47 protein-coding genes (1 of these 47 running past the window's edge) are annotated in these 57,671 nt (G+C 62.4%); 31 read left to right on the top strand and 16 right to left on the bottom strand.

Going from position 1 to position 57,671, the window contains the following annotated elements; all coding sequences use genetic code 11:
- Positions 1 to 44: the final stretch of a carboxymuconolactone decarboxylase family protein gene (locus QRN54_RS14650; RefSeq protein ID WP_020905896.1), read on the top strand. The gene continues 328 nt to the left of window position 1, outside the view; the window shows 44 of its 372 coding nt (coding positions 329–372); its start codon lies beyond the left edge, outside the window; it ends in the stop codon at positions 42 to 44.
- A gap of 6 nt (positions 45 to 50) precedes the next feature.
- Here the strand turns inward: QRN54_RS14650 and QRN54_RS14645 are convergent, their stop codons facing one another.
- Complete coding sequence (locus QRN54_RS14645; RefSeq protein WP_003943791.1) at positions 51 to 1,364, bottom strand: ammonium transporter; 1,314 nt, start codon at positions 1,362 to 1,364, stop codon at positions 51 to 53.
- A gap of 162 nt (positions 1,365 to 1,526) precedes the next feature.
- Here QRN54_RS14645 and QRN54_RS14640 point away from each other — a divergent pair, with 162 nt between their 5' ends.
- From QRN54_RS14640 to QRN54_RS14610, 7 genes are all read left to right on the top strand, one after another.
- Positions 1,527 to 3,746 (top strand): DNA polymerase III subunit gamma and tau, encoded by a 2,220-nt coding sequence (locus tag QRN54_RS14640; RefSeq protein WP_285182333.1) that lies wholly within the window; start codon positions 1,527 to 1,529, stop codon positions 3,744 to 3,746.
- A 677-nt stretch (positions 3,747 to 4,423) separates the two neighbouring features.
- On the top strand, positions 4,424 to 10,534 hold the full coding sequence (locus tag QRN54_RS14635) for a type I polyketide synthase (protein ID WP_285182332.1): 6,111 nt from the start codon (positions 4,424 to 4,426) through the stop codon (positions 10,532 to 10,534).
- On the top strand, positions 10,531 to 12,087 hold the full coding sequence (locus QRN54_RS14630) for a hypothetical protein (RefSeq protein ID WP_218679754.1): 1,557 nt from the start codon (positions 10,531 to 10,533) through the stop codon (positions 12,085 to 12,087). Before QRN54_RS14635 ends, QRN54_RS14630 begins: the two co-directional genes overlap by 4 nt.
- Before the next feature lie 88 nt (positions 12,088 to 12,175).
- On the top strand, positions 12,176 to 14,002 hold the full coding sequence (locus QRN54_RS14625) for a multicopper oxidase family protein (RefSeq protein ID WP_192712890.1): 1,827 nt from the start codon (positions 12,176 to 12,178) through the stop codon (positions 14,000 to 14,002).
- Between the two features lie 222 nt (positions 14,003 to 14,224).
- The gene (locus tag QRN54_RS14620) at positions 14,225 to 15,439 is read left to right on the top strand and encodes an acetyl-CoA C-acetyltransferase (RefSeq protein ID WP_007731553.1); all 1,215 of its coding nucleotides are present in this window, start codon (positions 14,225 to 14,227) and stop codon (positions 15,437 to 15,439) included.
- A gap of 45 nt (positions 15,440 to 15,484) precedes the next feature.
- Positions 15,485 to 17,626, top strand: coding sequence for a 3-hydroxyacyl-CoA dehydrogenase NAD-binding domain-containing protein (locus tag QRN54_RS14615; RefSeq protein ID WP_030535720.1), 2,142 nt, complete (start codon positions 15,485 to 15,487; stop codon positions 17,624 to 17,626).
- A 140-nt stretch (positions 17,627 to 17,766) separates the two neighbouring features.
- Entirely contained in the window at positions 17,767 to 18,804 is a 1,038-nt protein-coding gene (locus tag QRN54_RS14610) for a type IV toxin-antitoxin system AbiEi family antitoxin domain-containing protein (protein ID WP_007731550.1), read from the top strand.
- Positions 18,805 to 18,840: 36 nt separating this feature from the next.
- On the opposite strand, the gene QRN54_RS14605 is transcribed toward QRN54_RS14610, so the two are convergent.
- Both QRN54_RS14605 and QRN54_RS14600 read right to left on the bottom strand, forming a co-directional pair.
- The gene (locus QRN54_RS14605) at positions 18,841 to 20,142 is read right to left on the bottom strand and encodes a class I SAM-dependent methyltransferase (RefSeq protein ID WP_285182331.1); all 1,302 of its coding nucleotides are present in this window, start codon (positions 20,140 to 20,142) and stop codon (positions 18,841 to 18,843) included.
- Positions 20,139 to 21,542, bottom strand: coding sequence for an FAD-binding oxidoreductase (locus QRN54_RS14600; protein ID WP_042447764.1), 1,404 nt, complete (start codon positions 21,540 to 21,542; stop codon positions 20,139 to 20,141). The genes QRN54_RS14605 and QRN54_RS14600 overlap by 4 nt, the downstream gene beginning before the upstream one ends.
- 338 nt (positions 21,543 to 21,880) lie before the next feature.
- Here QRN54_RS14600 and QRN54_RS14595 point away from each other — a divergent pair, with 338 nt between their 5' ends.
- Complete coding sequence (locus tag QRN54_RS14595) at positions 21,881 to 22,315, top strand: SRPBCC family protein (protein WP_003943959.1); 435 nt, start codon at positions 21,881 to 21,883, stop codon at positions 22,313 to 22,315.
- 54 nt (positions 22,316 to 22,369) lie between these two features.
- Here QRN54_RS14595 and QRN54_RS14590 read toward each other — a convergent pair whose 3' ends face one another.
- The 3 genes from QRN54_RS14590 to QRN54_RS14580 form a co-directional block, all read right to left on the bottom strand.
- Positions 22,370 to 23,881, bottom strand: a complete 1,512-nt coding sequence (locus QRN54_RS14590; RefSeq protein WP_276117005.1) for an alpha/beta hydrolase — start codon at positions 23,879 to 23,881, stop codon at positions 22,370 to 22,372.
- Positions 23,881 to 24,177, bottom strand: a complete 297-nt coding sequence (locus tag QRN54_RS14585; protein ID WP_021332904.1) for a hypothetical protein — start codon at positions 24,175 to 24,177, stop codon at positions 23,881 to 23,883. The genes QRN54_RS14590 and QRN54_RS14585 overlap by 1 nt, the downstream gene beginning before the upstream one ends.
- A gap of 84 nt (positions 24,178 to 24,261) precedes the next feature.
- Positions 24,262 to 25,062: an Rv3717 family N-acetylmuramoyl-L-alanine amidase gene (locus QRN54_RS14580; RefSeq protein ID WP_007731541.1), complete on the bottom strand. Its 801-nt coding sequence runs from the start codon at positions 25,060 to 25,062 to the stop codon at positions 24,262 to 24,264.
- Between the two features lie 109 nt (positions 25,063 to 25,171).
- On the opposite strand from QRN54_RS14580, the gene QRN54_RS14575 reads away from it, so the two are divergent.
- From QRN54_RS14575 to QRN54_RS14560, 4 genes are all read left to right on the top strand, one after another.
- Positions 25,172 to 25,510: a YbaB/EbfC family nucleoid-associated protein gene (locus QRN54_RS14575; protein ID WP_003943929.1), complete on the top strand. Its 339-nt coding sequence runs from the start codon at positions 25,172 to 25,174 to the stop codon at positions 25,508 to 25,510.
- A 12-nt stretch (positions 25,511 to 25,522) separates the two neighbouring features.
- Positions 25,523 to 26,143, top strand: coding sequence for a recombination mediator RecR (gene recR, locus QRN54_RS14570; RefSeq protein ID WP_003943917.1), 621 nt, complete (start codon positions 25,523 to 25,525; stop codon positions 26,141 to 26,143).
- The gene (locus tag QRN54_RS14565) at positions 26,143 to 26,712 is read left to right on the top strand and encodes a TetR/AcrR family transcriptional regulator (RefSeq protein WP_007731538.1); all 570 of its coding nucleotides are present in this window, start codon (positions 26,143 to 26,145) and stop codon (positions 26,710 to 26,712) included. Before recR ends, QRN54_RS14565 begins: the two co-directional genes overlap by 1 nt.
- Before the next feature lie 86 nt (positions 26,713 to 26,798).
- Positions 26,799 to 28,271: an MFS transporter gene (locus QRN54_RS14560; protein WP_285182330.1), complete on the top strand. Its 1,473-nt coding sequence runs from the start codon at positions 26,799 to 26,801 to the stop codon at positions 28,269 to 28,271.
- Here QRN54_RS14560 and QRN54_RS14555 read toward each other — a convergent pair.
- Complete coding sequence (locus QRN54_RS14555) at positions 28,258 to 28,971, bottom strand: TetR/AcrR family transcriptional regulator (RefSeq protein ID WP_178377329.1); 714 nt, start codon at positions 28,969 to 28,971, stop codon at positions 28,258 to 28,260. The two genes, QRN54_RS14560 and QRN54_RS14555, sit on opposite strands and share 14 nt — an antisense overlap.
- Positions 28,972 to 29,036: 65 nt before the next feature.
- Between QRN54_RS14555 and QRN54_RS14550 the strand changes: the two genes are divergently transcribed.
- The 11 genes from QRN54_RS14550 (at position 29,037) to QRN54_RS14500 (ending at position 40,672) form a co-directional block, all read left to right on the top strand.
- Positions 29,037 to 29,615: an FAS1-like dehydratase domain-containing protein gene (locus tag QRN54_RS14550; RefSeq protein ID WP_073512834.1), complete on the top strand. Its 579-nt coding sequence runs from the start codon at positions 29,037 to 29,039 to the stop codon at positions 29,613 to 29,615.
- Complete coding sequence (locus QRN54_RS14545) at positions 29,612 to 30,040, top strand: Zn-ribbon domain-containing OB-fold protein (RefSeq protein ID WP_030535713.1); 429 nt, start codon at positions 29,612 to 29,614, stop codon at positions 30,038 to 30,040. The genes QRN54_RS14550 and QRN54_RS14545 overlap by 4 nt, the downstream gene beginning before the upstream one ends.
- Positions 30,037 to 30,450: a hotdog family protein gene (locus QRN54_RS14540; protein ID WP_047271582.1), complete on the top strand. Its 414-nt coding sequence runs from the start codon at positions 30,037 to 30,039 to the stop codon at positions 30,448 to 30,450. The genes QRN54_RS14545 and QRN54_RS14540 overlap by 4 nt, the downstream gene beginning before the upstream one ends.
- Positions 30,447 to 31,628, top strand: coding sequence for a lipid-transfer protein (locus tag QRN54_RS14535; protein ID WP_073512833.1), 1,182 nt, complete (start codon positions 30,447 to 30,449; stop codon positions 31,626 to 31,628). Before QRN54_RS14540 ends, QRN54_RS14535 begins: the two co-directional genes overlap by 4 nt.
- Before the next feature lie 32 nt (positions 31,629 to 31,660).
- Positions 31,661 to 32,869, top strand: coding sequence for a DegT/DnrJ/EryC1/StrS family aminotransferase (locus QRN54_RS14530; RefSeq protein WP_073512832.1), 1,209 nt, complete (start codon positions 31,661 to 31,663; stop codon positions 32,867 to 32,869).
- Position 32,870: 1 nt separating this feature from the next.
- Complete coding sequence (locus tag QRN54_RS14525) at positions 32,871 to 33,725, top strand: SDR family NAD(P)-dependent oxidoreductase (RefSeq protein ID WP_073512831.1); 855 nt, start codon at positions 32,871 to 32,873, stop codon at positions 33,723 to 33,725.
- Positions 33,722 to 34,852 (top strand): steroid 3-ketoacyl-CoA thiolase, encoded by a 1,131-nt coding sequence (locus QRN54_RS14520; RefSeq protein WP_007731522.1) that lies wholly within the window; start codon positions 33,722 to 33,724, stop codon positions 34,850 to 34,852. Before QRN54_RS14525 ends, QRN54_RS14520 begins: the two co-directional genes overlap by 4 nt.
- Before the next feature lie 27 nt (positions 34,853 to 34,879).
- On the top strand, positions 34,880 to 37,090 hold the full coding sequence (locus QRN54_RS14515) for an acyl-CoA dehydrogenase family protein (protein WP_285182328.1): 2,211 nt from the start codon (positions 34,880 to 34,882) through the stop codon (positions 37,088 to 37,090).
- A gap of 17 nt (positions 37,091 to 37,107) precedes the next feature.
- A complete protein-coding gene (locus QRN54_RS14510; protein WP_285182327.1) occupies positions 37,108 to 38,313 on the top strand; it encodes an acyl-CoA dehydrogenase family protein in 1,206 nt (401 codons plus the stop codon).
- A gap of 1 nt (position 38,314) precedes the next feature.
- Positions 38,315 to 39,442: an acyl-CoA dehydrogenase family protein gene (locus QRN54_RS14505; protein ID WP_073512829.1), complete on the top strand. Its 1,128-nt coding sequence runs from the start codon at positions 38,315 to 38,317 to the stop codon at positions 39,440 to 39,442.
- Between the two features lie 66 nt (positions 39,443 to 39,508).
- Positions 39,509 to 40,672, top strand: coding sequence for a low temperature requirement protein A (locus QRN54_RS14500; RefSeq protein WP_073512828.1), 1,164 nt, complete (start codon positions 39,509 to 39,511; stop codon positions 40,670 to 40,672).
- A 4-nt stretch (positions 40,673 to 40,676) separates the two neighbouring features.
- On the opposite strand, the gene QRN54_RS14495 is transcribed toward QRN54_RS14500, so the two are convergent.
- Genes QRN54_RS14495 through QRN54_RS14480 form a run of 4 tightly spaced genes read right to left on the bottom strand, consistent with a single transcriptional unit; the run spans position 40,677 to position 45,363 of the window.
- On the bottom strand, positions 40,677 to 42,377 hold the full coding sequence (locus QRN54_RS14495; protein WP_285182326.1) for a vWA domain-containing protein: 1,701 nt from the start codon (positions 42,375 to 42,377) through the stop codon (positions 40,677 to 40,679).
- Positions 42,378 to 42,436: 59 nt separating this feature from the next.
- Positions 42,437 to 43,150, bottom strand: coding sequence for a type 1 glutamine amidotransferase (locus tag QRN54_RS14490; RefSeq protein ID WP_007731510.1), 714 nt, complete (start codon positions 43,148 to 43,150; stop codon positions 42,437 to 42,439).
- Entirely contained in the window at positions 43,143 to 44,396 is a 1,254-nt protein-coding gene (locus QRN54_RS14485) for a Mur ligase family protein (RefSeq protein ID WP_003943457.1), read from the bottom strand. The genes QRN54_RS14490 and QRN54_RS14485 overlap by 8 nt, the downstream gene beginning before the upstream one ends.
- Positions 44,397 to 44,421: 25 nt before the next feature.
- On the bottom strand, positions 44,422 to 45,363 hold the full coding sequence (locus tag QRN54_RS14480) for an EamA family transporter (protein ID WP_003943484.1): 942 nt from the start codon (positions 45,361 to 45,363) through the stop codon (positions 44,422 to 44,424).
- An 89-nt stretch (positions 45,364 to 45,452) separates the two neighbouring features.
- Between QRN54_RS14480 and QRN54_RS14475 the strand changes: the two genes are divergently transcribed.
- Positions 45,453 to 46,346 (top strand): LysR family transcriptional regulator, encoded by an 894-nt coding sequence (locus QRN54_RS14475; protein ID WP_003943476.1) that lies wholly within the window; start codon positions 45,453 to 45,455, stop codon positions 46,344 to 46,346.
- A gap of 162 nt (positions 46,347 to 46,508) precedes the next feature.
- Here the strand turns inward: QRN54_RS14475 and QRN54_RS14470 are convergent, their stop codons facing one another.
- Positions 46,509 to 46,886: a PLDc N-terminal domain-containing protein gene (locus QRN54_RS14470; protein ID WP_003943489.1), complete on the bottom strand. Its 378-nt coding sequence runs from the start codon at positions 46,884 to 46,886 to the stop codon at positions 46,509 to 46,511.
- A gap of 240 nt (positions 46,887 to 47,126) precedes the next feature.
- On the bottom strand, positions 47,127 to 48,935 hold the full coding sequence (leuA, locus tag QRN54_RS14465) for a 2-isopropylmalate synthase (RefSeq protein WP_003943488.1): 1,809 nt from the start codon (positions 48,933 to 48,935) through the stop codon (positions 47,127 to 47,129).
- Positions 48,936 to 49,205: 270 nt separating this feature from the next.
- Between leuA and QRN54_RS14460 the strand changes: the two genes are divergently transcribed.
- The 4 genes from QRN54_RS14460 to QRN54_RS14445 are packed head-to-tail and all read left to right on the top strand — an operon-like array spanning position 49,206 to position 52,880.
- A complete protein-coding gene (locus tag QRN54_RS14460; RefSeq protein ID WP_003943492.1) occupies positions 49,206 to 49,571 on the top strand; it encodes a DUF8021 domain-containing protein in 366 nt (121 codons plus the stop codon).
- Entirely contained in the window at positions 49,571 to 50,524 is a 954-nt protein-coding gene (locus QRN54_RS14455; RefSeq protein WP_285182325.1) for a hypothetical protein, read from the top strand. The genes QRN54_RS14460 and QRN54_RS14455 overlap by 1 nt, the downstream gene beginning before the upstream one ends.
- A 49-nt stretch (positions 50,525 to 50,573) precedes the next feature.
- On the top strand, positions 50,574 to 51,839 hold the full coding sequence (locus QRN54_RS14450; RefSeq protein WP_003943494.1) for an aspartate kinase: 1,266 nt from the start codon (positions 50,574 to 50,576) through the stop codon (positions 51,837 to 51,839).
- A 6-nt stretch (positions 51,840 to 51,845) separates the two neighbouring features.
- On the top strand, positions 51,846 to 52,880 hold the full coding sequence (locus tag QRN54_RS14445; protein ID WP_042447794.1) for an aspartate-semialdehyde dehydrogenase: 1,035 nt from the start codon (positions 51,846 to 51,848) through the stop codon (positions 52,878 to 52,880).
- Positions 52,881 to 52,942: 62 nt separating this feature from the next.
- Here the strand turns inward: QRN54_RS14445 and QRN54_RS14440 are convergent, their stop codons facing one another.
- Together QRN54_RS14440 and QRN54_RS14435 are read right to left on the bottom strand one after the other, a co-directional pair.
- Positions 52,943 to 53,284, bottom strand: a complete 342-nt coding sequence (locus tag QRN54_RS14440; protein WP_003943507.1) for an Imm51 family immunity protein — start codon at positions 53,282 to 53,284, stop codon at positions 52,943 to 52,945.
- Positions 53,285 to 53,327: 43 nt separating this feature from the next.
- Positions 53,328 to 53,978, bottom strand: coding sequence for a TetR/AcrR family transcriptional regulator (locus tag QRN54_RS14435; protein WP_007731498.1), 651 nt, complete (start codon positions 53,976 to 53,978; stop codon positions 53,328 to 53,330).
- A 149-nt stretch (positions 53,979 to 54,127) separates the two neighbouring features.
- Between QRN54_RS14435 and QRN54_RS14430 the strand changes: the two genes are divergently transcribed.
- Both QRN54_RS14430 and QRN54_RS14425 read left to right on the top strand, forming a co-directional pair.
- Complete coding sequence (locus tag QRN54_RS14430) at positions 54,128 to 55,909, top strand: acyl-CoA dehydrogenase family protein (protein WP_285182324.1); 1,782 nt, start codon at positions 54,128 to 54,130, stop codon at positions 55,907 to 55,909.
- 1 nt (position 55,910) lies between these two features.
- Positions 55,911 to 56,843 carry an oxygenase MpaB family protein gene (locus QRN54_RS14425; RefSeq protein ID WP_192712899.1) on the top strand — a complete coding sequence of 311 codons (933 nt, stop codon included), beginning with the start codon at positions 55,911 to 55,913 and terminating at the stop codon, positions 56,841 to 56,843.
- 88 nt (positions 56,844 to 56,931) lie between these two features.
- On the opposite strand, the gene QRN54_RS14420 is transcribed toward QRN54_RS14425, so the two are convergent.
- Positions 56,932 to 57,671: HNH endonuclease signature motif containing protein (locus tag QRN54_RS14420; protein WP_285182323.1), on the bottom strand; the 740-nt coding region annotated here is incomplete at its 5' end.

Genomic DNA, 57,671 nt, shown 5'->3' with positions numbered 1-57,671 from the left:
ATGTCGGCGTTCCGATCCTGATGGAGGAAATCGCGAACCGGTGAGGGCGGTCAGTCCCGCTCGCGGTTCTCCCGTTCCTCCCGCTGACGCTGGAGGAACGGGCTCGGGTTCTGTCCGCCGATCGGACCGTGGCCGAGGACTCCGTGCTCGTAGGCCGACTCCGCGTGCAGGGCAACGTCGATTCCGCGGGCCTCGTCTTCACGCGAAATGCGGAAGCCGAAGGTCTTGTCGATGAGCTTTCCGAGACCGTAGGTCACACCGAAGGCATAGAGCGCGACCACGACGACGCCGACGAACTGCTTGCCCAACTGCGCGAATCCACCGCCGAAGAACAAACCTTCCGGACCGCCTGTCATCACGGCCGTCGCGAGGAGTCCGATCAGCAACGAGCCGACGATTCCGCCGACGAGGTGCACGCCGACGACGTCGAGGGAGTCGTCGTAGCCGAGCTTGTGCTTCCATCCCACGGCGTACGAGCAGACGATGCCGGCGATCAGACCGATGACGAGCGCACCGAACATGTTCACCGTTCCGCACGACGGGGTGATCGCGACCAGACCGGCGACGACGCCCGAAGCTGCGCCGAACGTGGTGGGGTGTCCGTCACGATTCTGCTCGACGAACAGCCAGCCGAGTAGTCCGGTGCAACCGGCGACGAGTGTGTTGAGGAAGATCTGCGAGGCCATACCGTCGGCCGCAAGGGCCGAGCCGGCGTTGAATCCGAACCAACCGAACCAGAGCAGGCCGACGCCGAGCAGGACGAACGGCAGATTGTGCGGACGCATCGACTCGGCCTTGAAACCCATCCGCTGGCCGAGGACCAGTGCCAATGCCAGACCCGACGCTCCGGACACGATTTCGACCACGAGGCCACCGGCGTAGTCGAGTGCGCCCATCTGGGCGAGCCATCCCTGCGGATTCCACACCCAGTGAGCGACGGGGACATAGACGAGCAAGGACCAGATGGGGACGAAGATCATCCAGGCGGAGAACTTCGCGCGGTCGGCGATCGCACCACTGATGAGTGCTGCAGTAAGGATTGCGAACGTCAATTGGAAGGTTGCGAACAACACTTCCGGGACATTCCCGTGCACGGTCGACGGGTCGATGCCCGCCATGCCGATGTGTTCGAGTCCGCCGATGATGCCACCGTGATCGTCGCCGAACACGAGGCTGTAGCCCACGAACAACCACGCGACCGTGACGAGTGCGATGGAGACGAAACTCATCATGATCATGTTGAGTACGCCCGTCGAGCGGACCATGCCGCCGTAGAACAGTGCGAGTCCTGGCGTCATCAGAAGTACGAGTGCAGTACTGACGAGCAACCAGGCAGTCGCTCCGGCATCGATGGTGGCGGGCACAGTTTTCTCCTCACGCACGCGGACCAGCCCGCGTGCACGGAACCCACGATGAGTGCGTGCGGTTTCCTCCGCACTGCGATTGTGTTGCGAACATGTTTCGGGAGAAGTCGGCGTTGCACCCGCACCGGACCACCTGTCGTGGGTCGCCGGTAGTCTTTGCGCGTGGCCCTGTACCGGAAGTATCGACCCGCGTCCTTCGCCGAGGTGGTGGGGCAGGAGCATGTCACCGCACCGCTCAGCACGGCCCTCGACACCGGACGCATCAACCATGCCTACCTGTTTTCCGGCCCGCGCGGCTGCGGAAAGACGTCGTCGGCGCGAATCCTGGCGCGTTCGCTGAACTGTGAGCAGGGACCGACGTCGACGCCGTGCGACGTGTGCGACTCGTGCGTTTCGCTGGGCCCGGGCGGCACAGGCAACCTGGATGTGACGGAACTCGACGCCGCAAGTCACGGTGGCGTCGACGACACCCGAGAACTCCGAGACAAGGCGTTCCACGCACCCGCTGCTTCTCGCTACCGCGTCTTCATCATCGACGAGGCACACATGGTGACGGCGGCGGGTTTCAATGCGTTGCTCAAGATCGTCGAAGAGCCGCCGGAACACCTCATCTTCATCTTTGCGACGACGGAACCGGAAAAGGTTCTCCCGACCATCCGTTCGCGTACACACCATTACCCGTTCCGCCTGTTGGCGCCGTCGACCATGCGCGGACTCCTGGAAAAGATCTGCGCCCAGGAGGGCGTACCGGTCGAGCCTGCGGTGTATCCACTGGTCATCAAGGCCGGCGGCGGTTCCCCTCGTGACTCGTTGAGTGTCCTCGATCAGCTGCTCGCGGGCGCAGGAGAAGAAGGTGTCACGTATCCGCGCGCGCTCTCTCTTCTCGGAGTCACCGACGTCGCGCTCATCGACGAAGCAGTAGACGCCCTGTCTGCCAGTGACGGGGCCGCGTTGTTCGGCACTGTCGATCGCGTGATGGACGCCGGTCACGATCCACGCCGATTCGCGCTCGATCTTCTCGAGCGCCTGCGTGATCTCATCTTGATGCAGGCTGTTTCCGACGCCAGCGAACGAGGATTGGTCGACGCTCCGGAAGCGGAGCTGGTCACGATGCGTGAGCAGATTCAACGAGTCGGCCCGGCCACGCTCACCCGCTTCGCCGAGACTGTCCATGCCGGACTCAGCGAAATGCGTGGTGCGACGGCGCCGCGGCTGCTGCTCGAAGTGATGTGCGCGCGAATGCTGCTGCCGTCGGCCTCCGACACCGAGTCAGCTGTATTGCAGCGGCTGGAGCGCCTGGAACAAGGTATTCCGGCTGCCGGAGTCGCGGCTGCTCCTCGCGCGGCAGCAACGCCGGCACCCACCGTGCCGCCGCTCGAACCGGAGATTGCTTCCAAGTTCCAACGGCCCTCTCAACGCAAGGCCGAGCCTGAGGCACGGCCGGAACCAGCCGCGCCTGCTCAAGCTGCGGCGCCACCGGTTGTGCAGGCTCCTGTCGTCGAACCTCCGGTAGCGGCAGTTCCCGTCGTCGAGACTCCCACTGTCGAGATCGTGGAACCGCCGGTTGCCGAAGCTCCGGTGGTTGAAGCTCCGGTTGCCGAAGCTCCAATAGTTGAAGCTCCTGTGGTTGAACCACCGGTTACTGCTCCGGTCGAGGCGGAAGAGCTGATCGGGCTTGCCGAGCCGGAACCCGACTACGAGCCCGAGCCCGAGCCCGAGTTCGACGAGCCGGCGGTTGCCGAAGCTGCGCCGGTCTCGGCAGGCCCCACAGTCGAGACTCTCCGTGAATCGTGGAACACCTTGCGCAACAAGGTCGGTGAACGAAACAAGGTTCTTCCGGCCATGCTGTCCGCTGCGACGGTTCACGACGTGCGTGGACATGTCGTTGTCATCGCTCACGGCTCACCGGTCCTGGGTGCTCGTGTGACGCAACCGCACAACGCGGCGGTCATTTGCGAGGTCCTTGCCGAAATGTTCGGTGGCACTTGGCAAGTCGAGTATCAAGAAGGTGCGCCTACAGCGCCGACAGTATCGAGCGCAACCAAGGCGACAGAAGCTCCGAGCCGCCCTGCCGCTGCGCCCCGCTTCTCGCGGCCCAGTCAGGAGCGCGCAGCGCAGCAGCCCAAGGCCCCGCAGCCCCAGCGCGGCGATTCGGACGACATTCCGCCGCCCGAGGCCCCCGACTATCCGGAAGACCCTGGACCGGCCCCTGCTCCTGAGGTCGACTACGAGGCAACTCCTCCGCCTGCAACGCCGGAGGACGAGGACGAGATGTTTGCGGAGGCGGCGGAGCCCGCTGATCCGACTGCCAGACGTGATCCCGAAGATGTTGCAAAGGAACTCCTCAAGGACGTCCTCGGAGCTCGCCGCCTCGAAAGCTGAGTTGCCGAGTCGGTCCGTGTGCGTGAAACAGCTGTCGGAATCCAGCTGCACCACTGTGTGATCGAATTGTTATAAGTGCCGTTCCCTTTGTGTGCGCGCGTCTCGAAAGCGCACCGGCTCGGCCTCGCAAAGCTGAATTGTATGTGGCTGGTTTGCTGGCACATTCGTTCGCTCAGTTCCGGTGTAACGAAACGTCGATTCGGACGATGGTCGCCGAAGAATATCTGGAATTTCTCGTTGTCTGATGGGCATTCGAGTGCTGCTGTTAAATTTCGGTGTGTCACGAATGTTCAGATTGATAGTTGTCGGATGTTTGATTTGCGGGGATCGACCAATTTGGGACATTCGGCGAATTGGCCACATATTCGGCATTGCGGCATTTCGGTGCATATTCAACTGAATATTTGCCGATCGCGAGAAAATGGCGGCCGTGAAACCGGGATCCGGTACGGATGTTCAAGCAGGAGCATGACCGGTTACGAAGCAAATAAGTAACTTCGAGTTACAGCTAACTCTCGATTGCTGTCAAATTGCTGAAACACGTTCATTGCGCCGAACAACCTTTATTATTTGTTTATGCCTTGAGGTGAATCTGCGTTTTACACACCGATGAGGGCGTGGTTAGTCTTCGGTCGATTGAGTCTCCCGTGGATGCGCGCGAAAATAGGAAGTGTAAGATGACTGAAGATTCAACTAATCCTGCGATTGCGATAGTCGGGATGAGCATGTGGTCCCCCGGTGCACATGATCTGCAAGGATTTTGGGAGAACGTCCTCGCGCGTCGGATGCAATTCCGAAAGTTTCCGGAGTCACGGATGTCCCTCGACGACTACTGGAGCGCGAGCCCTGACGACGTCGACAAGACATACGCCGATCGCGGCGCGTTCATGGATGGTTTCGAATTCGACTGGGTCGGTCGCCGGATACCGGAGCGGACCTTCAAGTCGACAGATCTCACACACTGGTTGGCTCTGGAAACAGCACTCGGGGCTTTGACCGACGCGGGCTACAGCCGAGGATCGGTACCCACTGGACGCAGCGCCGCAATCGTCGGCAACTCCCTCACCGGTGAAGAATCCCGGATGTGGTCGATGCGTTTGCGTTGGCCTTACGTCAAGCGCGCACTCGCTGTGGCAGCCGAAGCGCGCCAGTTGGACAGTTCCGTCGCCGATGCTCTCGCCGAGACGATGGAAGAGGTCTACAAGGGCCCATTGGTGGAGCCGAGTGAAGACACTCTCGCCGGCATGTTGTCGAATACGATTGCCGGCCGGATCTGCAATTATCTCGACTTCAACGGCGGCGGGTACGTCGTGGACGGTGCGTGCGCGTCCGGAATGCTCGCGGTGGCGACTGCAGCCGAAAAGCTGGCGTCCGGCGCGGCCGACTTCGTCTTGGCAGGGGGAGTCGACGTCAGCTTGGATCCTTTGGAACTGGTGGGATTCGCCCGTTTGGGTGCACTGACCCGTGGCGACATGAACGTGTACGACGCAAGCCGAAGCGGATTCATCCCGGGTGAAGGTTGCGGATTCGTGGCCTTGAAACGGCTCGAGGACGCCAGGGCGGACGGCGACTACGTGTACGCGACGATTCGCGGCTGGGGTATCTCCACCGATGGCAAGGGGGGAATCACCAAGCCCCGCGCCGAAACTCAGGCCGAGATGATCCGTCGCGCATACTCGCGAGCGGGATTCGCGGCCAGCGAGGTTGCCTTCGTCGAAGGACACGGAACTGGTACTCCCGTCGGAGACCCCGTCGAACTGGCCGGCGTCCAGCAGGCCGCTCAGACGGACGGGCCGGTCGAGGCTCGTAGCATCGGCATGACGTCACTGAAGTCGTTGATCGGGCATACGAAGGCGGCGTCGGGCATCCTTGCGCTGATCAAGGCGACCATGGCCGTCAATCAACGAATCCTTCCGCCGCTCGCCGGTTGCACCGACCCGAACCCGGCGTTCGGAACCGAAGCGCCGGCACTCTTTCCGCTCGTCAACGGTGAGATCAGAGATCCGTCCGAGAAGATGCGTGCCGGTGCGCAAGCCATGGGTTTCGGCGGTATCAACTGCCACGTCGCGATCGAATCGGCTGATGCACCATCCAGCAAGCTGACACCCTCGCAAGACGTCCGCACGATGATGGCGTCGTATCAGGACACCGAGGTTTTCGTACTTTCTGCAGATTCCGCGGTGGACTTGGCGACCCGAGCGCGGGATGTTGCAGATCTGGCGGTTCCGTTGAGTGTTGCCGAGCTGCTGGACTTTTCGGCGAAACTCTCTCGAGTGATCTCGCCGACCGCGCCCTTCCGTGCCGCAGTGGTGGCCGGACGTCCCGCGCAGTTGGCCGAACGCATGCGTCAGCTTGCCGTGATCTGCGAGAACTCCGCTCCTGCATCCGGTCAGGTGAAGGTCGTGAGCAACGAGATCTCGATCTCGAACGCCGTCCACCACGACATCGGATTCCTGTTCCCGGGACAGGGATCCCAACAACTAGAGATGGCGCGCGTGCTGATCGAGCGCTTCGAGTGGGCACGCGAACTGGCGACCGAGGCGGACGGCTGGTTGGAGGGAGTTGGAGCGGAGGCGATCACGCCTCGAATTCTGCGGAACCCGGTCAAGAGCGCTGACGCTGCGGAATTGGCGAAGTGGAAGCGGGATCTCGCCCAGACGCAGTTCACCCAGCCTGCCGTCGCTTTGGCTTCGCTGCTCTGGTTCGAGTACCTCCGCCGATTGGGTGTCACACCCAGTGCTGTCGCCGGCCACAGTCTCGGCGAGTTGACCGCGCTCTACGCGGCAGGAGCTTACGACCAGAAGACGCTGATCACCTTGGCTGCGGCGAAGGGTGCGGCCATGGCTGTCAGTGGTGGTGGAAACGGCGCGATGGCGAGCCTGACCTGCGACCGATCGACGGCTGAGGCGATCATCGCGGAAACAAAGGGTTACGCGACCGTCGCGAATCTGAATACGCCTACACAGACCGTGGTTTCGGGCACCAAAGACGCGGTCGACGATGTGGTTGCCATCGCGAAGACGCGCGGAGTGTCGGCTCAGGCGCTTGCCGTGTCGAATGCTTTCCACTCCGAGATGATGAACGAGGCCGAGCGGGAGCTGAAGTCCACTGCGCCCGTTGACGAGCAAGTCGATTCGCTGACTTGCCCCGTGTATTCCTGCGTCGAAGGGAAACGCGTACAGACGCCACTGGCACTTCGCGAATTGGTCACCAAACAGGTTGTCTCACCGGTCGACTGGGTCAAGACGGTAAGTGGAATCTCGCAGGACGTGGACCTGCTCGTCGAGGTCGGACCCGGCCGTGTGCTGACCGGGCTCACCAAGGCGATCAATGGGACCGACGGCGTGCGCTGCTTCCCCGTTGCGTCCAAGTCCGGACGCGACGAGGACTTCAATGTCGCACTGGCCGCGATGTACGTACACGGCGCTCAGGTCCGATGGAACGAACTTTTCGACGGCCGGTTCGTGCGCGAATTCGTTCCTGCCGATCAGAAGGTGTTCATCGAGAACCTGGCCGAGGCGAAGCTGACGGTTACCTCTGCTCCCGAACCGCTCGCACTTGGTACGTCCGGCGGGGATCCGGCTGCGGCGCTGGCCGATTACCTGAGCCGACGCGGGACCTTCCTCGTCGACGTGATTCGTGCTGATGTAGGCAGTGGAGCGACTTCTCCGTCTTCTCCGTCTGCTCCGACTTCGCGGGCAGTCACCAACGGCCACGAATCCGTGGCAGCGAAAGCTCCTTCGCCGGTTTCGGCTCCGGTAGTCGAAGAGCCGGCTGACGCGGGCGCTGGGTCCGTGGAAAGTGAGCTGATCAGGATCCTCGCCGATACGACGGGATTCCCCGCCGAGTCGATCACGACGGATCTGCGTCTGCTCGATGATCTGAATCTCGACTCGATCAGTGCGGCAGAGGCTATTTCGAAGGTTGCGCATCAGTTCGAGGTTGTCGACCTCGACCCTGCCGAGTTGGCCAACGCCACCATCGGAGAAGCAGCATCGCTGATCCTTGCGGCATCACCGAATCCCGGTTCTGCCGTTCCAGCAGCGAGTTCGGTGCAGTCGGACGTGTCGCGAATACTGCTCGAGGTAATCGCGGAGGACACCGGATTTCCGGTGGAGTCTCTCGATGTGGATCTCCACCTGCTCGACGACCTGAACATGGACTCGATCAAGGCTGCCGATGCGATAGCAACTGTGGCAACGCGATTGGGTGTTCAGGGTGATCTGGATCCGGCCGAACTCGTCAACGTCAGCCTGGGTGAACTGATCGAAGTGCTCGATCGATCCGCGAAAGAGAAGTCGGGGCAGCAGCAGCCGGTTGCGCGGGCGCTGCCGGTGAAGGCAAAGGGTATGTCAGCCGACAGCTTCACCTGGGTTCGCGATTACACCCTGGAAAAGGTTCGGAGCGAGACAGCGTTGCACGGAGTCCGAGACCTCACGGACACGACGTTTGTCGTCATCGGTGACGACGCCGGTTTGGTCGGAAGGTTGGAATCCGAACTACGAGGGCGTGGTGCTCAGGTCGACATTCGCACATTCTCCGACGGCGCTCCTGCGAATGCGCAGCACGTGGTTGCCGTAATGCCACGCATGACCGATGATTCCGTCACCGAAATCGGCTTGCGCAGTGGGATCGAACACATGCACAAGATGGTTCCGGCACAGCAAAGTGCAGGCGCACGAACCACATTGGCAGTGATTCAGTTCACCGATGTCGAGTTGGGCAATCCGGCGCCGGTACCGAGTGCGGCGGCTTTTGCCGCTTCGGTGCATCACGAGCGCCCCGAACTGGATGTCCGCGTCATAGGATTCGACGGCTCGACTGCGGACGCGGTGGTGGCAACCACCGTCGTCTCCGAGTTGGATTCGGTTGCATCCTATGTGTTCGCGACTTACGACACCGAGATGGGACGCACGGCACTGCAACCGCGGGTTCTCGCCTCGAGCGACTACACCGTCCGCGAGAGCGGGTTGGGAAGTTCGGATGTAGTGGTCGTGACCGGTGGCGCGAAAGGCATCATGGCGCAATGCGCTCTGGCTCTCGGCCGAAAGACAGGCGCCGAACTAGTGCTGATCGGAAGCTCTCAGCGACAAGCGGGTGACGAAATCGCTTCCACTCTTGCGGACTTCACGTCTGCCGGTTTGAGCGCTCACTACTATCGCTGCAACGTCACGGATGCTGCGGCGGTGGCCGGCGTCGTCGCCCAGATCGAGGTCGAGGTTGGGCCGATCACCGGGTTTGTCCACGGTGCGGGGGCGAATGTTCCGCGGCGGTTCGAGAGAGTCGACAGCGCTGCGGCTTTCAAGGAGGTTGCACCTAAGGTCCTGGGCGCAGCCAACTTCGTCGAAGCGCTCGCTGATCGCGACTTGAAGCTGTTCGTGGGCTTCTCCTCCATCATCGGATTCACAGGTATGCCCGGAAACAGCTGGTATGCATACGGAAACGAGCTTCTCGACGAAATGGTGATGCGGTATGCCGCCGGGCACCCGAAGACTCGGACGTTCTCGCTCGCGTACAGCGTGTGGGGAGAGACCGGAATGGGCGCCCGCATGGGCAGTGTCAACCACCTCGCGAAGATGGGTGTCATGCCGATTTCCACGGCTGCGGGAGTGGATCATTTCCTTCGCCTGGTCGACAGCGGACCCGAGGCGAGTCGTATCGTCGTGACCAGTCGACTCGGCGGTCTGGACACCTGGGCGCCGGCAGCACCGGCTCTGCCGGCGGTGTCGCGGTACATCGACCAAGTGGTGACCTTCGAGCCGCAGGTAGAACTGGTTACCCGGACGACGTTGTCCACCTCGGCAGATCCTTTTGTCCTCGACCATGTCTGGAAAGGATCGGCGCTGCTTCCGACGGTGTTCGGACTCGAGGCGATGTCGCAGGCGGCGGCCTATGTCACCGGACGCGTGACTCTGGGCCGCGTCCGCATCGACGACATCAAGCTGGATCGACCGATCGTCGTCGACACGGTCGAGGGCACCAGAGTCGAGATCAAGGCAAGCGTCGTGGAGCAGGATCGTGATGCTGCAGGAACGCGGGTGCATGTCACGATCGGCACCGAACGGACCGGGTACGGACGGCCCCATTTCTCGGCCGACTTCATCTTCGGGCTGGACGAAACACTGCCGGAGTTCGAGAAGGAGTTGCCGCGACCGGTGCTCGACATCGATCCGTTGGACGATCTCTACTCGTGGTTGCTGTTCCAGGAGGGAGATTTCCGCCGACTCGAAGAGATCTCGAGCCTCGATTCCGAGCACATCCTCTTCAGCGCTATTTCGCGAGCCGACCGTAGGCAGCACCTCCTCGGTGATCCCTACTTCCTCGATTCCCTGCTCCAATCGGGCCAGATCATGGTTCCGCGGGAGATCTGCCTTCCGGTCAACATTGCGCGAATCGACATGTACGACGGACGATTCGAGGCTCGTTCGTTCACCGCGTACGCCTACGACAAGGTGCAGACAGAGACCCACATGCAAGCCGACGTGGCGGTGGTGAAGGACGGACGAGTAGTGATGCAGCTCGAGGGATATCGCTCCCAGATTCTCTCCCACGACGAAAGCCGTCCTACGGCTGAGGAAATCGCGGATCCGACTGCGCGCGACGCACAGATCATTCTCGACAAGCTCGCGCAACACAGCCGGGCGTTGGGAGTGAAGAGCCCGCGGGTTGTGGTCGCGCATACCCCGGGGATTCACGAGTTGACCAAGTCGGAACGCCACGAGCAGGAGAAACCGATCGCCGAGGCGGCCGTGAACATTCATCTCGATGAGGATGTGGTGATCAAATGAGTAATGCCTTTGCCATCGAATGGCAGGAAACCGGAAAGCCCGTCGTCGTCGGTGATATTCCACCCTCTGTGGATGTCTCGCTCTCGCACGACGGCAGTAAGTCACTCAGTTCGGCCGGCGACTGGCCTCAGGGATGTGACATCGAACCGATTCGCGCCCGAACCGTCATGCAGTGGAAGGCGCTTCTGGGTTCGGCGCGGATTCCGCTGCTGGACGAGTTGATCGCGGGCGGCGAATCACTCGATCGTGCGGGAACCAGGCTGTGGGCGGCGGCCGAGGCGATCCGAAAGGCCACGGGGCAGAGGTCGGTTTCTCTGGCGATGGGCGCCAGGGAGGACGACGCAGTGACCTTCCGCGGCGGCGCAGACGGAAGCGTGGTGGTTCTGACTTTTCCAGCTCTGTTGACGGACAACGAGGAGCGGATTCTCGCGTTTGTGACTCATGAGGAGGATGCGGAAGAACCGGCGCAGGACTCGGCACCACAGTTCGACTCCGGCCCGTTGTCGGCGAAGTCTCTCGCGCAGTTCGATCCGATGGCCTACGGCTCCGACGTGCATGTGGTGGCCCGGAGCGGCTATCCGGCGGTGACGATCCGGTTCCCCGTCGGGTTCCGGGACGCGTGCAACGTCGGTGGATCAGTGGGGTTCGCGAGCTTCGCGCTGTGGTTGGGCGCTTTGCGAGAGAGGGGAACCGGACCGATCTCGAAGCAGATCGTGGAGGACATGGCGACGGGTCGTTGGGGCATGGTGACCAACAACTCCGAGGTGTTCATCGATGCGAACCTGTACACCGACGACATTGTCGAGGGGACGATCTGGATCACCGAACTCACCGGTCCGGATCGGGCAACCACCAATCTGCATGTCGAATGGTCCCGGGTCGACGGCGAGACGCGCACTCACATCGGGTGGAGTGCGATGCAGACGACGTGGGTGGAAATCCTCTCCCACGGTGTGGTGGCGGCACGGCCGATGCCGCAGTACTTCCACGATTTCATCGAGCCGATGACGATTCCGACGGGGACGAAGAACATCGCTGTTCCCACCGAACCGAAGAACGTCGATCGTGGTTCCGTGATCCGCTCGGCTCCGATGGTGCCGCGCAATCCGTACCTGCTCGAATCCGAGGTGTTCTCGACGACGTTGCAGGACGGAAACGTCGTGGGCAACATCTACTTCGGCAACTATTACATCTGGCAGTCGAGGGTTCGGGACAAGTTCCTGGTCCGTTCTCAGCGTGAGGCCATGGCGGCCAGAGGCGCTCTCGGGGAACTTCGTTGTGTGCACACCAGGGTTGAGCATCTGCGCGAGGTCATGCCGTTCGACGACGTCCTGGTCACGATGTCCTTGTCTGCCCTCTACGAGAGGGGGATCGACCTCGAGTTCGAGTACTTCAAGGTCAATGAGGACGGATCACGGGAGAAGCTCGCGATCGCTCGGCACAGAACTGTCTGGACGATGCCGGGCGCTCCGGGAGAACTGGAAATCTCTCCGCCGTCGAAACTTCCACAGTCGCTGATCGATTCGGTGCTGGAGGCGATCGACGGAAAGTAGGCGGGGGATTTTCCGAGATCGAAGTGGAGAGACGGGTTGCGTTTTCCTTGCGGGAGAACGCAACCCGTTTCGATGGGGAGGGGAATGTATGGGTATCGGGGTTTCCAGAAGATCGGTTCTGAAAGGGTCGGTAGTCGGCACAGCGGCTGTTGCTTTGGGTGCAAAGGCAGGTGCTGCTCCGGCGGGGAGTGTGGATATCGAGTCTCCGTTGATTTTTCATTCGCCGGAGTTCGAGCCGTTCTGTGACGAACTACATTCGTTGTCAACGCTTTCCGGAAACGAGATCACACTGACAGCGCAAGTGGGGCAACATGCCTTTCATCGGGATTTTCCCTCGTCCCCAGCACTGTCGTACCGCAGCGGAGAGATCGGTGGCGGTTATCTGGGCCCTACCGTCGAGGCGCATTCCGGCGAGCCGATCATGTTGACGTTCGAGAACGATCTGACCGGACATCCGTTGGCAGCGGACATGGATATGACGCTGCATGGAATGCAGGCAGACTTTCGCGCTAACCCGCCGACGTCGTTGCACTTGCACGGAGGAGTCACTTCACCTGAGAGCGACGGCCATCCGGAGCTGCTGGTGATGCCGGGACAGGCTGCGATGCATCACTTTTTGCACGGTCAGGAAGCCGCCCACCTCTGGTATCACGATCACGCGATGGGCATCACCCGGCTCAACGTCTACGCCGGTCTGATCGGCAACTATCTGATCAGGGATGAATTCGACACCGGCAAACTGGGAAATCCGTTGGGGTTGCCGGCCGAGGAATTCGAGATCCCGTTGATCCTGCAGGAGAAGATCTTCACGCCGACAGGCGCCCAGAACGGCCGATCCACCATCTTGATCCCGGAAGGATCGTGGGAAGGCGGCGCGGTGGGCGACGTCGGCTTGGTCAACGGCAAGGTGTGGCCGGAACTGGCTGTGGCTCGGGGCCTTTACCGCTTCCGCATCGTCAATGCGTCGTCGGCAAGTGTGTGGAATCTTCACTTCTCGAACATGATGACGTTCTGGGTCATCGGCAACGACGCCGGAATGCTCGACGCGCCCGTCGCGGTCAATGCCTTCCGCTGCGCACCGGGGGAGCGGTACGACCTCCTCGTCGATTTCACCGGACTGTCGGAGGGTTCGACGGTGGAGCTTCGCAACGACGAGGCGCCCCCGCTACCCGCCGCTGTCATCGGTGAAGTGACGATGCCGCTGTTCTGCCGGTTCCGCGGTGACGCCAGGCGCGGATTCACCGGTGGTGTTCCGTCGCAACTGCGCGGTGGGCGCCGGCAACGTGACGTTCTCGCCCCGTTGGAGCAGCCGACGGTAATTCGCACGGTGACGGTGAGCCAGCAACTGGAACTGCGGAATCCACCGGCTCAGATGACGCTGAACAACCTGACGTTCAGCACCACGGACGTCGAGAGGCCGCGGCAAGGCACCGTCGAGCAGTGGAACATCGTCAACACCACGCCGGACCCGCATCCGATACACCTGCACCTGGTGAATTTCCGGATTCTCGGCAGAACACCGATGCGGACGCTGGAGTACTTGATCCGACATCCGCAGCCGGTGATCGGCAACAAGTGGACTCCGTCGCCCGAAGGGTTCGAGGCGGGGCCGATGATCGCGCCGGCGCCGTGGGAAGCGGGAATGAAGGACACCGTCAGGGTGGACGGCGGCACCGTCACCCGGATCATCGTGCGATTCCCCACCGCGGATGAGCTGGGTTTCGATCCCGACGCGATGTTCGATCGTCTTCCGAGCGGTGGGATGACGGGCAGTGGGATGACGGGCGGTGGGATGACGGGCGGCGGGCGCCACGATATGGCTGATTCTGGTCGACTCCAGGGATATGTGTGGCATTGCCATCTACTCGATCACGAAGATCACGACATGATGTTGCCGTATCGCATCTTGCCGTGAGTGCTTCCGGGGGCGCTCTCGAAATGAACCGAAGCGGGCAGGCGTTCGCGCGTCGGATCACCTCGGTCACCTAGCAGGATCGCTTCGGTCCTTCCCATGAATTTGGAACACGTTCTACAGTGAAAGGGCTGAGGTCTGTACCTCGGCCATGCGCCACCACCGAAGGTGGCGCGGACGATCTGCAGACCGGTTCGACGAATTACACGGAAGGAACACCTCACAGTGACCACAGAGGCATTCATTTATGAAGCCATCCGTACCCCGCGAGGCCGCGGCAAGAAGACCGGGTCGTTGCACTCGGTCAAGCCGATCTCGCTGGTCACGGGTCTGATCCAGGAACTGCGCGTGCGCTTTCCCGACCTCGACGAGGACCGGATCTCCGACCTCATCCTGGGCGTCGTCACCCCCGTTGGCGATCAGGGAATGGACATCGCCCGCGTTGCAGTCAACGATGCGGGACTGCCCGACACCGTCGGTGGCGTTCAGCTCAACCGTTTCTGCGCTTCCGGCCTCGAGGCCGTGAACATGGCTGCTCAGAAGGTTCGGTCCGGCTGGGACGAACTGGTGATTGCCGGTGGCGTCGAGTCGATGTCCCGCGTTCCGATGGGATCCGACGGTGGACCGTGGGCACTCGACCCCGCCACCAACTACGACAACTACTTCGTGCCGCAGGGCGTCGGCGCAGACCTCATCGCCACCATCGAGGGCTTCTCGCGTGACGACGTCGACGCATACGCCGTGCGCTCGCAGGACCTCGCCGCCAAGGCGTGGACCGGCGGATACTTCGCCAAGTCGGTAGTGCCGGTCAAGGACATCAACGGCATCACCATCCTCGACAACGACGAGCACATGCGTCCGGGCACCACGGCAGAGAACCTCGCCGGCTTGGCTCCCGCGTTCGGTGTGATCGGTGAAATCGGCGGATTCGACGCCGTGTCGCTGCAGAAGTACCACTGGGTCGAGAAGATCAACCACGTTCACCACGGCGGTAACAGCTCGGGAATCGTCGACGGCGCTGCCCTCGTGCTCGTCGGTAGCGAGCAGGCCGGCAAGGACATGGGTCTGACGCCGCGCGCTCGCGTCGTCGCCACCGCCACCAGCGGCGCCGACTCCACCATCATGCTCACCGGCCCGACGCCGGCGTCGAAGAAGGTTCTGGCAGCTGCCGGCCTGACAGTCGACGACATCGACCTCTTCGAGATCAACGAGGCATTCGCTTCCGTCGTCCTGAAGTTCCAGAAGGACCTGAACATCCCGGACGAGAAGCTCAACGTCAACGGTGGCGCGATCGCCATGGGTCACCCGCTCGGTGCAACCGGCGCGATGATCACCGGAACGATGGTCGACGAGCTCGAGCGTCGTGGCGGCAAGCGCGCCCTCATCACCCTGTGCATCGGCGGCGGTATGGGCGTTGCCACCATCATCGAGCGCGTCTGACGCGGCGTCCGTCCTTCCAACGAGGCTTACCAGGAGTCAAGCAAAGTGACTGATCAGAACATCATCAACTGGGACCAGGACGCCGACGGCATCGTCGTGCTCACCATCAACGATCCCAACCAGGGCGCAAACACCATGAACGACGCGTACATCGCGTCGATGAAGGCCACCGTCGACCGTCTGGTCGCCGAGAAGGACTCCATCACCGGTGCCGTCATCACTTCCGGCAAGAAGACCTTCTTCGCCGGTGGCGACCTCAAGAACATGATCAAGGTCGGCCCCGAGCAGGCCGAGGAGATCTACAACCACAGCGTCGAGATCAAGGCAGACCTGCGTCGTCTCGAAACTCTCGGCAAGCCGGTCGTCGCCGCCATCAACGGTGCGGCGCTCGGCGGTGGCCTCGAGATCGCTCTCGCGACCCACCACCGCATCGCGGCAGACGTCAAGGGCGTCAAGATCGGCCTGCCCGAGGTCACCCTCGGCCTGCTGCCCGGCGGCGGCGGCGTCGTGCGTACCGTGCGGATGCTCGGCCTGCAGAACGCGCTCATGGGCGTCCTGCTCCAGGGGCAGCAGCGTGGACCCGTTCAGGCCAAGGAAGTCGGCCTCATCGACGAGGTCGTCGGCTCGGTAGAGGAGCTGGTTCCGGCTGCGAAGGCATGGATCAAGGCCAACCCCGAAGGCGGCGTTCAGCCGTGGGACGTCAAGGGCTACAAGATCCCTGGCGGAACTCCGTCCACTCCGGCATTCGCTGCCAACCTTCCGGCGTTCCCCGCGAACCTGCGTAAGCAGCTCAAGGGCGCTCCGATGCCGGCTCCGCGCGCCATCATGGCCGCAGCCGTCGAGGGTTCGCAGGTCGACATCGACAACGCGCTGCTCATCGAGGCTCGCTACTTCACCTCGCTGGTGACCGGCCGCGTCGCGAAGAACATGATCCAGGCGTTCTTCTTCGACCTGCAGTCGATCAACGGCGGCGGTTCACGTCCGGCAGGCATCGAGAAGTCCACCATCAAGAAGGTCGGTGTCCTCGGCGCGGGCATGATGGGCGCGGGCATCGCGTACGTCTCCGCCAAGGCAGGCTTCGACGTCGTGCTCAAGGACGTCACCATCGAGGCTGCGAACAAGGGCAAGGCGTACTCTGAAGGCATTGAGGCCAAGGCGCTCTCGCGCGGCAAGACCACGCAGGAGAAGTCCGACGCACTCCTCGCCAAGATCACCCCGACGGCTGACCCGGCAGATTTCGCCGGCGTCGACTTCGTCATCGAAGCAGTTTTCGAGAGCCAGGAACTCAAGCACAAGGTGTTCCAGGAGATCGAGGACATCGTCGATCCCAAGGCACTGCTGGGCTCGAACACCTCGACGCTGCCCATCACGGGTCTCGCCACCGGCGTGAAGCGTCAGGAAGACTTCATCGGCATCCACTTCTTCTCGCCCGTCGACAAGATGCCGCTGGTGGAGATCATCCGCGGTGAGAAGACCTCCGACGAGACTCTGGCTCGCGTGTTCGACTACGTCCAGGCGATCCGCAAGACGCCGATCGTGGTCAACGACTCGCGTGGCTTCTTCACCTCGCGTGTCATCGGAACCTTCATCAACGAGGCCATCGGCATGCTCGCCGAGGGTGTCGAGCCCGCCACCATCGAGCAGGCCGGTATGCAGGCCGGTTACCCGGCTGCGCCGCTTCAGCTTTCGGATGAGCTCAACCTCACCCTCATGCAGAAGATCCGCAAGGAATCTGCCGACGCCGCCAAGGCCGAGGGCAAGGAACTGCCGGCAGATCCGGCCGGCGAGGTCATCAACACCCTCGTCGAGAAGTTCGATCGTAAGGGCAAGCTCGGTGGAGCCGGCTTCTACGATTACGCCGAGGGCAAGCGCACCGGCCTGTGGTCCGGACTCCGCGAGAACTTCAACTCCGGAACCTCCGATGCTCCGATCCAGGACCTCATCGACCGCATGCTCTTCATCGAGGCGATCGAGACGCAGAAGTGCTTCGACGAGAACGTCCTGATCACCACGGCGGACGCCAACATCGGCTCCATCATGGGTATCGGATTCCCGGCCTGGACCGGTGGCGTTCACCAGTTCATCGTCGGTTACGAGGGCGGCACGGCTGGCTTCGTCGCTCGCGCAAAGGAACTCGCTGCGCAGTACGGCCCGCGGTTCACCCCGCCGGCTTCGCTAGGGGCATAGCCCCCGTGCGCCTTTTTGGTAGTTACGGCTACCAAAAAGGCGCACAGGGGTTCATCCCCAGCTGGTGAGTTATCCACAGACGAACTCCGACAGCGAATTTCACGTCAGTCCTGTCGGAGTTCGGCCTGACGCTTGGTGCCATGACTACGTCTCATGGTGGAAGCGAGTTTCTCCGGATTCTCGATGCGCAATCCGGTCTGGTACGGCAACAGCAACTCTCGTCATTCGGATACAACCGAGGGATGCTGCGGAACTTTCTGGACCGCGGCGAATGGCAGCGCGTTCTACAAGGCGTGTATGCAGTGACCGCTGGCCCGCTCACCAGAGAAATGATCTTGAACGCCGCTTGGCTTTATGGTGGCCCGCAAGCGATTCTGAGCCACGACACTGCAGCTGAGGAATGGGGAATGCGTCGCATCGACGCAGACAAGCCAGTCCATGTCACCGTGCCCTACGGCAAGTCCGCTCGCTGTCAGTCCGCGACAATCCGCCGAGTTCCAGTGCGAACGTCGGGTGCACTTGTCAGAGTGGGTGGCGTGGTTCACCCCGGGGTAGTCGTCCACCGATCCCGAGCCCACCGATACATCGGCGTGCCGTCAGTCATACCTCGAACGTCGCGGGCGGATACCGCGATTGATCTTGCGACCGCCGAATCCACAGCGCGAAGCGCCTACGTTTCACTCATCACCACAGTGACAAATGCGCGAATTCCGTTGAACGATGTGCGTCGTCGGATTGACGAACGAACACCACATCGATTCAAGGGTGCGCTTTCCGATGCGGTACGACTCCTGGCAGACGGGGTGCAGTCAACGCTCGAATACCACTATGCGGTCGACGTGGAGCAGGCGCACGGGTTGCCGTCGGCCAGACGCCAGTCTCCGGTCCGCGTCGACGGCCGCACGCTGTACGAGGATTGCGACTACAGCGAAGTCAGTGTGCCGCTGATCGTGCGTCTCGACGGTCGGTGGGCGCATTCCATGGCAGAAGTGGCATTTCGTGATCGCCGCCGTGACAATGCGGCAGAGCTGGCAGGTCGTCCGCGGTTGGTCTACGGATTCGACGAGGTGATGAAGACCCCGTGCCAGGTTGCGCACGAGGTGGAGACGGTCTTGCAGCGGGGAGGTTGGGTGAGGACGCAGTCGGGTGCCTGCGGCACCTGTGCGCCTTTTTGGTAGTGCCGACTACCAAAAAGGCGCACAGGGGCTTTGCCCCTAGGCCTTCCACCACGGGCGAAGCGGCACATGCGCCTCACCCTTGGGGCCGAGCTTGACGGCCAGAACCTGGTGCAGCTGAACGACATTGCGCTCGAACCCGAGTCGTGAGCCGGCCATGTACAGGCCCCAGACGCGGGCGGTTCCTTCGCCGACCTCGGCGACGCAGGCGTCCCAGTTGTCGACGAGATTCTGGCACCATCCGGCGAGCGTCAGTGCGTAGTGCTCGCGAAGGTTCTCTTCGTGACGCACCTCGAGGCCGACGTTCTGGATCTCGGAGATGATGCGACCCGAACCGGTGAGCTCCCCGTCGGGGAAGACGTACCGGTCGATGAATCCGCCTGCCTTGGCGCTGCTTCGGTTGTCCGGACGGGTGATGCAGTGGTTGAGCAGACGCCCACCCTCACGCAGCTTGCCCTTGAGGAACTCGAAGTACGCCGGGTAGTTTCCGACGCCGATGTGCTCGGTCAGGCCGATGGAGGACACTGCGTCGAATCCGGTCTCGGCCACGTCGCGGTAGTCGGAGAAACGGACCTGGGCGAGATCGGCGAGGCCCTCGTCCTCGATGGCCTTCTGTGCCCAATCCGCTTGCTCGCGAGAGAGAGTCACGCCGATCACCTTGACGCCGCGCCTGGCCGCGTAGCGGACCATCGAGCCCCAGCCGCAGCCGATGTCGAGAAGTCGATCACCCTTCTGGAGTCCGAGCTTCTCGAACACCAGGCGGTACTTGTTCTCCTGGGCTTCTTCGAGCGTCTGTTCCGCATTGTCGTAAGCGGCACAGGTGTACGTCATGGACGGGCCGAGGACGTACTCGTAGAAGGTGTTGGAGACGTCGTAGTGGTGATGGATGACTTCGGCGTCACGAGTCTTGGAGTAACGCAGTCCTTCTGCGACGCGACGCCACCGTGGGAGATGTTCCTGGGGCGGCGGGGCGATGGGCCGCAACAGATCCCAGCCCAGGGAGCGCGTGATGCTGGCGAGCGTCAGTGCGGACGGGCGCTTGAGGTGGAGTTCGTCACCCATGATGCGCAGGATCTCGTACGGATCACCGGGGTGGACACCCTCGGCTTCGAGATCGCCGGAGACGTACGCGCGGGCCATGCCGAGATCGCCGGGCGCCGTTGCGAGATAAGTGGTTCCGCGAGTCGACTTGAGGTGCAGTCCGTAGTCGGCATCTTCGGGGCCGGCGGTGCTGCCGTCGTACGCGGTGAATCGAAGCGGCAGCATGCCGTCGGAAAGCGTCTCGAGAATCTCGGCAATAGAGAGCTTGTCCTGGCTTTTGGAGTCTTTGAACGTGGTCATTTACGTTGCACCGCCTTAGAGAATAGATCCAATAAACGGGATTTCGGGTCGTAGCGTTCCTTGAGTCCGATGTACCGGTCGCCGCCGTAGTACAGCTCCTCGAAGTCTTCCTTCGAGTAGTAGGAGTCGGAGTAGAGCGATTTGTGTCCGTCGAAATCGCTGACCTTTTCTTCGATCAGTCGATTTGCTGCCCCCTCGCGCTCACCAGGAACGATCGGCACCGAAGACCAGAAGCCGATGTTGACGTAGGTGCGCTTGGGTTCGAGGGGGTAGAGGGGCCACGGCCGTGATGCAGAAGCGGCGGCAGGGCTTGGCTCGCGAAGACGCAACGGGCACAACCACAGTGGTTCGATCGGGATTTCCTCGAGGAACCACGAGACGAAGTCCGCGGTTCGTTCGATGGGTACCTCGACGTCCTGGACGACGCGTTCGCGCGGGGGCTTGCCCTTGCGCTTTTCGAGGCGATCTCCGATGTCGTACTTGTGGTCGAGGGCGATCAGCTTCCAGTAGAAGCTGCTGCGCAGGTACTGCTTGGGCCAGAAGCGCCGGATCTTCGGGTTCTGTGCACCGAAAGCTCGTGAGCACCAGAACCAGTCGGTGTCCCAGCGCCACAGGTAGTCGCGAATGGTCAAGCGATCCGTCTTGGGCTGGGTGAGTGACGAATGCTGGATCGACCGGTAGAAGATGTCCTGGTCGGTGTAATCGCTGACCGGGCCTTCCTCGTCGGTTTGCGCGCCGAGTGTGAGGTAGCTCTCGGAATCGGTGAAGACCACCCCGTCGAGATAGTCGACGGCGATCCCGTCGTACTCGCGCTCGGTGACGATGCGATCCATCGTTTCTTCGAGTTTCTTCAACGAATCGAAGCGCACGTGGCGCAAGGCGACGTACTTCTTGACGGGTTCGAGTGCGATCTTCAATCGCGTCGAATAGCCAAGGGTGCCGTAGGAATTGGGGAAACCGAAGAACAGTTCGGCGTGTTCGCCGTCCGGTGTTGCGGTGATGATCTCGCCGCTTCCGGTCAGTACGTCGATTTCGAGTACCGACTCGTGCGGCAGGCCGTTGCGGAACGAGGTGGACTCGATGCCCAGGCCGGTCACCGCACCGCCCAGGGTGATGGTCTTGAGTTGAGGCACGACCAGGGGCGCCAGCCCGTAGGGCAGCGTCGCGTCGACGAGGTCCTCATACGTGCACATGCCGGCGACGTCGGCTGTGCGCGCTTGCGCATCGACGGCGATGACACCTGCCAGACCGCTGACGTCGAGGCCGGGGGCCGACGTCTTGGCGCGAGCGCGGAACAGATTGGATGTCTTCTTTGCCAGGCGTACAGAAGCATCGGCGGGAATGGCGCGGTATGACGCGAGTAGGCGTTCGACGCCTTCTCTGTGCTGCTCGAACCCCATTTCACGCGCAGCATCGGAACCCGGGCCTTGCTTTGTCCGGATTCGATCTAACTTCTGAACTACCCCATTGAACGAGAGAGTCACACCCTGACGCTATCGGTAGTTGCGTGTGCAAGCTATCCGGAGGGGTATTAATGCCCGAATTTGATCGAGTTGTTGCAATCGAACTCGGTAAATGCTCCGAGTGGTGAACCAGCTCACACGGAATGGGTAGATGGTCGAGATACCCGGGCGCAGCAGGCAGTATGGAAAGGAATATCTGCGCAGTTCGAGGTGCGGATTCGGGTAGTCATTCGCGGTATCGAGCCGCGTTGGTCGAGCAAGGAGACGTAGGGCATATGGGTCAGGTCAATGCAATGAGTTCGACAGTCGTCACAGCAGCACCCGACAAGGTGCTCGCGGCGCTCTCGGACTACGAGACGGTTCGCCCGCGAATCCTGTCCGAGCAGTACCTCGACTACAAGGTCGTCGAAGGTGGCCAGGGTGACGGAACCGTCGCGCAGTGGACGCTCAAGGCGACGGAAAAGCGCTCGCGCAACGTCAAGGCGACAGTGACGGTCGACGGCAACGTCATCACCGAGAAGGACGCGAACTCCAGCCTCGTCACCACCTGGACCGTTGCCCCCAACGGCACCGGAACGACGGTGACGACGCTCACCCAGTGGCAGGGTGCCACCGGTATCGGCGGCTTCTTCGAGCGCACGTTCGCTCCGAAGGGTCTGCAGCGCATCCAGGCCCAGGTCCTGGACAACCTCAAGCGCGAACTCGTCTAACCGATCCTGCATCACCGAGATGGCGTCGTACCTTCACCGGTACGGCGCCTTCTTTCACGGGCCGGTAATGATCCGTCCGAATTCGGTGAGTGCGGGGTTTCCGCTTTCCCAGTAATCGCTGTGAACTCCGAACCCAGGCTCCCCGGGAGATCCGGTGAATACCTGCGCGCCGAATTCCGGATCCGACGGGTCGAACCCGTGGACTCCGAGGATCTTGGGGATCAATTGGACCGGATCCCAGAAGGCCGTCGTCGAATGAACATGGTGAGCCACCTCGTCCGAGTCGACGCCGTCCAGGCTCAGTTCGTTCACGCGCTCGGCATCGACGCCGGGGCTTGCGACAAAAACCAGTTCGTCGACGTCGAGAGAAGCGCCACGGGTAGTCGCAGCACCGATCACGGTGCTGCCGTAGGAATGACCGATCACCACGTTGTGCGAAGGCGGACCGTCATGCGAGGTTCGTAACCCGTCCTGGAAGCCGTCGAGCCTCGGCGCTGCGGAGTCGGCGTACCGATCCGAGGCTGCGTCGGGAATGCCTGGGGGAGCGTCGTATCCGGACCACAGGATCACTGATGTGGCTTCCGTTGGCGCCGCCCTGACCGCCGCGTCGTACATGGCCTTGGTTCGTTGCAGGTCTCCGCCGACGCCCGACAGCCCGGAGCCGGTTCCGGGAACCAGTGTTGCGACGTTGCCGGCGGCATCGGGATTACCGACTGCCACGACGGCATGCCCATCAGTGACCGAGAGAAGGAACGTGTCCGGTCGAAGTTCGCCGCGCACGGCCGTGTATCCGGCAGCGACCGTTCGATCCGGCAACTGCTCGAGCGCAGAGAGGTACCGCCGGTTGTAGTAGTCCCGGTCGAGAGCGGGAAGGCCGTCCCGGCTACCGATGGACGGATCCCACCTCGCCAACGCGTCTTTCTCGTTGGGCGTGAGCGATTCCCAGAGTCGGTGTAGCTCCGTTGGTGTCCCGGGGAGTGTCGACCTCCCGTCGAGGATGTCGAGGACAGTGCGGTCGAGGCGATCAGGCTGATTGCCAAGGAGTGATCCGATCTCTCGGAATGCCGCACCCAGAGCAGTCGCGGCCCGGTTGTCTTCGTCGTCGAGTGCCGTCAATGCAGTGGAGATCTTCTGCTGAAAAACCTTTGCAGCCGTGTCGTTTTCGGAATCTTGCATGGCGTCGGCCAGATTCCACGGCTGCTTCGTCTCAGGTGCCGATACCGCTCCACTGTCTGACACCGTCAAGCCGTGTTCGAGAGTCGCCTCCTCGACCAGGTCCAGAACTGATTTTCGCGCCGCACCGATCGTATTGGCCGCTCCGCCATACAGATCCGCAACTACGCGAAATGCAATCGACAGCCGCGACGAGGAAAGCGAGATGCCAGACCACTGCACTGCCGCCGCGCTCGACGCTTGTCCCTGCCAGAATTCGCGGACGGCGTCGATGCTGCGTCCGGCGTCATTGCCGAGAGCTTCGATCTGCCGGTCGATGTCGATCAGTTCCGAAGCGCTTGTGAGCAATTTCTCCGGTGACCACGTTCGAAGCTGAGAGACGGTGGGCCGCATCAGTAGGCTCCGCGCAGTTCGGACACCACTTCGCCCTCGGCAGCGTCGTACAGACGTGCTGCGGCAGCGGTTCCCGACGCCATGAGTCCCAATTGCGTAGCCAGGTGCCGGTACGCGTCGGCGATGACGCCGGCATTCCCAGTCGACACAGCCGCGACAGCGGACGAGTTCAGGGCCGCCGCGGCTTCGAAAATCGGGCCGGCGGAATCGATCCCCGAGATCTGATCCGCAATTCGAGACAGATCAGCTGAAAGTTGCTGCAGAGCAGCGAAATCTACCTGAAGTATCGGCCCCATGGCAGAACCGTATCCAGGTGAGCGGGCTACTTCGGCGGTGCCGACATACCTGTGGACAAGTGGAATTTCTCCACAGAAGACAGGTCAGGGGGTTGTGAGGAAGGCCGTGACTCCGCTGGTGACGGCGGACGCATATTCCTGCTGACCGTCCGGGCTCGTCATGCGCGCTGCCTCGTCGGCATTTCGCATGTTGCCGAGTTCGACCAGAATCGACGGCCGCTGCGACAGATTGAGTCCCGTCAGATCGGCGCGTGGTGCCAGCCCGTCGTCACCGATGTAGGTCGACGGGGTGAGTCCGGCTGTGACGAGTGAGTCGCGCATGGTTTCGGCAAAGGTGACGGACGGGCCGGCCTGCACCGCGTTCAGCGGGGGCGCGGAGTAGCAGACGTGGAAGCCCTCGGCTCCGGCTGCTGCGCCGTCCGCGTGAATGCTCACCACTACGTCGGCGCCGGAGGAATTGGCAGCTTCGGCGCGTGCGTCGACGCAAGATCCGACGCTGATGTCGTCCGGTCGACTCAGGACCACTGTGGCGCCTTGGCCTTCGAGTTCGCTCTTGACCAGGCTCGCGACTTCCCAGTTGAAGGTGTGCTCGGGGAACCCGGCATCGGTGTTGGTGCCGGTGGTCTGGCAGTTCTTGGTGCCGCCGCGGCCCGTGGGGACCTGGGTGTTGATGCTGTCGTCGTTCGCCCCGCTGTGCCCGGGATCGAGGAAGACGACCTTGCCGGTGAGCGCAGCGGGGACGTCAGCGGCGACAGTGCTCAGCGGAGACACCTCGACCGAAGTCGTGGCCTCGGCAGTCTCGGTCGGAATCGTGCACGCAGCGCTCAGAAGCCCGGCCCCGACCATGGCGATCAGGGCAGTGGAGCGGAACACACGTGATGCCATGTTTGACCCTCTTGACGGTTTTACGGTGTCTGACTGGTTCCGGCGCACCCGCTCACGGTAGCGCGCACCGACTACGCTGGTGGGGATAACTCTGTAGAAAGGACCGCTCGTGCAACCAGGTGGAGCACCCGACATGTCTGCTCTGTTGGCTCAGGCTCAGCAGATGCAGCAGCAATTGATGGCGGCGCAGCAGGAAATGGCTCAGGCCGAAGTGACCGGTCAGGCCGGTGGCGGACTGGTTGTCGCCACGGTCAAGGGCACCGGCGAGGTTGTCGGTCTGCAGATCGATCCCAAGGTCGTCGACCCCGAAGATGTCGAGACGCTGCAGGATCTGGTGATCGGCGCGATCGAGGACGCTTCGCGTAAGGCACAGGAAGTCGCTGCTGAGAAGCTCGGCCCGTTGGCCGGCGGACTCGGCGGAGGCCTTCCCGGTCTCCCCGGCTTCTAGAAACGAGAACGCGTGTACGAAGGTCCGGTTCAGGATCTGATCGACGAACTCGGGAAGCTTCCCGGAGTCGGGCCGAAGAGCGCTCAACGCATCGCTTTTCACCTGCTCTCCGTGGAGCCTCCCGAGATCGACCGTTTGAAAAATGCATTGCAGCGCATCCGTGACGGCGTTCAGTTCTGCACGGTGTGCGGAACTGTCTCCGATCAGGAGAAGTGCCGCATCTGCGCCGACGCACGTCGCGATCGCACGGTGATCTGCGTCGTGGAGGAACCGAAGGACGTCCAGGCCGTCGAGCGCACCCGTGAGTTCAAGGGTCGTTATCACGTGCTCGGCGGTGCGCTCAATCCGCTCTCGGGGATCGGGCCTGACCAGTTGCGTATCCGGGAGTTGTTGGCTCGCATCGCAAATCAGGAGGACGGCGTCGACGTGTCCGAGGTCATCATCGCCACCGACCCCAACACGGAAGGTGAGGCGACAGCTACCTATCTCGTTCGCATGATGCGAGACATTCCGGGGCTGACGGTGTCTCGGTTGGCTTCGGGTCTTCCGATGGGTGGCGATCTCGAATTCGCAGACGAGTTGACGCTGGGTCGCGCATTGTCCGGCCGTCGTGAATTGTCGCGGAACGCTTGATGAGCGGCACGGAGCAAGGTCAGCAGGTGCGTCGTACGTCCGAGCAGACGCGTGCGCAGATCATCGCGTCGGCCGGGAAAGCATTCGCGACTCGGCCGTACCGCGAAATCACGCTCAAGGACATCGCCGAAGACGCAGGCGTCAGCGCGCCTCTGATCATCAAGTACTTCGGTTCCAAAGAGCAGTTGTACGACGAGTTGGTCGACTTCCGGGCAGCGGCGGTCACGGTCTTCGACGCCCCGAACGACTCGCTCGGCGAGCGCATGGTCTCGCTGTTCACCAAGCCGCTGGAGTCGTACAAGCCGCTGTCCATGAGCTTGTTGTTCATGAGCGGCGTCAGTGAAGAGAGCAACCGCAAGCTGCGCGAGAACTATTCGACGCAGATGATCGACACCCTCGCCGCTCGCCTGTCCGGCCCCGACGCGAGATTGCGCGCGGAACTGGCGATGTCGATGGTGGTCGGAGTGGCGATCATGCGCCGACGGATGATGGCCGGCCATGCCACCGGCACCCAGGACGAGGTGGTTGCGCTGTACGCACCGCTGGTGCAAAAGCTGCTCGACGGGTGAGCGGCGTCACAATTCTTGCTAGGTAAATATCCGTTCACCTAATGTAGGTGAACGGATATTTACCTAGTGAGAACAGGCGGTGTGGGGTGACGACGCTCGACCGTCCGCCGGGCACGCCTGCAGTCACCACCTCCGACGCGGGACTCGCGCAGCCGCGCTCCCGCTTCCTGTTCCCCATCGTTGTCGCCGCCGCAGTGTTCCAGGCTGTTCTGCAGACGGTCATCGTTCCACTGCTGCCGGAGTTGCCGCACTTCACCGGCGCTGGACGCACGGCCGTGTCCTGGCTGGTGACCGTCACGCTGCTGGTCGGCGCTGTCGTCACTCCCATCTTCGGTCGACTCGCCGACATGTTCGGCAAGAAGAAGATGCTTCTGGTTGCTTTCTCGATGATGACTCTCGGCTCGATGTTGTGTGCGCTGTCGTCGGACATCGCTGTACTCATCTTCGCGAGAGCGTTGCAGGGAGCCGGGTCGGCGGTCATCCCCATCGGAATCTCCATGCTGCGAGACGAATTGCCACGGAACAAGGTCAACGGCGCAGTGGCCATGATGAGTTCGACGCTCGGTGTCGGAACCGCTTTGGGCATACCGTTTTCTGCGATGATCGCGCAGTACTCGAATTGGCACGTCCTGTTCTGGGTAACCACCGCCATCGGGCTGTCCGTGACTCTTGCTGCGGTGCTGTTCATTCGAGAGTCCGAGCCGAATCCGTCGGGAAGATTCGACGGCGTCGGGGCGGTTGGTCTGAGCGCCGCGATGATTGCTCTGCTTGTGCCGATCACTCAGGGGTCGAGTTGGGGGTGGACCAGTGGAGCGGTGATCTCCATGCTGGCCGCGTCGGCGGTGCTGTTCGCGCTCTGGGTAATTCAACAGCGGCGCAACGTCAATCCGCTGGTCGACGTCCGTGCTCTCGTGAAACGTGCGGTGTTGATCCCGCATCTGGCGGCTCTGCTGGTCGGGTTCGCGTTTTTCGGGAACACACTGATCACCACACAACTGCTGCAGGGGATGAAGGGGCCGGGTGCCGGGTACGGCCTGTCGATCGTCGCGGTAGCGCTCTGCCAGATTCCGGCGAGTATCGCGATGGTGCTGTTCTCACCGGTTGCGGTGCGTATCACCGACCGCTTCGGTTCACGGACCGCGATGTTGACCGGCGCCGTGTTCCTCGCCGGCGGGTACGGGATTCACGCCGTTGCCGGTAAGCCGCTGTGGGGAGTGGTTGCAGCACTGGGTATCACAGCGGTCGGGACTGCCATCGTGTACAGCACGCTCTCGCTGCTGATTCTGGTTGCCGTACCTCGTCAGCGACTGGCGGCTGCCAACGGGGTGAACTCACTTCTGCGGACGTCCGGAAGCACGATCTGCAGTGCGACGGTGGCAACCATTCTCGCTGCATTCGTGATCAGCGGTTCGGAACATTCCACGTCGTGGACCGGATTCTCCGTCGCCTACCTGGTGTGCGCGGGCTGCGCGGTGGTCGTGTTCGCGGTGTCGATCCTGTTGCCGCAGGGACGAACCCCGAAACATCTGGATTTGCCGGATCTGGTCAGGCGACCCTGAATCCCGAGAGGAAGAGCGTGATCATCAGATCCGCGAACTCGTCGGTGGTGTACTTCTGGCGATCCGGCCAATGCGTTGTCGACCACAAGGTGTCTCGTACCGATCGATAGAAAATTTCCGGTGCCACGTCTTTGCGGAAGATTCCCTGATCGACGCCTTCGGCAATCGCTTTCATCCAATGCTCGCGGACTTGGCGGGAAGGCCCGTCGACGGATTGCAGGAGATCGTTGTCGCGAAGATAAGCCCGATCGTTCTGGTAGATCGCCGTCGGGTGCGGGTGTAGTTCGATGACGACCAGCGTCTCGCGGATCAAGCCGCGCAGGACTTCCTCGGGGTCGTTTGCCGTCCTCTCCACCTGATCGAAGCGGAGCTGAATGTCGGTGATGAAGCCGCGCATGAGCTCGGCAACTATCGCATTCTTCGACTTGAAGTAGTGGTAGAGGCTGCCCGAGAACACACCGGCGGCGTCGCCGATCTCGCGAACGGTCGTGGTGGCGACACCCTTCCTGGCAAACAGCTCGGCTGAGCTCTCCAGGATCTTCTCCCGACGATCTGGTGATGCCACTGAAATCTCCACTGGTTGTCGGTCCTGCTCAGGGCAGGGTTTCGGGGGTGCCGGGCTGCCGGCGTCGAACGTAGCGCAATCCTGCCTGATAGCTCCGGCTCGAACCAATTCGTCGGTGAGATCGCGTGTTTCCACTTCCGGATTCCTATGCTAGCTTCAAAATCAAGCGCTTGCTCAACTTTCGTTCACGGAGGATTTCAGTGCAGAGCCTGCAGACGCAGTTTCCGAATTTCATCGGCGCAGAGGCCGAACCACCCCGCGTCGCCCGCTACGCCGTCAACGAGGCGATGATCCGCAACTGGGTCGAGGCGCACGACGACCGCAACCCGATCTACGTCGACGCAGAGGCCGCCCGCAGTACCGGCCGTCGAGACGTCGTCTGTCCGCCCGCCATGATTTCGACCTGGGTGATGGCGGGCTACCGCCGCTATCGGCAGGTCCAACAACTTCGCGCCGACGGAGCCTCCGAGGATTTCGCCTATTCACGACTACTCGGGCTGTTGGACGAGGCCGGCTACACGTCCGTAGTCGCGACCAACGTCGAGCAGGAGTATTTCGCGGAGTTGAGTCCCGGAGACCACGTCACCGCATATTTCACCATCGAAGCGATCTCGCCGTTCAAACAGACGGCTCTCGGTCACGGGTGCTTCATCACTCTGTTCAAGAAGTACGTCGACCAGGGAGGAAAGACACTGGTCGAAGAGCGTTTTCGATTGCTCAGGTTCAAACCAGATGTCCAGACAGGTACCCAACTCGAAGTCCAGGAGGTAATCGCATGAGCGAGACTGGCTCCCGCAACACCGCTGTTCCGAGACTCACCGTCACCGACGACAACGATTTCTTCTTCTCCGCGGCCAAAGAGGGCCGCCTCGAGATCCAACGGTGTGCGGATTGCAAGACGCTGCGCCATCCACCCGCACCCGCGTGCCCGGAATGCCGCTCGTTCAGTTGGGACACAGTCGAATCCACGCGGCGATGCACGTTGCACAGCTTCACGGTCATCCATCACCCGAAGGATCCTGCTTTCGAGTACCCACTCGCCGTCGGACTCGTCGATCTCGAAGAAGGCACGCGTCTGGTTGCCGACATCGCGGGGATCGATCACGAGGAACTCGACTTCGGCATGGAACTCGAAGTGACCTTCTCCGAGCACGCTCACGGCGAGATGCTGCCGCAACTGAGGCGACGGGGTTCGGTGCAATGACGAAACTGATTGACTGCGAAGTGGGTTCGGTCCTCCCCAGCCTCGAATTGCCGTTGGATCGAACGCTGATCGTCGCCACTGCGATCTCTTCTCAGGATTTCGAGGACGTGCATCACGATCCGGGCAAGGCCCAGGATCGCGGAACTCCCGACATCTTCATGAGCATCAACACCACCAACGGGCTCATCGACCGCTATATCACCGACTGGTCCGGCCCGGCATCACGGATCGTCAAAACATCACTACGGCTTGGTGTTCCGAACTTTCCCGGAGACACCATGACATTCACCGGCGAGGTCACCGCCACAGACGGCCGGGCGCTCACCGTGACGGTTCTCGGGAAAAACGCCCGTGGAACACACGTGACGGCCGACGTGACTCTCGAACCGGTGGAAAGGGTAATCGCATGACACGAGGATTTTCGAGGCAAGCAGCCATCGCCGGAATCGGCGCAACCGAGTTCTCCAAGAACTCCGGCCGTAGCGAATGGCAGTTGGCATGCGAATCCGTGATCGCCGCACTCGACGACGCTCACATCGAGGCAGAAGAGGTGAACGGATTTGCGCTGTTCACCATGGAGAACAATCCTGAGATTGCGGTCGCACGCGCCCTCGGGATCCCGGAATTGACGTTCTTCAGTCGAATTCCACACGGCGGCGGCGGTGCCTGCGCACCGGTTCAACAAGCAGCGCTTGCCGTCTCCAGCGGAGTTGCCGACGTTGTGGTCGTCTACCGTGCCTTCAACGAAAGATCAGGTCACCGATTCGGCGCCGGCCCGCCACCTTTTGCGTACAACGCGTCGACGGACCAGGAGTATCGGAACTGGATCAACCCGTACGGGCTTCTGACCCCGGCGCAGCAGGAAGCCTTCCTCGCCAAGCTGTACATGCACAAGTACGGGGCAACAAGCGCCGACTTCGGCCAGATCTCGGTCCTCTCACGCAAGCATGCGGCGAACAACCCCAAGGCCTGGTTCTACGAACGCCCGATCACTATCGAGGACCATCAGAACTCACGCATGATCGCCGATCCCATCCGCCTGCTCGACTGCTGCCAGGAAAGTGACGGCGGACAGGCGCTGGTGATCGTCAGTGCGGAGCGCGCCCGCGACCTGCCGCACAAACCTGCGGTCATCAGTGGCGCCGCGCAAGGTGTAGGTCCGCAACAGATTTCGATGAGCAGCTACTACCGCGACGACATCGACAGCATGCCGGAAGTCGAACTCGTGGCGCGCCAACTGTGGGACCAGACCGGTATCGGGCCGGACGACATCGATGCCGCAATTCTCTACGACGCTTTCACCCCGATGGTTCTGCTTCAACTCGAGGAGTACGGATTCTGCGGTCGGGGCGAGGCAAAAGACTTCATCGCCGACGGCAATCTCGAGCTGGACGGTCGCCTGCCGATCAACACCCACGGCGGTCAACTCGGTGAGGGATACATCCACGGCGTCAACGGTATTGCCGAAGGTGTTCGCCTGATCCGCGGCACCTCCACCAATCAACCGACCAAAACTCTGGACAACGTGCTCGTGACCGGCGGCTCTCCCGTCCCGCACAGTGCGCTCGTCCTCTCGGCAGATCGCTGAATCTGCCGCCTATTCGAGAAAGCAGGAACAAGATGAGCGAGCGGATCACCTACGCCAGGGCCACCCACGGCGAGGAAGAAATACAGGCGGTTGTCGACGTCTTGCGCAGCGGGCATCAAGGATTGCGCATCGGCAAGAACGTCTTCGAGATGGAAGAACGTATCGCGGCCTTGGCCGGCAAGAAGTTCGGCGTCATGTGCAACTCGGGATCCTCGGGTTTGTACTTGGCAGTCGAGCTGCTCGGACTGCCTGCCGGCAGTGAGATCATCACGTCGCCGTTGACGTTCTCCACCGACATCGCACCGATCGTGCGTGCCGGTCTGGTGCCGGTGTTCGTGGACGTGGAACCCAACACGTTCAACGTCGACGTCACCAAGATCGAAGCCATGGTCACCGCGAAGACCGGTGCCATCCTGATGCCGAACCTGGCCGGCAACTGCCCGGACTGGGACGTCATTCGTGATATCGCTGATCGCCATGGACTCAAGGTGATCGAGGATTCGTGTGACGCGATCGGTGCCACGCTCCGCGGTACTCCCACCGGGTCTCGGGCGGACATCGTCGTCACCAGTTTCTCGATGGCACACATCATCACGTGCGCGGGAACCGGTGGAATGGTGTGCGTCGACGACGAAGCCAGCCGTGACAAGGCTTTGCTGCTTCGCCGCTGGGGCCGTCGTAGCGAGCCGAACCTGTTCGGCAGTACCAAGTCCGGCCGAGTCTTCCGTGAAGAACTCGACGGCGTCGACTACGACAACGACTTCATCTTCGAGCTCATGTCGTGGAACTTCGAGCCCTCCGAACTCGGCGCAGCTTACGGCGTCGTGCAGCTCGACAAGCTGGAACAGAACTACAAGACGCGTAAGGCAACATTTGCGGCCTTCACGGCGGCATACGGCGCCCATCCTGAATTCTTCACGACGCCGGTAGAACTCGACGGTCTCGACACGGCGTGGCTGTGTTACCCGGTGATGATCAACGAGAACGCCCCCTTCACGCGCAGCGACCTGCAGGAAGCCATCGAGGCCGACGGCATCGACACCCGAACCGTGTGGAGCGGCAACGTCACTCGTCACCCCATGATGAACAACATCGAATTTCGCCAGCCGGCCGAAGGTTTGCCGGAAGCGGACGCAGTTTTTGCCCGCGGCATGACACTCGGCATGAGCCACGGTTTGCGTGACGACGAAGTTGCTCGGATTGCGGAGAGCATCAATCGCTTCGCCGCGAAGTGGAAGTAGCATGACCGATCGCTTCGAAGGACGCCGAGCGCTTGTCACCGGTTCCAGCCGCGGAATCGGTGCAGGCGTCGCAGAGAGGCTGGCAGCGGAAGGCGCTGACGTCGCTCTCGTGGCCCGGACGCTCGGTGCACACGCAACCCTGCCGGGCAGTCTCGAAGAGACTGCGGCTCGAATTGCCAAGTACGGAAACAAAGTCGAGATAGTTGTCGCAGATCTGACGGACGAGCAGCAGCGCGACATCGTTGTGCCGCTGGCGATCGAGAAGCTTGGCGGGACGATCGACATCCTGGTGAACAACGCGGCAGCGGCGATCTATCAGCCGCTCTCGGATTACCCACTGCGGCGGCGACGGTTGATGTTCGAGGCAAATGTCCATGCACCGCTCGATCTGATGCAAGCCGTGGTGCCGGGGATGGTGGCAAACGGATACGGCTGGATCGTGAACGTGTCCAGTGGCACCGTCAAACCGTGGCATGGCCCGCCGTTCACGTGGGTCGAACCGGGAACTGCCATGACCGTGTACGGCGCGTCCAAAGCAGCGCTCAACAGGATGAGCAACGGCATGGGCGTGGAACTCTACGGCCAGGGGGTTCGCGTCAACACGGTTCAACCGCGGGCAGCGGTGCTCAGTGAGGGCGCCAGAGTCCTGGTCGGTGAGACTATCCGGCCGGATCAGGTCGAATCTATGGAAGAAATGGTGGAAGCGGTCACAGCGCTGTGTGATTGCGACACCGAGTTCACCGCGCGCTCGAGCGTCAGCTTGGACCTGATCGACGAGTGGTCCCTGACCGTGCGTGGTCTGGACGGCGCAGCATTACCGGAGAACCCGGCATTACGAACCGAGGAGTTGGCATGAAGCCCGTCATCGTGGACGCAGCACGAACGCCGTTCGGCAAGCGTGAGGGTTGGCTGTCCGGAGTCCACGCGGCGGAACTGTTGGGTTATGCGCAGAAAGGCGTGCTGGATCGGGTGGGCGTGGATCCTGGCGCGGTCGACCAGGTCATCGGCGGCTGTGTGACGCCTCTCGGTGAGCAGTTCGGAAACATCGTGCGTACGTCCTGGATGCATGCGGGCCTTCCGTTGGAAGCGGGCTGCACCACGATCGACGCGCAGTGCGGAACCGCGCAGCAATCGGTGCAGTTGATTGCCGGGCAGATTGCCATCGGTGCAGTCGACGTGGGTGTGGCGTGCGGTGTGGAACTGATGTCGCGGGCACCACTCACCTACAAGGTGGGTACCGGCCTCGGAACACCACGTCCGGAGTCGTGGTCACTCGATACCGTCGACCAGTACACCGCAGCGGATCGGATTGCTGTCAAGCGCGGTTTCAGCCGCGAGGATCTCGACTCCTTCGGGCTGCGCTCGCAGCAGCGAGCCGCAGCAGCATGGGAGGCAGGACGCTTCGACTCGCACATCATCGATGTGGTCGCTCCGGGCTCTGACGCTCCGGTTCATCGGGATCAGGGTCTGCGCGAATCGAGTCTCGAAGGACTCGCGAAACTGCGGACCGTTCAAGAGGGCGGATTGCACACCGCTGGAACGTCTTCGCAGGTCTCGGACGGTGCGAGTGCCGCTCTGCTGATGTCCGAGGATCGAGCCAGGATGCTCGGGGTGCGGCCGCGGGCAAAGATATTGGCGCAGTGCGTCATCGGCGGAGACATCGAGTTCATGCTCGACGGTCCCGTGGACGCGGCAAACATCGTGCTCGGCCGCACCGGTCTGACGATCGACGACATCGACCTGTTCGAGGTCAACGAGGCATTTGCTTCGGTACCGATGTCGTTCGCGCAGGTTCACGGCGTCGATCCCGAATTGCTGAACGTCAACGGTGGTGCAATCGCGCTGGGCCACCCGGCCGGTGCAACCGGAATCAGACTGTTGGCCAATGTCATCGACGAACTGGAGCGTCGGGACAAGTCCATCGCACTGATCGCGATCTGCGCGTCCGCCGCAACAACCTGCCTGATTCTCGAACGCATCTGACAAGAACCGAAGATTGAGGAACCTGCCATGGCACTGCCCCTGCTCGAAGATCACCGTGACCTGGCGGAAGCGGTAGCCGCATTCGCGAACCGCTTCGGTGGGATCGCCGACACGCGCAGCAACGTCAAGCGGTACGCCGCCGGTGATCGGCCGGACTCGTGGGATGGATTGGTCCGTCAGGGACTGCACGCAGTGCACCTGCCGGAGCAGTACGGCGGTGACGGGGCAGGTCTTGCCGAACTGGCGGTGGTAGTCGAGCAATTGGGTGATGCGCTTTACCCGGGACCGTACGTTCCGACGGTCATCGCCAGTGGGATCCTCGCAACAGCTGCCGGCCCGGCTGCGGAATCAATGCTGATCGAATTGGCCACCGGCGCAACCGGAGCAGTCTGTACCGGCGTGGGATTGCGCGCGGCTCGCAGCGATGCAGGGTGGACCGTGAGCGGCTCTGCCGACCCGGCTCTAGGTCTACCCGGAGTCGATGTCGTTCTCGTGCAAGCGAACAGCGAAGACGGCGAGTTGTGGTTCCGGCTCGAGCAGTCGTCTTCCGCTGCGGTGGAGGTCGAAGACGGAGTGGATCTGACACGCTCGATCGGGACGCTGACGTTGACCGATCACAAGGTCGACGCTGGGCTGATCGTCGAGGGTCTCCAGGCGCACCGAGTCGAACTGATCGTCAACACGGTGTTGGCTGCGGAGGCGAGCGGTATCGCCGGGTGGGCGCTACGCACCGCGGTCGACTACGTGAAGTCCCGGCAGCAGTTCGGCCGTCCGGTCGGAAGCTTCCAGGCAGTTCAGCACAAGGCGGCCATGATGCTGGTCCGCTCCGAGATTGCCTGTGCCGCAGCGTGGGACGCAGCTCGGTCCGAAGAGCACGGCGAGGATCAGCACAGACTTGTCTCGGCTCAAGCTGCGTTGGCCGCTTTGCCCGTCGGCATCGAGAACGCCCTCGAATGTGTCACGTTGCTCGGCGGAATCGGATTCACTTGGGAGCATGACGCGCATCTGTACTGGCGCCGGGCAATCAGTATCGCTGCGGTGGCGGGTTCCGAGGTGAAGTGGGCACACACGTTGGGAGACCGGTCCGCCGATTCGGAACGGGATTTCTCCTTTATAGACCCGGACATGCTGCCTGAACTACGAGAGCAGGTTCGCAGGGTTCTGGACGAGGTTGCGCTGCTGCCCGACGACGGAACCACCAGCGCCAGTTGGGCGCCGGCCAAGGGGAGCGCTCGACGCGCCCGATTTGCCGACGCCAAACTGGTAGCCCCACACTATCGGGCGCCGTACGGGCTGGGAGCAGGACCGAGAGAACAGGCCGTCATCGCACACGAATTCGCGATGCGAGGTTGGGCTCAACCGTCCACGGTGATCGGGGAATGGGTGCTGCCCACGATTCTCGAACACGGCAACGCCGAGCAGCAGGACAGGTTCGTCGAGCCTTCGCTGCGCGCCGACATCATCTGGTGCCAGCTGTTCAGTGAGCCTGGCGCGGGATCAGACCTGGCCGGTCTGAGCACGAAAGCGCGCAAGGTCGACGGTGGCTGGGTCCTGTCGGGTCAGAAAGTGTGGAACTCGGGCGCGCACGAGGCCGATTGGGGAGTATGCCTGGCGCGTTCGGACGCCGACGCTCCGAAACATCGTGGGCTGTCGTACTTCCTGGTCGACATGACCTCGAAAGGCATCGACGTACGTCCGCTGAAACAAGCCACCGGTAAGTCGGAGTTCAACGAGGTATTCCTCGACGACGTCTTCGTCCCGGACGACTGCCTGGTGGCGGAGCCGGGGCAAGGGTGGAAGCTTGCTGCGACAACGCTGTCCAACGAACGCCTGAGTATGGGCAGCACGCTGCACCACGGTTCGAGTCGGCTGTTCCGTCAGGTTATCGCCGACGCGAGCCACGACTGCCCTCGCGAAGACGCAGTGGAGGGCCTCGGCCGCAGTATCTCTCGTGAGTTGGCACTGTCCGCGATGAATCTACGCGGGGTGTCGGCGCGACTGGCGGGTCAGGAACCGGGCTCCGAGATCAGCGTGTCGAAGGTGTACAACGCCCTGGCGCAGCGTGAGGGCTCGCGGGATCTGTTGCGACTGCTCGGACCTCGTGCCGCCGTTGTCGACCCGTCGGCGAATTACGCGATAGACCACATCGGACTTCCCTCGATTCTGTTCGGCGGCGGAACCGTCGAAATTCAACTCAACGTCATCGCGCAGCGCGTACTCGGCCTGCCGCGTTCGTAGATCTTAGGAGTTTCACCATGTACTTGGATTTGTCGGAGGAGTCGAAGACTCTGCGCAAGGAATTGCGGGCGTACTTCGCGGAGATCATCAACGACGAAGACCGCCGTGCTCTCGTGGATCAGACCGAAGGCGGCCCCGTCTTCGATCGCATTCTGCGCCGAATGGGTAAAGACGGTTGGCTGGGCTTGGGGTGGCCGGAGGAATTCGGCGGTCGGGGCGAGAACCCCGAAGCTCTGTACGTGTTCTACGACGAAGTGATTCGCGCCAATGCGCCGCTGTCGCTGGTCACGCTGAACACCGTCGGACCCGCTCTGATCAAGCACGGGACGCAAGCTCAGAAGGACTTCTTCCTGCGTCCGATCCTGGCGGGCGAATTGATCTTTGCCATCGGCTACACCGAACCCAATGCGGGCACCGATCTCGCGGCCCTCGAAACACGCGCCCGCATCGAGGGTGACGAGCTTGTCATCAACGGCAACAAGATCTTCACCAGCGCCGGTGTGTTTGCCGACTGGGTCTGGCTTGCCGTTCGCACCGATCCCGACGCGCCTACGCATCAGGGCATTTCCGTGGTCCTGGTGCCGACCAATTCGCCGGGGTTCTCGGTCACCGAAATTCACACCGTGGGCGGAATCAGCACTTCGGCAACCTATTACGAAGATGTTCGGGTGCCGATCACCAATGTCGTCGGTGAGCTCAATCAAGGGTGGAAGCTCATCACCAACCAGCTCAACCACGAACGTGTTGCCCTGGCGGCACGCGGTGGTATAGCCAACGAGCTCTTTGCCGAGGTGGTCGAATGGGCAAAGACCGAACCCGCCGGTGACGGCCACGTCTACGACATCGGCTGGGTACGTGAGAAATTGGCGGAAGTCTACGCGCTGCTCAGTGCTGCCGACCTGATGAACCTACGACTGGTGGCGGACGTCGCCGCCAACACCTTGGGCGGCGGGGATTCGACCGCGGCCAAGATCTTCGGTACCGAAGCCGTCGTCAGTGCGTACGGCATGCTGCAGGAAGTGCTGGGCGCCAAGGGCTTACTGCGCCCCGGCACACCCGGAGCGGTACTGGAAGGGCGGGTCGAGAACCTGGGTCGACGCGCCCAGAACAACACCTTCGGCGGTGGAACCAACGAAGTGATGCGTGAAATTGTCGCCGCAAAATGTCTGGGCATGGCGCTTGCTGCGCGTCGCCGGCCCGCTGCACAGAACGAAAAGAGCTGACATGGAATTCGAATTCGACGACAACTTGTCCGCCGTGCGGGATCTGAGTGAATCGATCTTCTCGGCGAAGTCCGGAGTGGACCGCCTGCGGGAAGTGGAGGGCGCCGGCGGTTTCGACGCCGAACTGTGGAAGCTCCTCGCCGATTCCGACGTTCTGGGGATTGCTCTGCCAGAGGAGGTCGGGGGAGCGGGACTCGGAATGCTAGGCCTGGCAGCGGTGCTCGAACAACAAGGCCGCCGGGTCGCCCAGGTGCCGCTCTGGTCGGTGATTTCGACGGCAGCGCTGCCGATTGCCGAGTTCGGCAGTAAGGAGCAGAAAGCGTCGTGGCTTCCGGGACTGCTCGACGGCTCGGTGATCGTCACCGGCGCCTTCGACACCGGCTACAACGCCGAGACGGCGGTTCGCGCCGAGCCGGCGCCTGACGGTTGGGTTCTGTCAGGCCGCGTCGACTCCGTACCGGCCGCCGAGTTCGCGGCCGCGCTGGTGGTTCCGGTGACGATGCCGGACGGCAGTGTCAGCGTCATGATCGTGCCGACGGACCGGGATGCGCTGGTGCGTACACCGCTTGCTGTGACGAACCGCGAGAGCAACAGCGCTGTGCAGTTCGACGGGGTTGCGGTTACTGCAGCTGACGCACTTCCCGCGGACGGCGCGGTGGTTCGAGACTGGACGTTACGACGTGCACGGGTGGCTCTTGCGGCCCTGGCTACCGGCGTCTGCGAGGAAGCGCTGGCGATGACGGCGAAATACACCTCCGAGCGAGTGCAATTCGGTCGTCCACTCTCGACCAACCAGGCAGTTGCCGTCCGGGCCGCCGACGCGTACCTCGACACCGAGAGCACAAGATTGACCACCCACCGCGCTGCCTGGCTGATGGACAGCGGAGTCGAGAGTGAAGCGGAAGCGGCGGCGCTGGTCGCCAAATGGTGGGCGTCGCGCGGCGGTTTGCGCGTGGTGCACGCGACCCAGCACATGCACGGCGGAATCGGCGCGGATGTCGACTATCCGATTCACCGCTATTTCCTGTGGGGACGGCAGATCGCCTTCACTTTGGGGAGCGCGGGGGCGATAGGCGCCGAACTCGCCGATCAGTTGGAGATCCGAGCCCAGATCGGGGCGTCGGCGTGAATATCTGAGACGACAGGTTCCAGTCACGGGCAGCGCGTCGGCAATCATCGCGCTACTCTGCCCTTCGTGAATCGCACCAGTTCGTTCATCAGGCCGTTGGTTCCGCGGGACCCGCACGAGCCGCACCGGGTGGCGACGCCGCTCGAACTGCTCACCGACCTCTGTTTCGTCGTGGCGGTCGCTCAAGCGGCCACCGGCCTGCACCACGCGATCAGCGAAGGGCACTTGGCTTCGGGCGTCGGGCACTTCGCGATGGCTTTTTTCGCGATCTGGTGGACGTGGCTGAATTTCACGTGGTTCACCTCGGCGTACGACAACGACGACGGAATCGCCCGGCTGCTGACCATATTCCAGATCCTCGGATCGCTGGTCCTTGCAGCCGGCATCGTCCGCTTCTTCAACGACGACGCCCTGCTGATCATCGTCGGCTACGTCATCATGCGAATAGCCCTGGTCATCCAATGGCTCAGGGTCTCGCGGAACGACCCCGAGCATGCGCTCACGGCGCGTCGATACGCTCTCGGAATCGTGTTGGTCCAGATCGGTTGGATCGGTTTCTACTTCGTGCCGTCCGCCGTTTACGTCCCGACGTTCCTGGTGTTGGTTCTGTGCGAATTCGCGGTACCGATCTGGTCGGAGAAGCCGGGCATGACGCCGTGGCACCCGCATCACATCGCGGAGCGGTACTCGTTGTTCTTCATCATCGTTCTGGGCGAGACGATCCTTTCGACCACCATCGCGATTCAGGACGCCGTGGACGGTGAGCATCCGGCAGCGCAGGTCACCTACGTCGTGATCGGCGGCATTCTGATTGTCTTCAGCCTGTGGTGGTTGTACTTCCAACGCAATGCAGGCGAAGTGATCGGCGGTGACAACGTCTCACCCTTCGTCTGGGGGTTCGGTCACTACTTCATCTTCGCCGCCGCTGCCGCCATCGGTGCGGGGTTGGCCTCGCGCGTCGACTTCTGGACTCATCACGGTGACGGCAGCGCGTTGGTGACGGGTGCTGCCGTCACCGTTCCGGTCGCGGTCATCCTTGCCGCCTTGTGGTTCATCCACATTCGACTACACGACTCCTCGGTACGCACCCTCGTGCCGTTCTCGGTCGCGATAGTCGTCGTGCTCGGTGGTACCTACACCGCGGTGCCCGAACTGGTCGCGGGACTGGCCTGCGCCGCGCTGTTGGCCGTGGAACTGATTCTGACCGAGGGCAAATCCGAAACCGTCTGAGCGCTCATTCGGCGGCAAGGAATATCGCCTTGGTGACGGCGACGGTTTCCAACGGTCCCTTCGACGGTCCGACCAGCACGGTCCACCGATCTTCGGAACGATCTATCGGATAGCTGCTTTCGGACCACACGATGGGGGTATCCGTCCCTTGCCCTCGGCAGGAGTAGGCGCCCGCCAGGCTTGGGTTCGATTCGGGAGAGGGCCACGAACCGCCGTGCCGGACGCGGCAGAGGAGGCCGTTCTCGAGTTCGAGCCCGAAGGGAGTCGGGTCGGCGGGCGGCGGATAGGCCTCGACGCCGTCCACGCCTCGAGCGGTGATCAGTTCTGTTCCCCAGGGAAATTGCAGGCAGAGAATCGAATCGGGCTCCGGGCCGACCCAACACGCGTCCGCGCCGTCAGCGGTGATTCCGCAGGTGATGACTCCCGGCGTGACAGCCGACTGTGATGCTGCGTAGCACTCGCTGATCTTCATGGCCGGCGTTTGGACGCTCCAACCGGATGTGGGTTTGCCGGAACCGTCGACGGCAACAAGATTCACGATCTCGGTCGGGGTACCGCCTGCCGATGATCCCGCAGTCGCAGGCAAGCATCGGCAGAGGACTATGCGGATGATCGTTCCCTCATCCGCCTTCTTGCCTTCGGGTGTGAAGGTGATGCGATAGCCGGTTCCCGCTTCGGTGTCGGCCGGAAAGACTGCGACCGATTCCCCGTCGGAATTGGGTGTGGCAGTGAAGGGACCGTAAAGTTCGGCGGCACGCTGCATCTTCTGGCCGACGGTCAGTCCGTCCAGTGTGGCAGCGCCGGTCCGGGGCGCGATTTCGACGAGAACGCCGTCGGTGAAGGTCAATTCGCAGTCCTGCCATTGGACGACCACTGTTCCGGTCTTCGATACCGGCGCAAGGTCGCCGGCGGCTTTCCGCGTTTCCTCCTCCGTCATGCCGATCCGAAGGTTGCGGAAGCCGCTGGTGGAGAGTCGCTCCCGTGCGGATTCGGGATCCGAGGCAACCGCCAGTCGTGCGGTGAGTTGCGCCGCGTTGGCAGCGTCGATCGCCATGCCCCCGGTTGCGTCGGCGATGCACTTCAGCTGGGCGGACGCAGCGGCGTCGAGCTTGAATCCGATGGTGTGGATGGTCAGGTCAGGATCGTGGGGCATCGCTTGGGTGGACTCACACGGAGGTTCGGTCGAGCAGGTGTCCTCCCCGTCGGAGACGAGGATGATCGTGCGCTCACCATCGGCGGGGAGTGCGGCGGCGGCTTGTTGAAGCGCAGCCATGATCGGCGTGTATCCCGACGCGGACAGCCCGTCGATTCCCGCTGCGAATGCATTTCGATCGAGTGGTCCGAGTGGCACGACGGTCTTGATGTCGCGGCAACCCGCGACCTTCTCGGCGTCGCTGCTACCCGTGGCGGTGCCGTACGCGATCAGACCGAGCGCAGCATCGTCTGGGAGGCCACTGACGAGAGTGTGAATCGCGTTCTTGGCGGCATCGATTCGAGGACCGGGAGCGTCGTCCTGCTTCATCGACCCCGAGGCGTCCAGCACGATGACGGTAGGCGCCGTTGCGCTCGCTTCTGAAGCCGGATCAGCAGTGACACTTACCTGCTGGGTCCCGCCTGCTTCTTTGGGCCCGCCACTGCCCTGCGTCGAACACCCGACGGCAATGATCGCAGTCGCCGCAATACAGATCGCCACACGAAGACGCATGGAACGAGGCTACGAGCTGACGTGGCCGGTCACCAGTCGTCCGAACGGACGACACTGGCTCAGCGAATCGCGAGTCGCTCCTTGCGGAGCTTGTCGACCTCGGGCAGATGCAGGGGTTCAAGCTCGTTCACACCCAAGGCGCGCATGAGCAGGAGGTCCGCGAGTTCGGGGTTGCGAGCCAAAGCGGGTCCGTGCATGTACGTCCCGATCACCGAACCCTGCACGACGCCTTCGAATCCGTCGCCGACGCCGTTTCCGACACCATGGGTGACACGTGCGAATCCAGAGGCTGAGCTACCCAGAGTTGTTCCGCCGCGGTGATTCTCGAAACCTGAGAGGGGCGCGGTGAGTCCGTCGATCAGCGGCTTCGTGATGACTTCGCCGATGGAACGCTTCTCCTGCGGCGAGGTCGTGACGTCGAGCATCGAGACACCGTCGACGCGTTCGCCGCTGGAGGTTTCGTACCAGTTGCCGAGCACCTGAATGGCAGCGCAGATCGCCAGAACCGGTGCGCCACGCTCTGCGGCGCGTTGCAGACCAGGGTATTTCGCGAGGTGACGCGTTGCGAGGCGCTGAGCGGAATCCTCGGCGCCACCCAACGTGTACACGTCGAGCGAATCGGGGACCGGATCGCTGAGGGTGATGTCCACGATTTCGGCGTCGTAGCCGCGCATCCGCAGACGCTGACGCAGGATCAGGGCATTGCCGCCGTCGCCGTAGGTGCCCATGACGTCGGGGAGTACCAGACCGATGCGAACTGTCGAGTCAGACATTGCGAGACTCCTTCGCGATGGCAGTGTTGAGGTCACGGAAGGCCGTGTAGTTCGCCAGTACCTCCACACGTCCGGGAGGGCAGGAAGCGATGGCGCGCAACGGGTCCGGGTCGAGAGTGTGCTCGACGCCCGCGTACGTGAGGCGAACTGCCAGATCTGTTCCGCGTTCACCGGCGGCCACTACCTTGACACCTTCGAAGTGCTCGAACTTCACGTCCCACAGCCAGGAGAGGTCCTCGCCGTCCGGCACCTGACCGTTCACCGCGATGACCAGACCGTCCACCGTGGGATCGATCATCGACAGCGCTTCCTGCCAGCCGGCGGGATTCTTCGCGAGCAGCATGTGAACGGAGTGCGGTCCGACCTCGACGGTGCTGTATCGACCTGCGACTTCTTGAACCGTCGATGCGGCGGCAACTGCCCCGACCGGATCTGCACCCAAAGCCGCTGCAGCCGCTACGGCCTGAGCTGCGTTGCCGCGGTTGGCTTTTCCGGGGAGGGTCAACGTCATCGGAATCTTCAGGCCGTCGGGGCCGTAGAGATTGTCGTCGTCGAGCCACCAGGTCGGCTCGGGCCGCGCGAAGTCGGAACCGGTACTGCGCCAGTGCTTTCCCTCCCACACGATGGGTTCGCCGGTGCGCGGGCAGCTGACGGAATCGCCGGCCCAACCGCCGCCGGCAGCAACCCACACGACGTTGGTGGCGTCGTATGCCACGGAGGTGACCAGTACGTCGTCGCAGTTGGCGACGATCACCGCATTCGGATGCGCGTTGACGCACGCGCGCAGTTTCCGTTCGATCATGTTGATCTCGCCGACCCGGTCGAGCTGATCGCGGCTGAGATTCAGCAGCACGATCACTTCCGGGTTCACGGCGTCGGCTACGTGGGGGACGTGCAGTTCGTCGACCTCGAGTGCCGCCAGCGTCGCATCGGTACGCGCGGCCAGGGCGGCCACGATCCCGGCATCCATGTTGGCGCCGTCGGCCTGCGTGGCGACGTCACCGAGTGTCGCGAGCGCTGCGGCGGTCATACGTGTGGTCGTCGACTTGCCGTTGGTGCCGGTGACCACGACGGTGCGCTTGCCGCGTCCGAGCTGAGTCATGAGCGTCGGGTCGATCTTGAGGGCGATCAGCCCGCCGATCATCGAACCCTTGCCGCGACCGGCCTTCTGCGATGCCCAAGATGCTGCTGCGGCAGCTCGCATGGCGAGCTTTCCGCGCGCTGTGATCGATAGTCCAGTTCCCACGGCCCGAGTTTGGCACAGGGCGTCGTCAGACGCCGAGTCGCGCCGGTGGTGAGGCTGCAGGTGTGTCCGAGAAAACAGTGTTCGCGGGCTTACGCCTCATCTGTGCGGCACTCGCTCCGGCGATCACGATGACCGCCCCGACCAGTGACAACGGGCTCGGATCCTCGTGCAGGAACAGCCAGGACGCGCCGATTCCCACGACTGGCACCAGCAAGGAGAGCGGCGCCACCATGCCGGCGGGATAGCGGCCCATGAGCATCGTCCAGAGCCCGGATCCGGCGATGGTGCCGAGCAGAATAATGTAGGCCAGTCCGACCAGCGACGGCCAGGCGTCGGCGCTGAATGCGGTGCCGAGTGCGTGCCAGCCGACTGTGGGGCCTTCGACCACGGCTGACAGTGCGAGCATCGGTAACGGCGGGATGACACACATCCACAACATCAAGCGCATCGGTGCAGGCTCGCCGACGGTGTTCGCCGCAGCCAAGCGGCTGCCGAGATTGCCGAACGCCCAGGACAGGCCGCCGAGGAGTGTGAGGACGACGGGCAGCAGTGCCGCGTGGTGCGAGCGGTCCCAGCCGATCAAGGACATCCCGCCAACGGCGACGGCGATACCGGAGACCTGCCAGACGCTGAGCTTCTCGCGGAGCAGGAAAGCGCCGAGTAGGACGGTGAACGGTGCTGACGACTGCAGGACAAGTGATGCAAGGCCCGTCGGCATCCCCGAATGCATCGCCCAGAAGAGGAAGACGAACTGGCCGAATCCGAAACCGAATCCGTAGAGCAGCAGCCAGCGGAGCGGCACCTGTGGACGCGGCACGAAGATGACCACCGGAATCGCGATGATCAGAAACCGCAGCGCTGCGAAGAAGAACGGCGGGAAATGATCCAGGCCGACGCGAATGGCCAGGAAGTTCAGACCCCACAAGACGATCACGGTCAGGCCGAGGAGACGGTCGCGGGGAGTCATGCGTTAATCGTGAGCCGTACGAAGCATCAGAACAAGCGAATATAGATGCACTATCCATGTAGTTTTGCTACATGGATATTCGTCACCGTATGGATGCCACGCGCCTGCGAATCCTCCGCGAGCTCGCCGACCGAGGAACCGTCGGCGCTACTGCTCTCGCCCTCTCGATGACGCCGTCCGCCGTCTCGCAACAACTCAAGATCCTCGGACGAGAAGCGGGGGTCTCGCTCCTCGAACCGGACGGGCGCACGCTGCGCCTCACCGACGCGGGCAGAGCGCTGGTGCTTCGCGCCGACGACGTGGTGGCGGCGCTAGACCGGGCGGCGGACGAGATGGCGTCGTACCGAGGCTCGCCGCGGGGAAAGGTGCGAGTCGCGTTCTTTCCCTCCGGCGCGGCGCTCCTGCTGCCCGGTGTCCTGACGGCGCTGAAGAACTCGGACGTGGACATCGACGCCTACGACGTCGACAAACCGGCGTCGGCCGTCCCTGGGCTGTTGGCCGATCACGATGTGATCCTCACTCACCGTGACGAACGCGGAGCCGAGACGTCGTTTCCCCGGGTCAGCGTGCAACCGCTGATGCGTGAACCGATCGATCTGGTGCTGCGGCCTGATCATCCACTCGCCGAGCAGGATTCGGTCCGGCTGGAACAATTGGCCGACGAGAACTGGATAAGCGTGCGCGGCGGGTTTCCGGTCGACGACGTTCTGCTGTCGGTTGCGTCGGTAACCGGCGTCCAGCCTCGCGTCGCTCATCGGATAAACGATTTCCGCGTCATCGAAGAGCTGGTGGCGGCGGGCCACGGCGTGGCTTTGATGCCGCGATACGCGATCACGCATCCCGGAGTTTCGAGGAAACCGGTGGCGGGAGTGCGCGCTGCACGAGTTTATGAATTGGCAACTCGGTTACACGCCAACCGCAGTCCGGCTATCGGAGTCGTGCTCGACGCCTTTCGTGACGTCGCGCGTGCTGTCGGTGAATGAAGGCCGTCGGTGAATGAAGGGCCGTTGGTGAATGAACGGCTGTCGGTGAATGGGCAGCTGTTGGTGAATGAACACAAAACGGGAGCGACACGATTAGTGTCGCTCCCGTTTCGGTAGTGCAATCCTCACGGTTTAGTGAGGGTCGCTTAGTGAGGGCCGGTATCAGGCGAGAGCCTTGGCCTTCAGTGCTGCGAATTCTTCTTCACTGATGGTGCCGGCGTCGAGAAGTGCCTTTGCATCTGCGATGGATTCGGCCGGGGACTTTCCGGCAACCTCACGAATGTAGCTGTCCTGCGCGTTCTTGACCTGCTGCGCAGCCTCGAGGGACCGCTGTGCCATTCCGTCACTGCGAACGATCAGGTAGACGAGCGAGGTGAGCAGCGGAATGAAGAACAGGAAGACGATCCAGATTGCCTTCACCCAGCCAGAGGTCTTGTGATCGCGGAACAGGTCGGTGATGATCGAGAAGAGCAGGATCAAGTACGCGATGAACGCGAAGCTGATGATGATCAGCCAGAGGAAGTCCCAAAAGGAATCCATTGTCGAGCTCCATTTCACAAGTCGGATTTGTCTGAGCTGACTATCTCACGCGCACGGGGCGTCTGCATCATCCTCGATGGGTGAATTCTTTTTGTTAACTTCGCTAACCGACTCTTTCGGGACCAATGTCATGCCGAATCGAAAACATCGACCGAAAATCTTCAGTGCTCTGAAAACGACCCTGGCCCCACCCGAAAATCGGGTGAGACCAGGGATTGTTCACGAGTCGGGAGCTGAGTGTCAGCTGGCGCGGTTCACTGCCGAGACCACAGCGCGCAGCGAGGCCGTCGTGATCGACGTGGCGATACCCACACCCCAGACGACGGTGCTCTGACCCTCCGGGCCCGTCACGGCGCACTCGACGTAGGCCGCGGCCTGGGCGTCGTCACCGGCGGACATCGCGTGCTCGGAGTAGTCGAGGACACGAACGTCGAAGTTGATGCTTCCCAGCGCGTCGACGAAGGCAGCGAGCGGGCCGTTGCCGGTACCCGAGATCTCCTGCTCCTTGCCGTTCACCTTGACGATCGCGGTGATCGCATCGGTGCCGCCGTCCTCCTCGGACGCGGTGACCTTCTGCTTCATGCGCTCGAGCGGGGTGATGGGAGCGAGGTACTCCTCGTGGAAGACATCCCACATTTCCTTCGGCGAGACCTCGCCGCCCTCGCCGTCGGTGATCTTCTGGACCGACTGCGAGAACTCGACCTGCAGACGACGCGGCAGCACCAGACCGTGATCGGCCTTCATGATGTATGCGACGCCGCCCTTGCCGGACTGCGAGTTCACACGGATGACGGCCTCGTAGCTGCGGCCGACGTCCTTCGGGTCGATCGGCAGGTAGGGGACCTGCCAGAGAATGTCGTCGACGTCGGAGTTCTGGCTGTCGGCGTCGACCTTCATGGCGTCGAGGCCCTTGTTGATCGCGTCCTGGTGGCTGCCGGAGAACGCGGTGTAGACCAGGTCGCCGCCGTACGGATGACGCTCGTGGACGGGCAGCTGGTTGCAGTACTCGACCGTGCGACGGATCTCGTCGATGTTCGAGAAATCGATCTGCGGGTCGACGCCGCGCGTGAACATGTTCAGAGCGAGAGTGACCAGGCAGACGTTGCCGGTGCGCTCACCGTTGCCGAACAGGCAGCCTTCGATGCGGTCCGCGCCGGCCTGGTAGCCCAGCTCGGCTGCAGCGACACCCGTGCCGCGGTCGTTGTGGGGGTGCAGCGACAGGATGACCGAATCGCGGCGGGCCAGGTTGCGGTGCATCCACTCGATGGAGTCGGCATACACGTTGGGTGTAGCCATCTCGACGGTGGCGGGCAGGTTCAGGATGACCGGGTTGGCCGGCGTCGCACCCAGGGTTTCGGTGACGGCGTCACATACTTCCTTGGCGTACTCGAGCTCGGTGCCGGTGTAGGACTCGGGCGAGTATTCCCAGCGCCAGTTCGTGTCCGGGTACTTCTTCGACTCGGCGAGGACCAGTTCGGCGGCGTCGGTGGCGATCTTCTTGATCGTGTCCTTGTCGGCGCGGAACACGACGCGGCGCTGCAGAATCGAGGTGGAGTTGTAGAAGTGCACGATCGCGTTCTCGGCACCTTCACAGGCCTCGAACGTGCGCTTGATCAGCTCGGGACGCGACTGCGTCAGCACCTGGATGGTGACGTCGGACGGGATGGCGCCGTCCTCGATGATCTCGCGAACGAAATCGAAGTCCGTCTGGCTCGCGGACGGGAAGCCGACCTCGATCTCCTTGTAGCCCATACGAACCAGGAGATCGAACATACGACGCTTGCGCGCCGGGCTCATCGGATCGATCAGCGCCTGGTTGCCGTCGCGCAGGTCAACGGCACACCACTGGGGTGCTCGGTCGATGATCTTGTCCGGCCAGGTGCGGTCGGGCAGCGTGACCGTCTCGACCTCTTCGGCGAACGGGCGGTAGCGGAACGTCGGCATCGACGAGTTCTTCTGCGTGTTCCACGCAGGCTGGTCGGACGGTGCCGGCTTCGTGGGCGGGGTGATGGTGCGAGTGCCGGTGGTGAATGCGTCAGCGGGGGACATGGGTGTGATCTCCAGGATTGTGGACCCGGCCTGTTGACCTGTTGGTCAAGACCATGAGTCCGGAAGGCTTGGTCGACCGGCGCACAAAAACCCCGCGGCGGGAGGCCAGTCTGGATCAGACCCCGTCGCGGCAACCAAGAAGGAGTGCGCGCTGCATGCACAGCACTCTACTCCTGGATTTCGCGAGAAATCGGTGGGGTTCGCCCTCATGTCCAATTTGTCGCCGAATTGTGCTGCCGTTTCGGCCCCGAAAATGGTGGACTGTCGTCCATGGATCCCCGAATCGCCGTGGCGAGCACGTACCTCGACGCGCTCCGCAGTCACGATGGCAGTTCCGTACCGCTGGCTCCGGACGCGGTACGCCACGAGGTCGGGCTCAAGACCGGATTTTCGGGGAATCATTTGCGGCGCAGCCTTTCCGGAGGTCCTCAGTATCGCGTGATCCGCGACATTCGTGAGGTGGAGTGGACGGTCGACGGGGACGACCTGACGGCTGACTACCTCCTCGACGCCGGGTTGTTCGGGCGGAACCTGATGACCGTTCGGGTCACCGAGACCTTCCGGATACCCGCTGACGATCACCGCATTCACCACATCACCGCGAAGATTCGACCGGCGCGCGCCAAGCACACGTGATGCGCTCGATCCGCTGGATCGTCTGTTCACTGCTGATCGTTCTCGCTGGTCTCGGTGCTGCCGGCTCGGTGCTCGCGCTGTTCGTCCACACCCAGGTGAACGACACCGACAGTTACGTCGAGACGGTTGCCCCGTTGGCTTCCGAACCTGCTGTCCAAGCGGCTGTCGTTGATCGGCTGACCGAGGAACTGACGCAGCGGTTGGACCGGTTTCCGCAGGTGGTGACGAGACAAGCCGAGAAACTTGTTCGGGAGGCGGCTCAGTCGTTGGTCTCCAGCGACCAGTTCGCGACGCTCTGGACCGCGGCCAACCGTCAGGCGCACGCGCAACTTGCTGCGATGGTGACCGGCAGAGCCACCGATGGCATCGTTCGGTCCGACGACAGCGGAACAGTCACCTTGTCCCTCGAGCCGATCATGACAGAACTGCGGACGAACCTCCGCGATCGCGGATTCACCGTCGTCGATCGTCTTCCGACGTTCGATCCGCAGTTCGAGATCCTGCAGTCCGACGAGCTGGTGCGGGCCCAGGACCTCTCGAACACTCTCGACCGGGCAGCGGCCTGGCTGCCGTGGGTGTCGCTGGCCTGTGCGATCGCGGCCGTCGCAGTTGGGCCGAGGCGAATGCGCGCACTGTCCCTGGTCGGGCTGGCGACGGCGGTGGCGATGATCGCCCTGTTGGTGGCGCTGGCCGTCGTGCGGCGAGTCTATTTACAGAATTCAGACATACCGTCATCTGAGGCGGCAGTCGCGGTGTACGACGCGCTGGCAGTTTCGCTGGTCAGCAGTATCCGCGTGCTTCTCGCCTGCGGAGTTGCCGTCACGGTGGTCGGTTACGTTGCCGGTGGCTCGCGTTCTGCGACGTTGATGCGATCGCGGATCTCGCAACTGATCCCGCGCGGATCTGAGGCGAACAGCAGTACGCATCGGGAAGTCCCAGGACCACCTCGGTAAGCTCGACCTCTGGTATCTGTAAACAATTTCGACCTGGAGGTAGAAACGCGTGGCTCTCGTCGTCCAGAAGTACGGCGGATCCTCGGTGGCAACCGCCGAGCGCATCCGACGAGTCGCTGAACGGATCGTCGAGACCAAGAAGGCCGGCAATGATGTCGTCGTCGTGGTGTCAGCGATGGGCGATACCACCGATGAGCTGCTCGATCTGGCTCAGCAGGTGTGCCCTTCCCCGCCGGCCCGTGAAATGGACATGCTGCTGACCTCGGGTGAGCGCATCTCCAACTCCTTGGTAGCGATGGCAATTCACTCCCTCGGCGCCGAAGCTCGTTCGTTCTCGGGCTCACAAGCCGGAGTCATCACGACCGGCAGCCACGGAAACGCCAAGATCATCGACGTCACGCCGGGCCGTGTTCGCACTGCGCTGGACGAAGGCTCGATCGTTCTGGTCGCCGGATTCCAAGGCGTCAGCCAGGACAGCAAGGACATCACGACGCTCGGACGCGGTGGCTCGGACACCACTGCCGTGGCGTTGGCAGCTGCACTCAACGCTGACGTCTGCGAGATCTACACCGACGTCGACGGCGTTTTCTCCGCCGATCCGCGCATCGTCCCCGACGCTCACCGCCTCGAGACGGTTTCCTTCGAGGAAATGCTCGAACTCGCAGCGTGTGGTGCGAAGGTGCTCATGCTCCGGTGCGTCGAGTACGCCCGTCGTTACAACGTGCCTGTGCACGTCCGTTCGTCATACACCACCAAGCCCGGAACAATCGTGTCCGGATCGATGGAGGACATTCCTGTGGAAGAGGCCCTGATCACCGGAGTCGCGCACGATCGCGGCGAAGCCAAGATCACCGTTGTCGGATTGCCGGACACACCGGGACACGCTGCCAAGGTGTTCCGCGCAGTCTCCGATGCCGAGATCAACATCGACATGGTGCTGCAGAACATCTCCAAGGTGGAGACCAACAAGACGGACATCACCTTCACGCTTCCGACGGCCGACGGCCCCCGCGCCGTCGAGATCCTGACCAAGCGTCAGGAAGACATCGGCTTCACGCAGATCTTGTTCGACGACCACATCGGCAAGGTTTCCCTGGTCGGCGCCGGAATGCGGAGCCACCCGGGCGTCACCGCCACGTTCTGCGAGGCGCTGGCCAAGGCAGACATCAACATCGACCTCATCTCGACCTCTGAGATCCGCATCTCAGTGCTGGTCAAGGACACCGAATTGGACGACGCTGTACGTGTCATCCACGACGCTTTCGGGCTCGGTGGCGAAGAAGAAGCAGTAGTACACGCTGGAACGGGACGGTAATTTCTCATGACGACTATCGCTGTTGTCGGTGCGACCGGTCAGGTCGGCATCGTCATGCGCACTTTGCTCGAAGAGCGGAACTTCCCCGCGGACAAGGTGCGGTTCTTCGCATCTGCACGCTCCGCCGGTAAGAAGCTGCCCTTCCGCGGCGAAGAGATCATCGTCGAGGATGCGGCCGCCACATCGGATGAGGACCTGAAGGGCATCGACATCGCCCTGTTCTCAGCCGGTGCGACGCTCTCGCGCGCCCAGGCTCCGCGCTTCGCTGCTGCCGGCGCGACCGTTGTCGACAACTCTTCGGCATGGCGCAAGGATCCCGAGGTTCCCCTCGTGGTCAGCGAGGTCAACCCGCAGGACACGAAGAACCTGGTCAAGGGCATTATCGCGAACCCCAACTGCACCACCATGGCAGCGATGCCGGTGCTGAAGGTTCTGCACGATGAAGCCGGTCTGCAGCGTCTGATCGTCTCCAGCTACCAGGCCGTGTCCGGTAGCGGCATCGCCGGCGTCGAGGAACTCCTCGGCCAGGTGCGCGCCGTAGTCGGAGACGCGGAGAAGCTGGTTCACGACGGCAGTGCCGTCGACTTCCCGGCCCCGAACAACTACGTCGCCCCCATCGCGTTCAACGTCCTGCCTCTCGCAGGTTCGCTGGTCGACGACGGAAGCGGCGAGACCGACGAGGATCAGAAGCTCCGCAACGAGAGCCGCAAGATCCTCGGACTTCCCGATCTGTTGGTTTCGGGTACGTGCGTGCGCGTTCCCGTCGTGACCGGGCACTCGCTCGCGATCAACGCAGAGTTCGCCAACCCGCTCTCGGTTGCTCGCGCCAAGGAGATCCTCGCCGACGCTCCGGGCGTCGAGCTGGTCGAGGTTCCGACGCCGCTGGCCGCTGCCGGTGGTAACGCGTCGCTGGTCGGTCGTATCCGTCAGGATCCGGGTGTCCCGGAGGGACGCGGACTCGCGCTCTTCGTTTCGGGCGACAACCTGCGTAAGGGTGCCGCGCTCAACACGATTCAGATTGCCGAGCTGTTGGTCGGCTAGATCTTTCGTTCGGTACCGGCCCCGCACCTAGGTGTGGGGCCGGTGTCGTTTCGACAGGCGCTCTAGTCGAGTTCGGAAATGGCGACCAGGCCACCGAGGTACTCGGCATCCGAATACGCTTTGGCGAGTAGCGCTCCGAGCTCACCGAGAGCTCCGTTGTCGCTGCCGTACGCAACAAACATGCCCGCTTCGGGATCGGTGCCGAAGCGGCCCTCCAGATGCGGTGCATCGCGGCCTACCACTGCGTGGGCGACCGACGCCCAGTCGTAACCGGAGCCTTCGAAACCCTCTACCTGCTCGAATATCGATGCCACCTTGCCGAAATGCTGGTCGGTGAGCATCAGTGACCAGTTGCCCGGAGACGTTTCGAAAAGCTGTAGCGGTTCGATCGATGGTGATGTCATGCGTGTATTGAAGCAGATCCGACCGACAGGTTTCAGTCGGCCGCTAACGCCCGACCGATTGTGCGAGAGCCACGGCAAAACTGGAAAGTCGTTCTCGGGTATAGGTTTCGGGATCACTGACGGCCAGTCGTCCGAGCATTTCGGCGAACGACATCATGGTGTGTGCGAGGAGAACCGGATCAAGGCCTTCGAGCTTCGACTCGAGGGCAATCCCGGCGCGGGCCAGTTCTTCGGCGCGGGCGAAGACAGCTCCGCGAGAGAGCTTCAACAAGCCGTGATACTCGCTGGGGGCGTTCTCGACAGACGTCAGAATCAGGCGCCAGCGCGTCGGGTTCTCCAGTACGGCGTCGACGAAGGCGCCGACGGTCCCGGTGTACGACGCCGCTGGGCCGAGTTCGCTCAGATCTGTCGGCATGGTTTCGAGCACCTGAGCGATGGCTCGCTCGTGCTCGCGGCGCAGCAGTGCAGCGACGAGATCGGTCCTGGTATCGAAAATCGTGTAGAGGACGGGCTTGCCGACACCGGCTTCGGCAGCGACGGATTCCATGCTGAGGTTGTGCAGGCCAACGCGGCCGGTGACCTCGAATGCTGCGTCGAGGAGCTGCTCGCGACGTTGCTCGGGCGCCATGCGAGGGGCGTACTTGCGCCGCGGTGTATCCGTTGCGTCAGCTTGTGACCTGGTCATCGTGTGCATCACCTCCGCTCTCACCCTAATCTGCCTGCCACTTCTTCGTGAATAATACGCAACCGTTGTATTCATCGTCTGCAATTGTTACGGTGGCGTTGTATTCGAATGGTGCTCAGTGAGGCGCCTCTGCCGAGATCTCGAGGAGAACAACCGCTATGACAGCGTCGACCTCTTTAGTGCCGAATGATCTGCTGCTCCATCCCTCCACGTACGATCGGCCGGAGTTCGACGCGACCACGCGGAGACTGCTGGGCGCGACCGTCGACTGGTTCGAGGCGCGTGGAAAGAATCGACTCCTGGCCGACTATCACGACAAGATCTTCTACTCCGACTTCCTCGACTTCGCGGCAAAGGAAGGCCTGTTCGCCACATTTCTGACGCCCGCCCGCGACGGTGGTGGCGACTCCGACAAGCGCTGGGATACCAGTCGTATCGCCGCACTGTCCGAGATCCTCGGCTTCTACGGACTCAACTACTGGTACCCGTGGCAGGTGACCATCCTCGGCCTCGGGCCGGTGTGGCAGAGCGACAACGAGACGGCAAGGGCGCGAGCAGCTTCCGCTTTGGCTTCCGGAGGCGTTGCGGCATTCGGACTGTCCGAGAAAGAGCATGGCGCGGACGTCTACTCCACGGACATGGTCTTGACGCCCAACGGCAGCGGCGGGTACCTGGCCAGCGGTTCGAAGTACTACATCGGAAATGGCAACTGCGCCAACACGGTCTCTGTCTTCGGCCGTGTCGACGGAGTGGAGGGCACTGATCAGTACGTCTTCTTTTACGCCGACTCGGACCATCCGGCATTCACCGTGGTGAAGAACATCGTTCCGGCCCAGATGTACGTAGCGGAGTTCTCACTCGTCGACTATCCCGTTGCGGCAGAGGATATCCTGCATACCGGCGAGGCAGCATTCAGTGCCGCACTCAACACCGTGAACATCGGAAAGTTCAACCTGTGCTTCGGCGGAATCGGTATGTCGACTCATGCCTTGTACGAGACGATTACCCACGCGCACAATCGAATCCTGTTCGGCAATCCCGTCACGGCGTTCCCACACGTACGACGTGAATTCGTCGACGCGTACGCGCGCCTGCTGGCGATGAGGCTCTTCTCGGATCGTGCGGTGGACTACTTCCGCACCGCATCGCCCGAGGACCGCCGCTACCTCTTGTTCAATCCCGTCACCAAGATGAAGGTGACAACCGAGGCACAGAAGGTGATCGGACTGCTCTCCGACATCGCTGCGGCAAAGGGCTTCGAGAAGGACAGCTACCTCGCGGTGGCCAAGATGGATGTCGACGGGCTGCCCAAGCTCGAGGGGACCGTCGCCGTCAATCTCGCCCTGATCGCCAAGTTCATGCCGGCGTACCTCTTTGCCCCCGAGTCATTTCCGGCGATTCCGACGCGTAACGACGCAGCCGACGACGAGTTCCTGTTCCGTCAGGGCCCGGCACGGGGGTTGTCCAAGGTTCGATTCGACGACTGGCGAGCGGTGTACGCGAAGTTTGCGGATGTTCCCAACGTTGCACTGTTCGTGGAGCAGGCAGAAGCGCTCGTGACCCTTCTAGCCGAAGCTGCACCGGATGCGGCGCAGCAGGTCGACTTGGACTTCGGCCTTGCGATCACCGAACTCTTCACCCTCGTCGTCTACGGCCAGCTGATCCTCGAACAAGCCGAGATCTTGGGATTGGACGAGGGACAGCGGAGCGGTGGGGTGCTGGATCAGATCTTCGATGTCCTGGTACGCGACTTCAGTGCTGCAGCGGTGGAGTTGTACGGAAAACCCAGCGCCAGTGAAGATCAGCAACGGTTGGCACTCGCATCTATTCGGCGCCCCACGTTCGCGGCGGAGCGATTCGAGTACGTCTGGCAGCAAGTAGTCGCCTTGTCTGGTGCCTACGAAATGAACGGTGCCGGCTCAACGAACGGGGAGGAATGAAATGTCTGAACTGACGATGAATCGACCGCGTGAGGATTACGGCTTCTTCGGCCCAGGATCACCCAGTTGGAAGATCTGGGCCGCGCCGACAGCGCTGATCGGGTTCCAGCGGTCGGTGGTGCTCGAGCACTTCGACCCCTTCTTGGCTGCCGCAGTGGCAGACATGAGCGGGATTTACAGCGATCCGGCCGGGCGACTCGACCGAACCTTGGCGTACTTCCTGACCGTCGCCACTGCCGACGGGCGGACAGCACTGGCGCTGTCCGACCACCTCATGACAGTTCATGCTCAGGCTGCGGGCATCGAACCGATCACCGGAACTCGTTACAGCGCAAACAATCCGGCGTCACAACTCTGGATCCACGTGACGGGTTGGCATTCGGTGCTCAAGTGCTACGAGATGTATGGGCCGGGCCCGCTTTCAGCTGTCGAAGAGCAGCGGTACTGGGAAGAATGCGTGATCGCTGCCGAACTACAGACATGCAAGACCTCCGACGTTCCACGCTCCCGAGACGAGGTACGTGAGTACTTCGCTGAAGTCAGGCCCAGATTGTGTACCTCCGAGCGTGCCAACCGGGCGATGCACTACTTGTTGAGAACACCGAGAGCGCAGGGGAAGACGAAGTTCGCGACATTCAGCCGATTGGTCGCGCCGGCCACTATCGCGACTTTGCCCGGCTGGATGCGAACGATGGGTGGGTTCGATCAGCCAGCGTTGTTGGACAGAGCAATTGCGCCCGCGGTGCGAACGGCAGTCCGGTTGGGTAGTTCACCGAAGAACATGACCACTGCTCTGAAAGTCATTGCGCCGATGACGGGCAAGGTGTTGGAGCGCCACCTGCGTGACGAGCAACCCCTGGACCCGAGAGTTGTCACGCCAGCGGAGATTCGGGAGCGATTCCCGCGAGCCGCCAAGGTTGCGCAGGCCGTCTGACGGGTTCGCCACGGCCTGTTGGCACCGCATCGGGGGGATCCCTTCGATGCGGTGCTCGGCCGTGTTCTGTTGTGCCTGAGGTTCGTTCTCAGGTTTTGAATGTGGTGTTCGCCGGGCGCGGTTGCTGCCCGGGGTCGATCGAGGGCGGGGGAATGAACCAGGGTTTGTTGTCGACTCCTATTCGGATTTCCCATTTCCCGACGAACCCTGATTTTCGGTGCATCAGTCGGTGGTGTGAACGGCACAGCAGGACCAGGTTGTTCATCACCGTCGGGCCACCGTTGGCCCAGTGCCGGATATGGTGCGCATCAGTCCAGGCGGGCACGCATGTGCAGCCCGGGAAGGCGCAGCCTTTGTCTCGGGCGATGAGGGCGACGCGTTGTTCGGCGGTGACCAACCTCTTTCCTGGTTGCGCATCCAAGGGCGCGCCGTGATCGTCGAGCAGAACGGTCGACAGGAAACAATCACACCCGAGAAGCCTGGTCTGCGACACCGAGAGTGGCCCGAGCCAGGGCATGTGCCCGACATCAAGATCCGACAGAGACTCTTCACCATCAGCAGTGGAGGGTGTGGCGGCGCAGTCTCGATGCTCAGCGAGATCATGGGCATTGATGTGCACGTTCACGTGCGGACGTTGGCCACCGTCTTTGCCGGTTTTGGCGCAGTCGAGGTACCGGCGGATCAGTTCGGTGAACCCGTCCGCGGTCCGCTTCGCTGCCGACCGGGCGTCGGGGGTTCCGTCCGGTGCCGGGGTGGGCATCGTCAGATTCGACAACGCGGAGAGCAGCATTTCGCCGGTGAGGGCGTCGAAATCGCCGCGCACCACCA

The sequence above is a fragment of the Rhodococcus sp. MEB032 genome, assembly GCF_030208925.1.
Classification (GTDB): domain Bacteria; phylum Actinomycetota; class Actinomycetes; order Mycobacteriales; family Mycobacteriaceae; genus Rhodococcus_F; species Rhodococcus_F qingshengii.
The sequence above is the reverse complement of the archived record's forward strand: the minus strand, read 5'-3'. Positions and strand labels throughout refer to the sequence as shown.

Bases quoted from the DNA above. Each gene is read 5' to 3' on its own strand.
- QRN54_RS14445 (WP_042447794.1), top strand. From the start codon at position 51,846: ATGACGACTATCGCTGTTGTCGGTGCGACCGGTCAGGTCGGCATCGTC.
- QRN54_RS14455 (WP_285182325.1), top strand. From the start codon at position 49,571: ATGCGCTCGATCCGCTGGATCGTCTGTTCACTGCTGATCGTTCTCGCT.
- QRN54_RS14425 (WP_192712899.1), top strand. From the start codon at position 55,911: ATGTCTGAACTGACGATGAATCGACCGCGTGAGGATTACGGCTTCTTC.
- QRN54_RS14515 (WP_285182328.1), top strand. From the start codon at position 34,880: ATGGCACTGCCCCTGCTCGAAGATCACCGTGACCTGGCGGAAGCGGTA.
- QRN54_RS14430 (WP_285182324.1), top strand. From the start codon at position 54,128: ATGACAGCGTCGACCTCTTTAGTGCCGAATGATCTGCTGCTCCATCCC.
- QRN54_RS14600 (WP_042447764.1), bottom strand. From the start codon at position 21,542: ATGGGGTTCGAGCAGCACAGAGAAGGCGTCGAACGCCTACTCGCGTCA.
- QRN54_RS14470 (WP_003943489.1), bottom strand. From the start codon at position 46,886: ATGGATTCCTTTTGGGACTTCCTCTGGCTGATCATCATCAGCTTCGCG.
- QRN54_RS14630 (WP_218679754.1), top strand. From the start codon at position 10,531: ATGAGTAATGCCTTTGCCATCGAATGGCAGGAAACCGGAAAGCCCGTC.
- QRN54_RS14545 (WP_030535713.1), top strand. From the start codon at position 29,612: ATGAGCGAGACTGGCTCCCGCAACACCGCTGTTCCGAGACTCACCGTC.
- QRN54_RS14440 (WP_003943507.1), bottom strand. From the start codon at position 53,284: ATGACATCACCATCGATCGAACCGCTACAGCTTTTCGAAACGTCTCCG.
- QRN54_RS14435 (WP_007731498.1), bottom strand. From the start codon at position 53,978: ATGCACACGATGACCAGGTCACAAGCTGACGCAACGGATACACCGCGG.
- QRN54_RS14590 (WP_276117005.1), bottom strand. From the start codon at position 23,881: ATGCGGCCCACCGTCTCTCAGCTTCGAACGTGGTCACCGGAGAAATTG.
- QRN54_RS14475 (WP_003943476.1), top strand. From the start codon at position 45,453: ATGGATGCCACGCGCCTGCGAATCCTCCGCGAGCTCGCCGACCGAGGA.
- QRN54_RS14565 (WP_007731538.1), top strand. From the start codon at position 26,143: ATGAGCGGCACGGAGCAAGGTCAGCAGGTGCGTCGTACGTCCGAGCAG.
- QRN54_RS14625 (WP_192712890.1), top strand. From the start codon at position 12,176: ATGGGTATCGGGGTTTCCAGAAGATCGGTTCTGAAAGGGTCGGTAGTC.
- QRN54_RS14635 (WP_285182332.1), top strand. From the start codon at position 4,424: ATGACTGAAGATTCAACTAATCCTGCGATTGCGATAGTCGGGATGAGC.
- QRN54_RS14580 (WP_007731541.1), bottom strand. From the start codon at position 25,062: ATGGCATCACGTGTGTTCCGCTCCACTGCCCTGATCGCCATGGTCGGG.
- leuA (WP_003943488.1), bottom strand. From the start codon at position 48,935: ATGTCCCCCGCTGACGCATTCACCACCGGCACTCGCACCATCACCCCG.
- QRN54_RS14490 (WP_007731510.1), bottom strand. From the start codon at position 43,150: ATGTCTGACTCGACAGTTCGCATCGGTCTGGTACTCCCCGACGTCATG.
- QRN54_RS14595 (WP_003943959.1), top strand. From the start codon at position 21,881: ATGGGTCAGGTCAATGCAATGAGTTCGACAGTCGTCACAGCAGCACCC.
- QRN54_RS14510 (WP_285182327.1), top strand. From the start codon at position 37,108: ATGTACTTGGATTTGTCGGAGGAGTCGAAGACTCTGCGCAAGGAATTG.
- QRN54_RS14505 (WP_073512829.1), top strand. From the start codon at position 38,315: ATGGAATTCGAATTCGACGACAACTTGTCCGCCGTGCGGGATCTGAGT.
- QRN54_RS14540 (WP_047271582.1), top strand. From the start codon at position 30,037: ATGACGAAACTGATTGACTGCGAAGTGGGTTCGGTCCTCCCCAGCCTC.
- QRN54_RS14585 (WP_021332904.1), bottom strand. From the start codon at position 24,177: ATGGGGCCGATACTTCAGGTAGATTTCGCTGCTCTGCAGCAACTTTCA.
- QRN54_RS14525 (WP_073512831.1), top strand. From the start codon at position 32,871: ATGACCGATCGCTTCGAAGGACGCCGAGCGCTTGTCACCGGTTCCAGC.
- QRN54_RS14535 (WP_073512833.1), top strand. From the start codon at position 30,447: ATGACACGAGGATTTTCGAGGCAAGCAGCCATCGCCGGAATCGGCGCA.
- QRN54_RS14495 (WP_285182326.1), bottom strand. From the start codon at position 42,377: ATGCGTCTTCGTGTGGCGATCTGTATTGCGGCGACTGCGATCATTGCC.
- QRN54_RS14605 (WP_285182331.1), bottom strand. From the start codon at position 20,142: ATGACCACGTTCAAAGACTCCAAAAGCCAGGACAAGCTCTCTATTGCC.
- QRN54_RS14460 (WP_003943492.1), top strand. From the start codon at position 49,206: ATGGATCCCCGAATCGCCGTGGCGAGCACGTACCTCGACGCGCTCCGC.
- QRN54_RS14480 (WP_003943484.1), bottom strand. From the start codon at position 45,363: ATGACTCCCCGCGACCGTCTCCTCGGCCTGACCGTGATCGTCTTGTGG.
- QRN54_RS14530 (WP_073512832.1), top strand. From the start codon at position 31,661: ATGAGCGAGCGGATCACCTACGCCAGGGCCACCCACGGCGAGGAAGAA.
- QRN54_RS14610 (WP_007731550.1), top strand. From the start codon at position 17,767: ATGACTACGTCTCATGGTGGAAGCGAGTTTCTCCGGATTCTCGATGCG.
- QRN54_RS14520 (WP_007731522.1), top strand. From the start codon at position 33,722: ATGAAGCCCGTCATCGTGGACGCAGCACGAACGCCGTTCGGCAAGCGT.